Genomic DNA, 56,185 nt, shown 5'->3' on the forward strand with positions numbered 1-56,185 from the left:
CCGGCCACACACACCTCGCCCCCGTGGGCCGGATCGTCTCCGACGCGATCCTCGCGGCCGGCGCCGTGCCGCGCGAATTCAACACCATCGCCGTGGACGACGGCATCGCCATGGGCCACTCCGGCATGCTCTACTCGCTGCCGTCCCGAGACCTGATCGCCGACTCGGTGGAGTACATGGTCAACGCGCACTGCGCCGACGCCCTGGTGTGCATCTCCAACTGCGACAAGATCACCCCCGGCATGCTGATGGCCGCGCTGCGCCTGAACATCCCTGTGGTCTTCGTCTCCGGTGGCCCCATGGAGGCCGGCCGCGTCACCCTGACTGACGGCTCCGTCCGCTCCCTGGACCTGGTGAACGCGATCGCCGACGCCGTGGACGAGTCCATCTCCGACGAGGACATCAACCTCATCGAAGAAAACGCCTGCCCCACCTGCGGCTCCTGCTCCGGCATGTTCACGGCCAACTCCATGAACTGCCTCGCCGAGGCCATTGGCCTGGCCCTGCCGGGCAACGGCTCCGTCCTCGCGACCCACACCGCGCGCAAGGCGCTGTACGAGAAAGCCGGCGCTACCGTCGTCGAGCTCGTGAAGCGCTACTACGACGGCGACGACGAGTCCGTCCTGCCGCGCAACATCGCCACCGCGGAAGCTTTTGACAACGCCATGGCGCTGGATATCTCCATGGGCGGCTCCACGAACACCATCCTGCACCTGCTGGCTGCGGCCCAGGAAGCCGGCGTGGACTACGGCCTGGCCGAGATGGATGCCAAGTCCCGCCAGGTGCCCTGCCTGGCCAAGGTGGCCCCGAACGTTGCCGGAAACAAGACCTACTACATGGAAGATGTGCACCGCGCCGGCGGTATCCCCGCGCTGCTGGGCGAGCTGAACCGTGGCGGACTCCTGCACAAGAACGTCCACTCCGTGCACTCCACCGACCTGGACGGCTGGCTGAACGACTGGGACATCCGCGGCGGCAAGGCCACCGAAGAGGCACAGGCCCTGTGGCACGCTGCCCCCGGCGGCGTCCGCTCCTCCACCGCGTTCTCACAGTCGAACGAGTGGACCTCCCTGGACACCGACGCCGCGGAAGGCTGCATCCGCTCGGTGGAGCACGCCTTCTCCAAGGACGGCGGCCTGGCCGTGCTGCGCGGCAACGTGGCAGAGGACGGCGCCGTGGTGAAGACTGCCGGCGTGGACGAATCCATCTGGACGTTCTCCGGCCCCGCCGTGGTGTGCGAGTCGCAGGACGAAGCCGTGGAGAAAATCCTGAACAAGGGCATCAAGGAAGGCGACGTGGTGGTCATCCGCTACGAAGGCCCCAAGGGCGGCCCTGGCATGCAGGAAATGCTCTACCCGACGTCGTTCCTCAAGGGCCGCGGGCTGGGCAAGAAGTGCGCGCTGATCACTGACGGCCGCTTCTCCGGCGGCACCTCCGGCCTGTCCATCGGGCACATCTCCCCCGAGGCTGCCTCCGGCGGCACCATCGCCCTGGTGGAAGACGGCGACATCATCAGCATCAACATCAGCGAACGCTCGCTGCAGCTGGAGGTCTCCGATGAGCTGCTGGCTGAGCGCCGCGAGAAGCTGCTGATCAACGGCGGCTACAAGCCCAAGGACCGCGAACGCCACGTCTCCGCTGCGCTGCGCGCATACGCGGCCATGGCCACCTCCGCGGACAAGGGCGCCGTCCGCGACGTTTCCCTCCTGGAACGCTAAACCACGGATCAGCAGGACCCCGGCCGGACGCCCAGTTCCGGCCGGGGTCCTTTGCGTTACAGCAGGTCAGGCCGGGGATGTGCCGAAAACCTGCCAGAATGGCCGGATGATCACCGAGCATGCGCTGCTGCCCGTCATCCCCGGCCAGGAAGAGGAGTTCGAGGCCGCCTTCGGCCAGGCCCGCCTCATCATCTCGTCGATGCCCGCCTTCATTTCGCTGACGCTATCGCGTTCGATTGAGTCCCCCAGCACTTACCTGCTGCTGGTGGAGTGGGAAACCCTCGAAGACCACACCGAAGGCTTCCGCGGCTCCCCCGAATACCAGCAGTGGCGGGCGTTGCTGCACCGGTTCTACGAGCCCTTCCCGGTGGTAGAGCACTACAACCTGGTGACGTCTGCCCAGCCTGCAGTCGCTGCGGCCCCGGAAGACCCGGCCTGATCCGGTGGGCAGGCTCGCTGTGGTCACCGGGGCCAACCGCGGACTGGGGTACGCGATTGTCCACGAACTCGCGGAGCACGGGTGGGACGTGCTCGCCCTGACCCGCACCTCCGCCGAACCTGCGGACGCATCCTGGCCAGCCGGCGTCGTACCCGTCCTGCATGACGTCCGGTCCAAATCGACGCACGCCCTCACGGCGGCGGTGGGACAGCGGCCGGTTGACCTGCTGGTCAACAACGCGGCGCAGGGTGCCCCGCACGGCACGCTGGGTGCCATCGAGGCGGACGGCCTCCTGAATGCTGTGGACGTGAATGTGGCCGGACCGCTGCGGCTGGCGCAGTTCCTGCTGCCGAACCTGCTGGCCGCGCCCGATCCCGTCATTGTCAACGTGTCCTCCCGGCTGGGTTCTGTGTCGGCGCAGGCGAACGGCGACTTCGCGGACCTTTCCACCAGCTACGCGTACAGGGTGTCCAAGGCCGCACAGAACATGCTCACGGTTTCGCTGGCCCAGGAACTCCGGGGCCGGGTGCGCTGCTGGGCGGTGCACCCCGGCAAGCTCGCCACGGCCATGGGCCAGTCCGATGCTTCCAAGAGTCCCGCCGTTGCGGCAAGGGAACTGCGGGAGCTTGTGGATTCGGGCTGCCGGACCTCACCCCGGTTCTGCTCGCTCGGCGGGGACGACCTGGCCTGGTAGCCGGGACCGGGTGCGGCGCGTGCCCGCCTGGACCATGAGGAAAGGCCCCCACGCGAGTCGAAGCTCGAGCGCGGGGGCCTTTTGTTGCTTCCGCATTGGGGGAATTGGAAGCACACTAAAATCTACCCGCTGGTAACCTCGGGAAACGCCGATTCAGCCCTCCGCCCGGAATCTTGACTCAAATTTGAGCCCGTGCACAGGCAGAATCTGCGGTTCAGTCGCCTTTCGGCTCCTGTGTAGCATCCGGGTCCTCTTCAGGCTCGAAGGTGTTGGGCTCGGCGTCTGCACCGATGCCCACGCCGTCCTTCCTGCCGGGCACCCCGCCGTCGCGCTTTTCCTGGTTCTCCCCCGCCTGGGACTCGTCATCAGGCAGTGAGTCGGGTGAATTGGTGGTCATCGTTGCTCCTCAATTGCCGGGCCTCCACGCTAACAGCCCCCGGCGCGAAAGGCTCCGGCCCGGCGCCAACTTTTTGTCGTACGACGGCGAGCGGCGGCTCGGGTGCCCGGGCGGCTGGCGCGCGTGAATCACCGGCAGACCGCACCTCCGGACGCCCTGCACCCAGCAACATGAAACACCAAAACATCACAGAAAACGATCAAAATCTCTTGACCGGGAAAGTTGACCGCTGTTACAACTGTTGTAACAGCGGCTGGACCTTCCGGGCTCGCATCTTTCCCTTCAGCATCCCGGGGACTTGGCTGTCCGGATTTTGAATCGATACAACGCCATCCAGCGCCACCCAACCGTTATCAAAGGAGATCAACGTGACTGAAACCCGTCCTGCCCGCGACACCCGCTCCGTGAAGTACCGCAAGCCCCTGGCCTGCTGCCTCGCCGCCACCGCCTTGGCCAGCGGCGCCGGGCTGGCGTTTTCCGCGCCGGCAGCCCAGGCCGAACCCAGCAACTACAGGTTCGACTTCGGCAGCGGACCGGTGGAAAAGGGCTACACGGGCGTCAGCGCCGGTGACGCCTACACACCGGAACGGCGGTACGGCTTCAACACTCCCGAACACATGGCCAACGTCGCTGCCAAGGGAACCGGGCTGGGCAGCGACGCTGTCCGGTTCCTGGAGTTTGGCACCAAGAGCAGCAACACCTTCAACGTGGATCTCAAGGAGGGCCTGTACAGGGTGACCGTCACCCTCGGCGATACGTCGAGGGCAAGCGTTGCCGCCGAAGGCGTCTTCCAGGAGATGAACCTGACCGGCAACGGCGCAACGGCATCCTTCGAGATCCCGGTGACCGACGGCCAGCTCAATCTCCTGGTCACGGAAGGCAAGGTGGGCACGGCCTTTACGCTCAGCGCCCTGGACATCGAGAAGGTGTCACGCCATCCGGAGATGGACCCCACCATCTGGGTGGGCGGCGACTCCACCGTTGCCAGCTATTACCCGCTGGATTCCAGCGTCCAGGGCGGCTGGGGCCAACTGCTGCCGGAGTTCGTCGATGCGGAAAAGTTCGACGTCCGCAACATGGCCACCGGCGGGCAGATAGCCCGCGGTTTCCGCAACGACGGCCAGCTCGAGGCCATCCTGCAGTACAGCAAGCCCGGCGACCTATTCCTGCTGGAGATGGGCATCAATGACACCGCCGCAAAGAACGCCACCACCGAGGCGGAGTTCAAGGAGATCATGCGGGATATGGTCCGCCAGGTGGCGGCCACCGGCGCCACCCCGGTCCTGGTGACGCCGCAGGGCCGAGCCACCGATTTCGTGGATGGTGTGCACTCCTCCGTGGACCGCTGGTACCGACACTCCACCGTTGCCCTGGCAGAGGAGGAAGGCATCCCGCTGGTGGACCTGAACGTGCTCTCGTCCGCCTACTTCACCGGAATCGGCCCGGAGGCAACGCTGGCCCTCTTCATGACCGGCGACACCCTGCACCCCAACCGGGCCGGCGCCACCGAACTCGCCCGCATCGTCACCGCAGACCTGGCGCGGCAGGGCCTCCAGTAGGCCGCACCTTCCGAAGCGAACAGACGACGGCGGCACGCGGCACCGGGAACGGGTTCCGGAAAAGCCGCAACCCGCCGCCGTCAGTCCTTCTTCAGCTCCTCGGCGAGCATGACGATGATGCCGCTGGGCCCGCGCACATAGGAAAGTTTGTAGATGTCCTTGTAGGTGGCCACGCCGCGCAGCGGGTGGCAGCCGTGCTTCGCGGCGATCTCCAGGGCTTCGTCAATGTTGTCCACGGAGAACGCGACGCGGTGCATCCCGATTTCGTTGGGCAGCGTGGGCTCCGTCTCGATCGCGTCCGGGTGGATGTATTCGAAGAGTTCCAGCTGGCCGTGGCCGTCCGGCGTCTGGAGCATCGCGATCCTGGCGTGGTTGCCGTCGAGGCCCACGGCGGTGTCGGTCCATTCGCCGCTGACCCTATCCCGCCCCACCACCGTGAGGCCGAGGTCGGTGAAGAAGGCAATGGTTTCTTCCAGGTCCCGGACGGCGATGCCCACGTTTTCAAGTTTGATGGTCATGGGTGCACGCTATCGAGGTGCGTGGTCCGGGTCCAGGGGGAGCCGCGGGCCGCGAAATTGAGGGCAGACATTACATTTGACCTGAGCCTCAGTGCAAAACATCTGAAATGGAGTCGGAGATGACGACGGACGTAAATTCGCTGGCCCTAGATATGCTGACGTTTTCCGGGCTGCTTCAAATCATCCGTCAGCCGCAGTTGGCCGCGAACTATGAGGCACGGGCGAAGTACCTTCTATCCAATCCTCCAGCCGAAGATGTTGAGGAAACCCGTGCATGGGTTCGCCTGACTCTCCAGGGAGGTGCCGGTGGCCTCGGTGACATGTACGTGCAGACGACGGACGGGGCGGTGGACGAGGTGCTCACCCGGCGTTATCAGGAGCTACTGCAAAAACTGACCGCCGTCGCTAATGGTGGGCCCGAGCCGTTGTCGCCACTGATCCAGCAAATGGGGAACACCATGTTCGCCCACGGATACTCCTACCTTCGCCTGGTGGAGGTCCCAACTGGCAAGTGGCCCTTCCGGCGCGGCCGGACCATGTACGAGGTGATGACTGCACCTGGCGTTACCCGACTCGTGGATCAAGATACTCTGGGTGGCGCCGTCGGCTACGACCCGCGTGGCTCACGACGGGACATGCAGGAGTGCCAGATGACGGCACGCCGCCTTTTCGATGAGGGCCGGACCGATGACTGGGTTCACTTCTCAAGCGCCCAGGTAATTCCCGGCGAGACGTCGCGAAGGGCCACTGCGTGAAGCTGCCCTCGAACCCCTACGAAGGTGTGCTTTCGGCACGGCGCTCAACGGCTAGATTCCTCACGTCCAATCCGAGGAGAAGTCGAGCGGCGGCCACCAGCGGGTCCGTGAGTGCACGGGGAACCTGCGGCCGGTGACTTCGGTGGGCGTAATGCGGATCAGGTGGTCCTTGGGTCCGGGCAGCCACGGTTCACGGTCCGGGTCGGCCAGCTCAACCGGCGCCTCACCCTCCGGCACCTGCCCGGGGGTGCCCTTGACCACCACGCTCCACACCTCCGTGCTGTAAGTGCCCAGCCCGTCCGTTTCGAAGGCGACGGGAGTGCTGCTGAGCAGGGCATTGAGCTTCGCGCCGGGGGCCGTGCGGAACAGGATGGTGCGGTCCACGGGCACGAAGTTGACCGGGAAGATCTCCGGCACCGCCCGGTTGATCACCGCCAACCTGCCAATGTACGCGGACTCCAAATATCGCCAGCACTCGTCCTCGCTGAGGGTTTCGGCTTGCGGCTGCTGCTGTGGGGTGGCCATGGCCGTGATTCTAGGCCGGAGAGCCGCAGCGCAACAGAGCCTTGGTTCCCGCAGGCCACCAGGGACCTAAACCCGGCTAGCCGTTCGCCCCGGGCGGCCGGATGATCCGGCGCTGGGTAGCGGCGGCGATGGCCGCGGTCCGGTTGTCCACGCCGAGCTTGCCGTAGATGTGGACCAGGTGCGTCTTCACTGTCGCCTCGGAGACGAAGAGCTGTTTGGCGATGGCCCGGTTGGACAGGCCGGTGGCCAGCAGTTCCAGCAGCTGCACCTCCCGCGGGGTCAGCGACGTGCCGGGGTTGCTGACCCGGTCCATCAGCAGCGCTGCAGCCCTCGGCGCCAGGACCGTGCCGCCGGCCGCTGCCTGCAGCACCGCCTGCCGCAGCTGTTCGGGCGGGGCATCCTTCAGCATGTAGCCGCTCGCGCCGGCCTCCACGGCAGCGAGGATGTCCGCGTCGGTATCGTACGTGGTCAGAATCAGCACCGGCGGTGGCGCCGACAGTTTGCGGATCTCGGCGGTGGCGGTAACCCCGTCCATCCCCTCCCCCATCTGCAGGTCCATGAGGACCACATCGGGCGGCTCCCCCAGCGCGGACAGCCGGTCCAGTTCCTTCAGCGCGGCCCGCCCATCGGACGCCTCAGCCGCAATGGCGATCCCCTCGAACCCTGCCAGCATGGCCCGCAACCCGGCCCGGACCACGGGATGGTCGTCCACCAGCAGCACCCGGACCTCGCCCGCGGACGTCACCGGCCCTCCAAGGGCAGCCGAACTGCCACCACGGTGCCCTCGCCGGGTGCGGATTCCAGCTCAAGCGTGCCGTTCAGGGCGGCCACGCGTTCCCGCAGCGAGCGCAGCCCGAACCCGCCACCGCCGCCCCGCGCGGCAGCCGCCGCAGCGTCCGGATCAAAGCCCGCGCCGTCGTCGTAAATGTCCATGGTCACCTCGCTGCCCAGGAAGGCCAGGGTTACGACGGCGGTGCGCGCCCCGGCGTGTTCGCGGACGTTGGCGAGGCTCGCCTGGGCCGCGCGAAGCAGGGTGACGCGGACCGGTTGGGGCAGCTCCAGGGGGTCGCCGTCCACCTCCACCCGGCAGCGCAGCGGCAACCCGGAGGCTGCGGCCCCTGTCTCGGTGGCAGCGCAGAGCCTGCGCAGTGCGTCCACCAGGGTGCTCCCCTCCAGCTGCGGGGACGACAATCCGCGGACAAAGCTGCGGGCCTCGGCCAGGTTCTCCGCCGCCGTCCGCTGCACCAGCTCCAGCTGCGAGGCAGCCGCTGTAGAGTCGCCGCCGGCCAGGGACTGTTCGGCCGCCCGGCCCAGCAGCACGATGCTGGACAGGCCCTGGGCCAGGGTGTCGTGGATTTCGCGGGCCAGCCGCTCCCGCTCCGCCAGCACCCCGGCTTCATGCTGGGACCGGGCCAGCTCCTCGCGTGTCCGGCGCAGCTCGTCGGCCGCCCGCCGCTGGTTCAGGGCCTCGCGGTACAGGGCGGCGTAGGCCAGGCCCGTGATCACGGCAAAAATGGCGCCAAGCGCGGGCCCCACAACGGCGGCCACATGCGGAACGGGGGCACCGCTGGCAACCCATTGGGAGGCGATCACCGCCACCGTCATCAGCGCAATGGTCAGCAGCGCCGTGCGCCGGGGCAGCAGGTGAAGGTGCAGGAAAAAGATAGGGAACGCCAGCCACGCGAAGTCGGCACTGCCGGCCAGCAGCACGGCCCACAGCCCCGTCACCAGCCCCAGCCACAGGAGGGCGAAACGGCGCGGATCCATGCTGGTCCGGCCCTCGGCGTGGCGCTTCTCGAGGACCGTTCCGGCCAGGTACACCCCGGCCAGAACCACTGCCACCCCCGCCCAGAGCCAGCGCAGCGGACTGCCGGCCATCAGGACCCGGACCAGGGCCACGCCCAGCAGCGCCGCGAACCCGGTGTGCAGGGTGACCCGCAGAACCTTCAGGATTGCCGCGGATGATGCATTCTCCACGGCGCCCAGCGGTCCCCGCGACGGGCTTGCGCCGGTTCGGTCCGGGGATGTCGTTAGGGGCGCGGCGGGCATTCCCCCAGCTTATGCCGGGGCTGCGGGCGGCGGATCAATCAAATGGTTGACTCTGGAATCAACCCCCTGGCGGGCTGGGATCAACCGTCTCCGCGATGTCCCGGCACGGTCCCGGCGGGAGAGTGGAATTACTCAATTCCACTCCTGCTGAGAGAAGAACAACGTGTTCCTGGCAATCCGCGATATCCGCTTCGCCAAAGGCCGGTTCGCCATGATGGGCGGCGTCGTAGCCCTGATCACCCTGCTGCTGGTGATGCTGACCGGCCTGACGGCCGGCCTGGCCGAGCAGTCCACGTCCGCCATCGGCAAGCTCGGCGGAGCAGCCGGGTCCAGGCCCGTTGACGCCGTAGTGTTCGGCGCACCGGGCACTGGCACCGCCAAGGCCTCGTACACGGAGAGTTCAGTGACCGCCGGGCAGGTGGACCGCTGGAAGGACCAGCCGGGGGTGGCCGCCGCCGAGCCGCTGGGCATCACGCAGACCCGGCTGCAGACCGCCGATGGTTCCGGGACGGCCAACGTTGCCGTCTTCGGGGTCCCGGCCGGCAGCGCCCTGGCGCCTTCCTCTGTGGCGCCCGGGACGGCGGTGCTGGGCGCCTCTGTGGCGGACGCGCTGTCCGTGCAGCAGGGCGACACGGTAGGCGTAGGCGGCGTTGAACTCGCCGTCGCCGCGGTGGTCCCTGACCAGTGGTATTCGCACACCAGCGTGGTGTGGACGGACCTTCCCCAGTGGTCCACGGTGGCGCACGTGTCCGACGGCGGACAGTTGGCCACGGTGGTTGCCGTTACCTTTGCGGACGGTGCCCAGGTGGACGAAACAGCGGCCAATGCCGCGGCGGGCACGGTCAGCGAATCCCGCACCGGGTCCTTCCAGGCTTTGGGGTCCTACAAGAGCGAGAACGGGTCGCTGACCCTCATGCAGGCATTCCTCTACGGCATCGCCGCGCTGGTGATCGTGGCGTTCCTGACCGTGTGGACCATCCAGCGGACCCGGGACATTGCCGTGCTGAAGGCCATGGGAGCGCCCGCGTCCTACATCCTCCGCGACGCCATGGCCCAGGCCGCCATCGTCCTGCTGGGAGGTGCCGCAGCCGGCGGTGCCGTAGGTATTGCCGCGGGAACGCTGGCCGCGCAGGCCGCCCCCTTCCTGCTGAACGTTGGCACCACGGTGCTTCCCGTCGTCGGGATCAGCGTGTTGGGCCTCGCCGGTGCCGCCCTGGCCGTCCGGCGCGCCACCCGGGTGGATGCCCTCCTGGCCCTCGGCGGCAACTGAAAACCCCATTTCCTGAAAGGAAACCCGATGTCTGATTACCCCACCTCCGCCCCCTTGGACCTTGTTGACGTGACCCTCGAATACCCGGACGGCACCGGAACCACCACCGCACTGGACGGGGTCAACCTCACCGCGCACGCCGGGCAGCTGGTGTCGCTCGTGGGCCCCTCGGGCTCCGGGAAATCCAGCCTCCTGGCCACCGCCGCCACGCTGGTCCGGCCCACGAGCGGCCAGGTCCTCATCGACGGCACGGACACCACCGGCCTCAAGGACAAGGAGCTGACGGCTCTGCGGCGCAGCAAAATTGGCATCATTTTCCAGCAGCCCAACCTGCTCCCCTCCCTGACGGCCGCGGAACAGCTCATCATCACCGACCACCTCCGCGGCAAGCCTGCACGGGCCGCCCGGGACAGGGCAGCGGGGCTGCTGGACGTCGTCGGGCTCTCCGCGAGCGCTGGGAAGCTCCCGCACCAGCTCTCCGGCGGGCAGCGCCAGCGCGTCAACATCGCCCGCGCGCTGATGGGAAGCCCCAAAGTGCTGCTGGTGGATGAGCCGACGGCGGCGCTGGACCATGAGCGCAGCGAGGCTATTGTCCGGCTGCTTCGCCAGGTCACCACGGAATTCTCGGTGGCCACGGTGATGGTCACGCACGATACCGAGTTCCTGCCGCTGACCGACGCCGTAGCCACCATGCGGGACGGGCAGCTGACGGCACCGGTCCTGGCCGGCGCCTAGCTGCACCTGGTTGCGCGGCAACAACACAGAGCAGCCCCGGCGGTTATCAACCGCCGGGGCTACTCTGCGGTCCTGATGGGGCCGCGGGCTAACCCTTCGGGGTCACCTGCAGCCGGTCGAACGAAACCTGCTTTCCGTCCTTGTCCAGGACCACCACATCATCGCGGCCGTTCTGGATCCCGGCGGGGAGGATGAACTCCACGGTGTTGGCGGTGGTGGGGAAGAGCCAGCCGATCCGTTGGCTGCGCTTGTTGAGGTAGACGTAGTACCACTGCCCGTAGTCGAGCCCTTCGAGGACCACCTTCTGGCCGTTCCGGTACCTGTCCAGCGTCTTCAGGTCGAACGGCGGCGTCTGGCCGTCGAAGTCCTGAACCGTCAGCGCGGGTTCGGACTCCGGCTGGGCGGGCTGGAGCTCAAGCTGGATTCCGCCGCCGCTCACGGAAGCGGTGGCACGCCTGGTGCCGTTGTCCCCGGTGGCGCTGAAACTTACTGCGTCCAGCTTCCCGGCGGTGATGTCCGCCGCCGTCAGCACGTAGTCCCGGGTGGCCGTCACTGTGCTGCCGGCCGCCAGGGAGGGTTCGCTGATGCCCGCGGCCGGTGCAGCCACCCCGGTCAGCGGAACGTTGCCTGCATTGCCCAGGGTGTACGTGTACGTCACGGTGTCGCCTGCGGAGGCGTACCGGTCGCCGTCTTTGTCGGTCCATTCAGCTGCGATGGTGCCGTCCAGGCTGGCGTCGCGCACCTTGAGGTCCACTTCTCCGCCGTTGACTGCGTAGGTCCGGGTGCTCTGGCCGGCGGCGCTGACGTCCCAGCTGGTTTCCGGGGAGAAGAAGCCCTGGGCTGCTTCATCCGCGGTGATAGTGTGCCGCGGCGTGGCGCAGGTGTAGGACTGGCCGGCGGGCAGGACGCTGTACCGGCAGTTGCCGGGACCGTCCGGCACGAACGGGCTGAAGTTCCCCGCTGCAGGCACCACCTTCTCCACGAGGGGGCTGGTGTTGGTGACATCGAACTTATAGGGGAAGGCCTCCCCCGCCGAGTAGGGCTGCGCGGCCAGGTCCCGGCCGGCGTCGTTACGGCTGCCTGTGATGGTGGCGGAAACCAGGCCGTCGCGCAGGGCCACTGCCGCTCCGGTGAACACCACCGTCTTGGTGAGTGACGGCGTCGCGCTGGCCGTGATGCCAAAGGTGGCCCGCGGCACGAAGTAGCCGCGGGCAATGTCCTCGGCCGTCACAGTGTGCCGGGCCGTGGTGCAGGTATAGCTGGCACCGGCGGCCAGGTTGTTGTACCGGCAGTTGGGGCTGCTTGGTGCCCCGGGGGCCGGCGGGAGGAAGCCGGCGTCGAACGTACCGGACAGCGGCACCGAGTTTGCGTTGACGTTGGCCGTGCTCTTGACATTGAACGTGTAGCTGACAACGTCGCCGGCCTTGTAGGGACTTGCGGCGACGTCACGGTCCGGCGCGGCTCCGGTGATGGTGAGGCCCACCTGGGGTGCCACGGGGACGGTGGCCGTGAAGGTGGCCTGCGAAACCCGGCCGTCCGCCGTCGTGAACGCTGCGTTGAGGTTCTGCGGACCGCTGGCGTTGGCCGGCGCGGTGAGGTCCACGGTCACGGTGGCGGAGGCGCCGGGTGCGACGTCGGGCACGGGCACCGTGGTGGCGGACCAGCCGCTCGGCGTGTAGACGGTGGCGGTGGCACCGGAAAGCGTGGCGGCTTCCTGGTTGGTGACCGTGACGGCCACCTGCTTGGTGGCACCGGGTGCGGTGGTGACGGCAGGCACCGACAGCGGTGCGCAGGCGTAGTTCAGCCACGCGTCGTCGAAGGCGGCGAACGGCATGTTGTCCGTGTAGTTGCCCTCGTACAGGACGCCGAACCGGCCCTCGTCCAGCCGGGTGACGGTGGAGTAGGCGGAGAAGCCGGGGCGGATGGTGCGCACTCCCGGCCAGGTGGCGCCGTCGTCGCAGGACACGCGGGCCGAGACGTTCTCTCGCCCCGTCTTGGAGTTGGCGTTGGTGAAAATCAGCTTCTTCGCATCGGCCGTGCCCTGCGCGGCGTTGGGAAACATCCGGGCGATGGCGCCGTTGTTGGCCGGGTCCGGCAGTTCGGTGTCCTGCGTGACCGGGCCGTAGGTGGCGCCGCCGTCGGTGGAGACGGCCACTTTGCGGTAGCCCTGGTTGGCATTGTCCCGGGAGTTGAGCAGCACGCGCCCGTCCGAGAGCTCCACGGTCTTGTTCTCGTCCATCCGGTCGCCCACGTTGGCGCCCTTTTTCCATGTGGCGCCGTGGTCGTCGGAGTAGACACTGTAGGCCTGGATCCTGTTGCTGCCGTCCGCTTGCCGGATGTCTCCGGCGTACTGCTGGATGAGGCGGCCCTTGTGCGGGCCGTATTTGAGCTGGATGCCTTCGCCGGAGGAAGCGAAGTTGGAGCGGACATCGCCGGCGGCCGGGCTGGTCTTGCTGGTGCCCGGCTTGGTGACGTCAGTGATGAGGCGCGGCTGGCTCCAAGTGAGGCCGCCGTCGGAGGACTCAATCACTGCGGAGGAGATGACGTTCCTGTCCGCGTCATCGTTGCCGAACTGGCTGCCGCCGAACCCTTGGTCCTTGGCGTACACAAAGAACGCGAAGACCTTCCCGGCCTCGGCGTCGTAAACGTAGGAAGGGTCGCTGTAACCGTATTTCGGGCCGGAGGCGTCGCCCACGTGCCCGGCGGCGATGACCTGCACGGGGCCCCAGGTCCGGCCGCCGTCGGTGCTGCGGCGCTGCACGATGGAGTTGGGGTTGGGGGCGTCGGCGGAGCTGCCCGGCCTGCCATCCCAGGCGGCGAGGACCACACCGTTGCCCAGGTAGGACAGGGCGGGGATCCGGTAGAAGAAGTTGCTGGCGGTCCGGTCCGCAGCCAGGTTGGTTTCCTGGAAGGAGCCGGGAGGCGCTGTGGGGCTGGTGGACGGGATGGGTGCCGCCTGTGCCGGCAGCCCTGATCCGGCGAGCAGGGCCACGGCGAGGGCCCCTATGCCCGCAGCCTGCCCCATCGATCTTTTCCTGGTTCTTTTGGTGGTAGTTCGCAAACCCATGTCCCTTTCTGGACGCCGCGCTGCGGCTCGAATGGAGGTAACAACGCCGCAGTGCCGAAGCTAAGTGTGATTCCTGCTACATACGACGTCCTACCACCTTAGGCAGCGAGGGACGGGAAAGCTAGACTCAACATGTGACGTCCTATCTCCTAGACTCTGACCCTTCTCCTTCGGCTGCAGAGGTTCCCGTCGCAGTCCCCGAAGCCGAGCACGTCCTCGCCGTCCGGGGCCGCGGGGGTTACCGCCAGTACCGGATTCCGGCGCTCGCGGTCACCGCACACGGCACAGTCCTGGCCGCCTACGACGGCAGGCCGAACCTCGATGACCTGCCCAGCCCCATCGATCTGCTGATACGGCGCAGCACCGATAGCGGGCAGACCTGGAGCGGACAGGAGGTAGTGCGGAGCGGCGCAGGCCTGGAGGGGTTCGGCGATCCGAGCCTGCTGGTAGACGCCGCAACAGGCCGCATCTTCCTCTTTCATGCGGCCGGAACCCGCGCAGGATTCTTCGAGTCAGCCACCGGCATGGCGCCGGATGACCCCGCCATCCAGCACACCGACCTCAGCTGGTCCGACGACGACGGCGTCACTTGGCAGCACCGGCGCCTCACCGCGGAACTGAAGGGCAGCTCCCCCGCCGGCCGGAACGTCACCGGCATCTTCGCCGCGGCCGGCCAGGGCATCCAGATCCATGCCGGACCCTTCACCGGCCGGCTGGTGCAGCAGTTCGTCCTCCTGTGCGGAGGCGACATCATGGCCGCCTCCGCCTATAGCGATGACCACGGCGACAGCTGGAAGCTCGGGGAATTCATCAGCGCCGGAACCCACGGCGCGGCGCCCAATGAGAACAAGGTGGTTGCCCTGGACGACGGCCGGCTGCTGCTCCACACCCGGGCTACCCCGCACCGGCTGGCCGCCACCTCCACCGACGGCAGCCACAGCTGGAGCCCGCTGGCACCCGTCGAGGACCTCCCCGATCCCAGCGACAACGGTTCGCTGGCCCGCTTCGACGGACTCCCGTCCGTCACGGATTATGCCGGCGCGGCGACTGACCGGTGGCTGCTGGCCACGAACAACCGGGACACCACGCTGCGCCGCAACACCGTCCTAAGCCTCTCGCCGGACAACGGCAGCACCTGGCCCGCCGGACTGGTGCTCTGCGCGGGAAGCTCGGCGTACTCCACGGCCACACGGCTGCCGGACGGGAACATCGGCGTCCTGTACGAACGCCAGGGCTACCGGGAAATCGTCTTCGCCGCCATTCCTTCCCGGCAGTTGACGGACCAGCTGGCAGCGCCTCCGCACAGCCGGCCCTCCAGCCTGGAACCGGCCGCCGGGTTCACCTTCGACATGGAACTGCGGTCCATCACACCGGGCCTCCCGGAGGTATGGCGGAACGCCGGCGAGTTCCACGTCATGACGGACGGCGGCGGCGACTGGGGCCCGGCTTCAAAGGAAATCGGGCAGGGCTACTCCGCCGGTCAGGCCCAGGTGCTGGGCACCCGCGAGGCACAGGACCTCAACTACGGCCCCATCATCCCCGGCTACAAGGCAGGCGACATCCTCGCGTTCACGGGCAGGGCACGGAACGACGGCGGCGCGACAGTTACAGGGGTCACGCTCGCCGGGCCGGGGGCAGAGGCTTTCCCGTCCCGCGACCTCCTGCCAGGGGAAGCGGCCCTGTACTTCACGCCGTCGTACACCCTGACGGCGGAGGACGTGGAGCAGGAAGCCGTAGACATCACCTTCACCGTGGAAGGAAGCACCGGGGAGACGGCGTGGCAAATGTCCAGGATCTTCCGGTTCACCACAGCCACAGGGGATGTCAGCGTGGAAGACGTTCCCCCGGTCAGCTCCCCTCGATAAGGTCGCACATCTGCCGCAGGCGGTCGACACGGTCCTGCGCCGTCAGCCCCTCCCGCGGCAGGCCAACCTTAAAGCCGATGAACGGCGCGGCGCCGGCAGCTGCCAGGCACCGCTGGATCTCGGCGCGGTTGAGCAGGGAGCTTGGCGGCGCACCATCCACCTCCACGGGCGGAAGGTGCGCGTCGATCCAGGGGTAGCCGAATTCCGTGGTGTCCGGTGAGCAGCCTGAGAACATGACGCCTGCCAGGACGCCCGCCTCCCGGGCCAGTGCGATGTGTTCGGCGGCAGTGTCCGGGTTGCGGGTTTCGATAACGGACCGGGCCCAGTTGACCACGACGCCTACCTGGCCAGCCGCCTGTTCCCGGAGTGGGCGGATCACATCCACCTCATCAGCAAATGCCAGGAAGCCCTTCTCAGGCGTGCCCCCGGGCCGTGGCGCATCGCAGTGTTCCACCAGCACCCGGGTGGTTGCCCAGTCCCACTCGAGAATTTCGCTCAGCGATGCCCCGAACATGGCCGCATTGGCGCCGGGATAAGGCGCTGAATGCAGTTCCACGGCTTCCACCTGCCGCCCGTCGTCCTTGAGGCTGAGCACGTAGGCATGGAGGCTGGCCACGAATTCGAGGGCTTCCTTCCGGCCGCCGGCGTCCGTGGAGGCCAGCCCGAACGCCGCCGATGCGTTTAGCCGCTGCATGGTGCCCGGTATTGAGGTCACGACGGCGGACCAATCCGCGGGTGCCCCTGCAGGCCAGGGGCTGCCGCCGTGCGGCCCGTACGGAAGTTCCAGTCCCCGTACGGCCGGGACGGTTGCGAGCCCGCGGTAGAACTCCTGTTGCGAAGCGGCGGGCTGGGCCGGATAGGCGCCGACGATGAGGGACATTTTCGAACTCCGTTGCGTGGAAGCGGTTTGTTTGCAGGGCGGTCCGGTGCACGTGAGCCGTCGCACTTGACGGGTGGCTGTGATCGCCCTTACAGTCATTCTACGAGCTAGGACATCCTACATCCGATAAACATCTTTTGAATGGTGAGGCACATGAACAACATCAAGAACCTGCCGCTGGTCAATGACGCCAGCCGCCGGAACTTCCTGAAGCTCGGCGGGGCCATGGGCCTGGCCGCAGCCTTCGCCACCTCCCTGTCCGCCTGCGGCGGCCCTGCCGCGACCACCACGGGCGCCACGGAGAACACCTCACCCGTGAACAAGGACCTCACCATTGAGGCTGGCATCTCCTACGCGCTGTCCACCGGGTTCGACCCCATCTCCTCCTCCGGTGCCACCCCCATGGCGGCCAACCTGCACGTGTTCGAGGGCCTCATCGAACTGCACCCGGCCACCCGCGAGCCGTACAACGCCCTGGCTGCCGCGGACCCCAAGAAGGTCAGCGACACCCAGTACCAGGTCACCATCCGGGACGGCGCCGTCTTCCACGACGGTACGCCGGTCACCGCCGAGGACGTGGTGTTCTCCTTCACCCGCGTGATGGACCCGGCCAACAAGTCGCTGTTCTCGCAGTTCATCCCGTTCATCCAGGAGGTCAAGGCCCTCGACGCCAAGACCGTGGAGTTCACGCTCAAGTACGCGTTCCCCGGCTTCGGCCCGCGCATCTCCGTAGTGAAGGTGGTGCCCAAGGCGCTGACCAACTTCCCGTTCGGTTCCGATCAGCTGAAGTCCTTCGACGCGAAGCCCGTAGGAACCGGCCCCTACAAGCTCATCTCCGCCGTCAAGGACGACAAGATCGTCTTCGAAGCCAACCAGGCCTACAACGGCCCCATGCCGGCACTGGCCAAGGGCATGACCTGGCTGTTGCTCTCCGATGCCGCCGCCCGCGTCACCGCCATGCAGTCAGGCCGCGTCCAGGCCATCGAGGACGTCCCCTACCTGGACATGGAGGGACTGAAGTCTGCAGCCACGGTTGAGTCCGTGCAGTCCTTCGGCCTGCTGTTCATGATGTTCAACTGCAACGCCGCACCCTTCAACAACAAGAAAGTCCGCCAAGCCCTCCACTACGGCCTGGACAAGGACTCCATCATCAAGAAGGCCCTGTTCGGCAACGCCAAGCCGGCCAGCTCCTACTTCCAGGAAGGCCACCCGGACTACGTCAAGGCCAAGAACGTCTATGGCTACGACGCCAAGAAGGCCGAGGACCTCCTCAAGGAAGCCGGCGTCACCAGCCTGGAGTTCGAGCTGCTCACTACGGACACCGCCTGGGTCAAGGACGTGGCACCGCTAATGCTCGAATCCTGGAACAAGATCCCGGGCGTCAAGGTCACCCTCAAGAACCTTCAGTCCGGTGCGCTGTACACGGACCGCGTGGCCAAGGGCGACTACAAGGTGGTTGCCGCACCGGGCGATCCCTCGGTGTTCGGCAACGACGCGGACCTGCTGCTGAGCTGGTTCTATGCCGGTGACACCTGGATGAAGAACCGCGCCTTCTGGGCCGACACCCCGGAACGTGCGCAGCTGGTTGACCTGATGTCCAAGGCCGGCCGCGCCGCCAAGGAAGATGCCAAGAAGCTGACCGGCGAGATCGTGGACCTGGTGTCAGAGGAAGTCCCGCTGTACCCGCTGTTCCACCGCCAGCTCCCCAGCGCCTGGGATTCCAAGAAACTCAGCGGCTTCAAACCCCTTCCCACCACCGGAGTGTCCTTCGTTGGTGTGGGCCGCACCGCCTAGCCCTACCCACCGGAGACTACATTGAGCACCATATTGCGACTGCTGGGCCGACGGCTCGCAGCCCTGCCGCTGATGGTCCTGGGCATCACCCTGCTGGTGTTCCTGGTCCTGCAGGCAGCGCCCGGAGACCAGGCAAGCAGCGCCCTGGGCGAAGGCGCCAGCGAGGAAGCCAAGGAACAGTACCGCCAGGCGAACGGCCTGAACGATCCGCTGCTGCTGCAGTATGTGCGGTTCCTGGGCAAGCTCCTGCAGCTCGACCTGGGCGTCACCACGCCGCCGGCCAAGTCTGTAGCGAGCATGATCGGCTCGGCGTTCCCCCTGACGCTGCAGCTGACCTTCCTGGGCGTCATCATCGCCATCGTGGTCTCCCTGGTCTTCGGCATCATCGGCGCCCTGTACCGGGACAAGTGGCAGGACCAGCTGGTCCGGGTCTTCTCCATCGCCGCGGTGGCAACGCCGTCGTTCTGGCTGGGCATCCTGCTGATCCAGTGGTTCGCCCTGGGTCCGGCAGCGATGTTTCCGTCCGGCGGCATTGCCACCCCGGAGTCCGGGTTTGGCGGCTGGCTCAACTCGATGGCGCTGCCCGCCCTGGCCTTGGGCATCCCGGTCTCAGCGTCCCTCATCCGGGTGGTCCGCACCTCCATGGTGGAGGAACTGGACCGGGACTATGTCCGCACGGCCATCGGCAACGGCGTCCCCTACCGCGAAGTGGTCTCCAAGAACGTGCTCCGCAACGCACTCGTCACTCCGGTGACCGTGCTGGGACTCCGGATCGGCTACCTGCTGGGTGGCGCCGTCGTGATTGAGATGATCTTTGCCCTGCCCGGCATGGGCCAGCTGATCCTCAACGGCATCACCAACCTGGACGTGAACCTGGTCCAGGGCGTGGTGCTCACCATCTCCGTCACTTTCGTCCTGGTGAACATCGCCGTGGACCTGCTCTACCTGCTCATCAACCCCCGAATCAGGACCGTGTGACCCATGCGCAGCAAACTCGCTGAACGTCTGAGCGCCCCCGGCCTCCGCTTCAAGGCGCTGCCCTGGGGCTCCCGGCTGGCCCTCGCCTTCCTGGTGGTGATTGCCTTCGCCGCCGTCTTCGCCCCGGTCCTGGCACCCCACGATCCGCTGGAAACCTTCATGCCGGCCACTCCCCCGGGCGCCGAGCACTTCTTCGGCACCGACCGGCTGGGCCGGGACATCTTCTCCCGCCTCCTGTACGGCTCGCAGTCCTCCCTGATGATCGGCCTCGGCGCGGTGGGCCTGGCAGTGCTGGTGGGTGCCCTCCTGGGTTCGCTGGCCGCCACGTCCAGCAAGGCCGTCAACGAACTGCTCATGCGGATCATGGACATCCTGATGGCCTTCCCCGGCATCGCCCTGGCCGCGGTGCTGCTGGCGGCGTTCGGCAACTCGGTGCCCACCATCATCGTTGCCATCGCCATCATCTACACCCCGCAGCTGGCCCGGGTGGTCCGCGCCAACGTGCTCTCGCAGTACGGCGAGGACTACGTCCGTGCCGAGCGGGTCATCGGCGCCGGCCGGTTCTACATCCTGGCCAAGCACATCGTCCGCAACACCGCCGCCCCCGTGCTGGTGTTCGCCACAGTGATGGTGGCGGACGCCATCATCCTGGAGGCGTCACTGTCCTTCCTGGGCGCCGGCGTCCAGGACCCCGCGCCGTCGTGGGGCAACGTGATCTCCTACGGCCGCAACCTCGTTTTGTCCGGCGGCTGGTGGGCCACCACCTTCGCCGGCCTCACCATCCTCCTCACCGTCCTGGCGCTGAACATCCTCGCTGAGGGACTCACCGACGCCATGGTCAACCCCCGGCTGCGGCGCGCGCCGGCGGTGAAGGACGACGACGGTGCTGCCGCTTCAGTGGCCGGCGCCGCCGTCACCGGCTCCGCGGTGGACACGGAAGTGGCCACCTCGGTTGCCCAGCCGTCGATCGTGGAACAGCACGAGCTCGACGCCGTCCTGCCGGCTTCCGGAACAACCCCCACCGAGGGCCGGCAGGACACCTCAGCGGTACTCACCGATGTCCGCACCGCCGCGGCCAACCCGCACGCCCTGCTGGACCGCGAGCTGGAACTGCTCGCCGCCGTCGAAGCCACCCGCACGGACCGCCTCCCCCAGGTCCCCGCGGACGCCCGCACGGTACTGGAAGTGAAGAACCTGTCCATCCGCTTCCCCGGACGGTTTGGCGAGACGGCCATCGTGGACAACGTCTCCTTCACGGTCCGCGAAGGCGAAACCATGGGCCTGGTGGGCGAATCCGGCTGCGGCAAGTCCATCACGTCGCTGGCCATCATGGGCCTGCTGCCCAAGACCGCCAGGATCACCGGCTCCATCCGCTTCGACGGCAAGGAACTCCTCGACCCTGACACCAGCCACAGCAACGCCAAGGCCTACCAGGGCCTGCGGGGCGAGCAGATAGCCATGGTTTACCAGGACGCCCTCAGCTCGCTGAACCCGTCCATGAAGATCAAGGACCAGATGCTGCAGCTGACCCGGCGCGGGGGCCGCAAGACCCCGGCCGAGCTGCTGGAAATGGTGAAACTGGACCCGGTCCGCACCCTGGCCAGCTACCCGCACGAGCTGTCCGGCGGGCAGCGGCAGCGCGTGCTGATCGCCATGGCGCTGTCCCGCTCGCCCAAGATCGTGGTGGCGGATGAGCCCACCACGGCCCTGGACGTCACCGTGCAGAAACAGGTGGTGGACCTGCTGAATGAACTGCGCGAGCAGCTGGGCTTCGCCATGGTGTTCGTCAGCCACGACCTCGCCCTGGTGGCGTCGCTGGCGCACCGCATCACGGTGATGTACGCCGGCCAGGTGGTGGAATCCGCCCAGGCCTCCGAACTGCTGCAGAACCCGAAGCACGAATACACCCGCGGTCTCCTCGGCGCCGTGCTTTCCATCGAGGCCGACGCTGCCCGCCTGCACCAGATCCCCGGCACGGTCCCCTCCCCCAGCGACTTCGCCCCCGGGGACCGGTTCGCACCGCGGTCCCTCCGCAGCGACGCCGACCCCAACCAGCGGCTGGTCCTCACCGCCGTGGCTTCGGCGCACGGCGGGGATTCGGACCACTTCTGGGCCAGCCACCGCAAGGAGGACGCCAAGTGAGCGCATCCACCGGACAGCCCGTCATCGAGCTCAAGGACGTCAAGGTCCACCACCGCTCCCGCACCGGGGGCCTCTTCCGCCCGAACATCGTCAAGGCCGTCAACGGCGTGGACTTCAGCATCAGCCGCGGCGAAACCGTGGGCATCGTGGGCGAATCCGGCTGCGGCAAGTCCACCCTCGCCTCGGTGCTGGTGGGCCTGCAGGCGCCCACCTCCGGGCAGGTCCTGTTCCACGGCAAACCCGCCATCAAGCGGAACGCCGCCATGCGCAAGGAGTTCGGCCGGTCCGTCTCCGTGGTGTTCCAGGACCCCGCGACCGCCCTGAACCCGCGCATGACCATTCAGGACATCCTCACGGATCCGCTGCAGGTGCACGGCATCGGCAACGCCGCCAGCCGCGCGGCCAAGGTCAAGGAACTCCTCGCGCTGGTCGGCCTGCCCGCCTCCGCGGCTGAAGTGACGCCGTCGCAGGTGTCCGGCGGCCAGCGGCAGCGTGTTGCCATCGCCCGGGCCCTCGCGCTGGACCCGGACATTATCGTGGCGGACGAACCGACGTCGGCCCTGGACGTCTCGGTCCGGGCGCAGGTCCTGAACCTGCTCTCCGACCTCAAGGCCCGGCTAAACCTGGGCATGGTGTTCATCTCCCACGACATCCAGACTGTCCGCTACGTCTCCGACCGCATCTGCGTCATGTACTTCGGCGAGATCGTGGAGGAAGGCCCGGCGGCGCAGGTGTTCGACACCCCCAGTAACGACTACACCAAGAAGCTCTTGGGCGCGGCCCCCAGCCTGCTGCACGCCTGACCCGCTCATCCCCCCTTTTTATCCAACCCAGTTATCGGAGTATTCCTTTGCCTTCCCAGTTCTCCGGCGTCATCCCGCCGGTCGTCACCCCCCGCCACGCAGACGGCAGCATCGACACCGCCTCCCTGCAGAACCTCACCCGCCACCTGCTCGACGGCGGCGTGTCCGGGCTGTTCGTCCTGGGCTCCTCCGCCGAGGTGCCGTACATGACCAACAGTGAGCGAGACCTTGTGGTCAGCACCATCGCCGAGGCCAACGCCGCAGCTGGCGACCGCGCCGTCCCGCTGATCGTCGGCGCCAACGAACAGACCACCAACCGGGTGATCGAGGAGGCCAAGCGCGTGATCGACCTCGGCGCCGACGCCATCGTGGTCACCTCGATGTACTACGCCATCGGTAACGCGGAGGAGACCGAGACCCACTTCCGCAGCATCCACGCCGCCGTCAGCAAGCCGATCTTCGCCTACGACGTGCCCGTCCGCACTCACTTCAAGCTCCCCACAGACCTGCTGGTCCGGCTGGGCCGCGAAGGTGTCATCGCCGGCGTGAAGGACTCCTCCGGGGACGACGTCTCCTTCCGCCAGCTCCTGCTCGCGGCACGGGAGATCGACAACTTCGACATTTTCACCGGCCACGAAGTAGTGGTGGACGGCGCCCTCCTGGGCGGCGCCCAGGGTGTGGTTCCGGGCCTGGGCAACGTGGACCCGCGCGGCTACCGCAACCTGGTGGATGCCGCCGGGGCCGGCGACTGGGCCAAGGCCGCGGCCGAGCAGGACCGCCTGGCCGACCTGTTCGAGATTGTCTACACCCCCAACGGCCGCGTCTCCGGCGGTGCGGCGGGCCTGGGTGCGTTCAAGACCGCGCTGCAGGTCATGGGCGTCATCGAGTCCAACACGATGAGCGCACCCATGCCGGCCCTGAACGAGGACGAAACCAAAGCCATCCGCGGCATCCTCGAACGCAACGGCCTGGTCTAGTTGCTGCGGGTGGTGGCGACATTTTCCGGCTGCTGCGCTCGTTCCTCACGCAGCAACGCAGCCTACGAAAATGCCACCACCACCCGCCTACTTGGCCGTCCGGTGATCGAGCCTGTCGAGATCCCCTGTTAGGAAGAAAATGATGTACGCGATTGGTGTTGACCTTGGGGGCACCAAGACGGCTGCCGGGGTTGTTTCCGGCAACGGGGAGGTGCTGTTTTCGGACACCATCCCCACGCTGAACCGTGAAGGTTCCGCCGCGGTCCTCGACGCCACGGCCGGCCTTATTGCCGGGCTGCGGGACAGGGCGGCCGACGCCGGGATCACCGTTGGGTTGGTCGGCGTCGGGTCCGCCGGGGTCATCGATGCCGCGCGCGGCGTGGTGGTTTCCGCGACGGACGCGATCACCGGCTGGGCCGGGACGGCACTCACCGCAGGCCTGGCCGCACGGCTGGACCTGCCGGCGTCGTCCGTCCTGGCCGTGAACGACGTGCACGCGCACGCCCTCGGCGAAGCGTGGACGGGTGCGGCCGCCGGGACGTCCAGCTCGCTGCTGGTGGCGTTCGGCACCGGTGTTGGCGGGAGCTTCGTCCTGGGCGGCGCCCCTGTGCTGGGGCACCGCTACGCCGGCGGGCATGTGGGGCACTTCGCGTCCCCCTATGCGTACGACGGCGGCAGCCCCCTCCCGTGCGTCTGCGGCGGTGCCGGGCATGTGGAGGCCATCGCGTCCGGTCCGGCAATCCGTGAGTCCTATGTCCGGCGCGGCGGCTCATCCCTTGCTGCGGACACCCGGGCCGTCTTCGGCCTGGCCGAAGCAGCTGACGCTGTCGCCGCCGAGGCGATCAGTACCGCTGCCGCAGCTGCCGGCCAGGCGGTGGGCGGCCTGGCCAACATTCTTGACCCCGAGGTAGTGCTGGTATCCGGCGGCCTGGCCGACGCCGGCGAGCGCTGGTGGCAGCCGATGGAAGCCGCCCTCCGCGCCGAACTGTTGCCCGCCCTGTCCGGCATTCCGGTGCGTCCCGCCGCGCTGGGAAATACGGCGGCCATTGTTGGCGCCGCCCGCCTTGTCCTTGAACCTGCCGGTTTAGGCCCTGCCGGTTTCGCTTCAGCCCTGACGTCCCGAAGGAACTGACCATGCTCCTGCCCCCCGATGCCCTCGAATCCCTGCGCGGGCGCCTTATCGTGTCCTGCCAGGCGTACCCGGGCGAGCCGATGCGCGATCCCCGGACCACCGCACAGGTGGCGGCATCGGCCGTGATTGGCGGGGCGGCGGCGGTCCGCGTGCAGGGCCTGGCGGACGTGCAGCACACCCGCGCGGCCGTGGAGGTTCCGGTGATTGGGCTCTGGAAGGACGGGCACAGCGGTGTCTTCATCACCCCCACGCTCCGGCATGCGCTGGCGGTGGCCAACGCCGGAGCCCACGTGGTGGCCATTGACGGCACACGCCGTGAACGTCCGGACGGTCTTTCCTTGGCCCGGACGGTGGCGGGGATCCATGCGGAATCGCATGCGCTGGTAATGGCCGACTGTGGGTCCTTCGCGGATGCCGCTGGCGCCGTGGAGGCCGGGGCGGACCTGATCGGCACCACCCTGTCCGGCTACAGCGGCGAGCGGCCCAAAACACCGGGCCCCGACCTGGAGCTGCTGGCGGAGATTGCGGCTGCAGAATTTGACGTCCCGCTCATTGCCGAGGGCCGGATCCACACGCCTGCCCAGGCCCGCCAGGCGCTCGACGCCGGGGCTTTCGCCGTGGTGGTGGGCACCGCCATCACGCACCCGGCCACCATTACCGGCTGGTTCTCGGACGCCCTCAAGTGACCACTTCCTGCCTGCTGACCGGCACCCTCCTGACGGACGGCACCGAGCTGGGGGATGCCGCCGTCGCGGTGGTTGACGGGCGGATTGCCTACGCCGGGCCGGGCGCGGGTTTGGACGGTGCGGCCCTGCCCTCGTTGGTTCGCATGGAGCTTCCGCCGGGGAGCATTCTCTTGCCCGGCCTGGTGGACCTGCACTGCCACGGGGCGGCCGGCGGGGACTTTCCCAGCGGAGAACCTGAAGCCGCGCGGACCGCCGTCGAGTTCCTGCACCGCAGCGGCACCACAACGGTATTGGCGAGCCTGGTGACCGCGCCGCCGGAGGACCTGCTGCGGAGCCTCGGTGTTTTGCGGGTACTGGCGGACGAGGGCCTGGTGGAAGGCGTGCACGCCGAGGGCCCGTTCCTGTCCCGGGCCCGGTGCGGCGCCCAGGATCCGCGGTTCCTGCGGGACCCGGACCTTCACTTGCTTGCCGAGCTGTTGGATGCGGCCGGCGGTCACCTGCGGACCATGACCTACGCCCCTGAGCTGCCGGGGGCGGAGGGGCTGGTGCGGGAGCTGGCGTCACACGGAGTCGTTCCGTCGCTGGGCCACACCGACGCAGACACACGCACGACGGCGGACTCGCTCGCCAAGGCGGCGGAGCTGCTGACTGTTTCTGCTCCTGATGGTGCCCGCCCCACCGTGACGCACCTGTTCAACGGCATGCCGCCGCTGCACCACCGCAGCCCCGGTCCGGTGGCCGCGTGCCTTGAACTGGCCACCGCAGGGCGGGTTGCGGTGGAACTGGTAGCCGACGGGGTGCACCTGGCTCCGGCGACGGTGCGGATGGTGTTTGGGCTGGTGGGAGCTGCGAACGTCGCCCTGGTGACCGATTCGATGGCGGCCACGGGTCTGCCCGACGGTGAATACGACCTCGGCCCTGCGGGAGTGGTTGTCCGGGATGGGGAGGCGCGGCTGCGCAGCAACGGCGCCCTGGCCGGCGGCACGGCGACCCTGCTGGACGTGGTGCGGCGGACAGTCGCCTCCGGCGTGGATCCTGCGGACGCTGTCCTGTCCGCCACAGCGGTTCCGGCCGGGATCCTCGGTCTTGGCGAAGAAGTGGGCAGCCTGCGCGCCGGGCTGCGCGCCGACGTCGTGGTGGTGGATCCGGGCTTTCGGCCGGTCACTGTCCTGCGTGGCGGCGAGGTACTGCGGTAGGTAGTCATCTGCGAAGTGTCCTCTCACTTTGTTTCTCCAATTGCTGGACAACCTTGCCGCCGTCTGGTTAGTGTCTTAAGCGTTGCTAACAACGATCTCTGGGGGGAGGAGTTTTCAAGTGCAGTCGCAACACAAGGCTTGGGCGCTTCTCCGCCCGGTTCTTCTCGCAGCAGCCGCCGCCACGTCCTGGCTGGCATTGACTGCCGGTGCAGCATCCGCAGACCAGGGCCCATCACGCGATCCCCTGCTCGGCTCCGTCAGCTCATCCTTGAATTCAGTGACCGGCCACGTCACGGCCGAGGCCAAAAACGTCCTGGAACCGGTGAAGGCCGGGCTCGGTGGCGGCTTGGCGAAAGCGCCCGGTTCCACGGTTGCCTCGTTGGTCCCCACGCCTTCCCTGGCCCCGGTGGTCCAAGACGTCACCACGCTGACTGACAAGGCAGTCCAGAGCCTTCCCGTAGTCAACAAAGTGGTGCCGGCCGGCACCGTTCCGGCGGTCCTCGACCCCGTCGCCAGTACGGTAGACCACGTGGTCGACTCGACGGTGGGCGGCACGGTTGTCCCCGTGACGGAGGCCGTGCTGACGCCACTGGATCCCGTCCTGGCTCCCGTCACCGGGGTCATACCGGTTCCACCCACTGAAGCCGTAGAGCCTCCTGCCATTCCTGTCACCCCGGATCTGGCCGATCCCGCTGGCGCCGTTCCCGTGCCCGCTCTGCTTCCCGCGCCGGAGGTCCCCGCCGCTGAGGGTTCCGCCCCGGTCAGCGACTCCGCCCCTGCGCCGGCGCAGCCGGCCTCCACGGCAGTCAATGCTCCTGCGGCGTCTCCCGCCCATGACTTTTCCCTGACCGCCGCCGGCCAGCCCCACAGCTTGGCTCCCGCAGCCGCGACGGTTGCCGCGGCGTCCGGGGAACTTCCGGTTCCCGCACCGGGGCACATCCCGGGTGAACCGCTGGTTGGTACCCCCGCGTCCACCACGGGCGGAGCCGGCACATCCGGCGGCAACGGCCCGGCAGGTCCTGCCTGGCTCAGCACGTACAACTTCCATGTCCCGGCGGACGGAACAGCCGCCGTCGAGGGCCTGATACTCGCTGCCCCCGCCCCGGTGTCCTTTGACCCCGGTTCTTCACCTGACTAGTTGAGGCCCCTCCCCGCAGCGTTTCGTTGCGGGATACGAGCCAATCCCAGGGCTAGGCAAAATGCCCAACCAACTTTTCAGGAGACACTCCCATGATGCATCGCAACATCCGCAGGTGCCTGCTCGGCACCGCCGTCGCTGGCGGCCTCTTGGCGTTCGGCGGCGTGGCCGCCAACGCAGCAGACAACACCACCTCAGGCACGGACGGGCTGCTGTCCGGCACCCAGGCAGTGGCGCCCATCAACATCCCGGTGAACCTCGGCGCCACATCCCTTGGCCTGCTGGGGGACTCGACGGCGGGCACCGACAATGCACCTACCGGTTCACCCGCTGCAGCCGCGTCTACTGCCCCGGCGTCAACGGCTGGCAACGACGGGATCCTCTCCGGAACCCAGGTCATTGCTCCGGTCACCGTTCCAGTCAATCTCGGCGCCACGTCCGTGGGCCTGCTGGGCGACTCGGCGGCCAGCACTACGAACGCCGCACCGGCCCCGGCACCGGCCGCGTACACAGCACCCGCTGCGTCTACGGGCGGTGACAACGGGATCCTCTCGGGAACCCAGGTCATCGCACCGGTCACGGTTCCCATCACCATCGGGGCCACATCCGTGGGCGCGGTTGGTGACTCGGCAGCGGACACGCAGGGCACCGGAACCGCGCCGGCGCCCGCTCCGTCACCCGCCCCAGCGGCGGCTACCGACGGCACTGACGGCATCGGCTCCGGAACCCAGGTGGTGGCACCCATTACGTCGCCCATCAACCTGGGTGCCACGTCGGTTGGCGCTGTGGGAGATTCAGCGGCCAGCGTCGAAGGCGCCGGAACCAGCAGCACCCCGCCGGCACCCGCAGGCCAGGCCCCCGCAGCCACCGACGGCACAGATGGAATACTGTCCGGCACCCAGGTGATTGCCCCCATCACGGCGCCCATCAATCTCGGTGCCACATCGGCAGGCCTGATCGGTGACTCTGCAGCAAGCGTTGAGGGCTCAGACGCCGACAACGGGAACACCACGTCCCCGGCCGGCCCTGCCAGCACCAGCGGAACGGACGGGGTCCTCTCCGGCACCCAGATTGTTGCACCCGTGACGCTGCCCATCTCCCTCGGTGCGACGTCCGTGGGCCTGGTCGGTGACTCCACCGCCACCGTTGTGAACCCCCCAGTGGTGGCTCCCCCAGTGGTGACCCCTCCGGTAGTGACTCCCCCGGTAGTGAACCCACCCGTGGTCACCCCTCCGGTGGTGACTCCCCCGGTAGTGAACCCGCCTGTGGTCACCCCTCCGGTAGTGACTCCCCCGGTCGTGAACCCGCCGGCAGTCACCACCCCGGCCGTCACCACGCCGGGCACGGTGCAGCCTCCGGCCGCCACTACTAAAAACCAGGCCGCCGCCGTCGTCCCCGTTGCGGCTACCCAGTCAACGGTTCCGACGGCACTCGCCAATACAGGTGCAAACACCGGCCTGTTGCTGGTGGGCCTGGGACTGCTCGTCTTCGGAGGGCTGGTCACCCTGGCTTTGCGCCGGTTCCGGGCGTAGCACCGGTCCCGGACTCGAGGCCGCTGGCCGCTGGCCGCTGGCTAGCTTGACAGGGTGGGCCCGGTTATCCGGGCCCACCCGCTGGCGGCGGCCAAGCCGTCGACGGTCTTGAGCGATAAGGTGGAATTTCGGCGGCAATAGCCGTTGCAGTTCCATGGGGGGGGAATCATGAACCAGCCGACGGCGAGCGGAATCAATTTTCGGGAAGTTGACCAGGATGGGGAATCCGGGGTCTACGCGGCTCCGGCAGAACATGAGTTGGCCGGGCAGAAGACCCGGTGGTTGTTCAATCCATTCATCGCGGTGTTGTGGCTCTTGGCTGCGCTATTGGTCGGGGCCGGAATATCGGCCCTTTCGACAATGATGTTTACCGCGGGGCCCATAAACGGTCCGGGTGCCCTTCCATTCCTCATGATGACGTTCGCTCCCCATACCCTGATTATCGGAGTGGTGCTGATTCTTTGCCTGCTGTTTTGGCACGCGTGGCAATGGCAGAAGCACCGCAGCTGAATTGGACCTGGACCTGTTTAGAACCGGCAAGGAAAAGGATCTGCGCCTGTTCCCCGGTCCAGGGTCCTAATATTTGGACACCAGCGGGGAGTACATCAGGTAGATCGAGAGGTCTTCTCCGGTGGATGAGGCAATGCCGCTGCACGTCTTGCGCAGCGTCCACAGATTCAAAGGCCCGCAACGTTCCGGCACCAAGCCCATAGCTGCCCCGAGTGACTCTGGGGTCTCTGGCGATTCAACGTCTATGACCATTTCCCGCCAGCATCCACCAGATCCGCACTGCGTGGAGACCTGCACCCTCTCACCCGCAGGTGGAATCTGTGGAAAGTCCGAGTCGGATGGAACCGCGCCCTCATCAGTTGCGCTCCAGAGAACTGATCCTGCCCACGCGATCAGGATCAGGACAACGGCGAGAATTGAGAAGGGAACCCAGCGGTAACGGGTCATTGCCGGGCTCCGTCAGGATCCACGTACAGGACGTCATTAGGGACGGCCCACCGGCCAGCGGCCGCAGCCGCGCCCACGGTGGACCTAGGGATGAGACGCCAGGGCTGCCACCCCAGCCCCAGGGCATTGCCGACAAGCCAGAACGCAATGGTGGGCACAGCGAAAAACGCCCCGATGTGAATCGACTGCCGGCCGACCGGACGCAACAGGAAGCTTAGAAACCACCCCAGCGGAGCTGCGAACAACAAGGAGACCCCGTAACCGTAAAAATTTGCCATGCCCAAGATGCCCAGCAGCTGGCTCGCCTCAAGTCCTGTGCGGGCTGCTGGTATACCGAAGTAGGTCCCCACGACCAGCAGCAGCACGCCCACCCACAGTGACGTCGCGATCATCCAGCCCTTGATAAAGCCGTAGGCATCGAGCACCACCCTGGATGCCTGCCTGCCATGCGGATGCACCGCGTCCCCCAACGCCATCCGCCAAGCCTAGCGGTAAACGGCCGCTTTCCTCCTGCCCATCTTTTCCCTTCGAGCCAGCACTATTTCGTTGGCGGCATATGGCAGAAGGGCGGCAAGTGGAATCACCACACCTTGCCAGAATGGAACCAGCGACAACACCAGCGGCATAAATGACGCGACAAAAATCAGCGGGTGCACATATCGATACCATTTCATGATCAATTCCATCGTTGTGTCTTTTAGCTCCAAGAGTGGGGCCGACATGCCGCAATGGCCCGACCACCATTTTGCTTCCCAAAGATAGAGTTGCTGAGTGCTTGAGATCCGACCGAACTGCGAATGTTGCGACGTAGACATAGCTCCGTCTGCGGCGGCTTATATTTGCACCTTTGAGTGCACCTGGTGTCCGGACTGCGTTGAACGATTCCCGAATCGTGCTTGTCCAAACTGCGGAGGAGATCTTCAGCGACGCCCCGTCCGCCCGGCTGCTGCCCTCATCAATAATCCGGCCAGCGCCGAGAGGGTTGTATCGCCCAGTTGCCTCGAAAAGATCACCTGATCCTAGGGCTTTCGATACGGATGAGAAAGCTGGGCTAAGCCAGAAAACCTACGAGTCGGATTCACTCGAAGTGTGCCGGCTGGTGCCAAAGTCCGTGGACCAGGACCACCTCGGCCCGCCTCACCTTCAAAACCTGGGGCCGCTCTCTCCTAATATCCGGCGGCACGGGTAAGCGGTTGTGTGGGCCGTTCCGCTTCTACCAGGGGCTGGATCAGCAGGTTCCGGTGCAGCGTCACCCAGCCATCACGCTCCAGCGGGGTGTGGTCGAACTGATCGGGTACGAAGAGAACAGCCCTGTCATCCGGATCCGCCACATCCACCAGGAAGTCCCGGCCGTCGCCGATCTCAGTACATGCTTCCCAGTAACCGAATTCGTCGTCCCACGGGTACGTACCCACCAGGCATGCCACCCCGGGGACGAAACCTGGTGCGGCGTAATAGGACATCGACTCGTATGTGGCCAGGAACTTGGATTCCCGGATCCGCGCGTCCCCGCTATCGTCCTGGATAGCCGGGACGGCATCCTGCTTCGTCAACTGCCGCTCCAGGACCTCCACCGTACCGGGGACCACCATGAAGAACCGCGTGTAGGCGAGCCCCAGGACAGCACACGTCCCAAGGCCAGCTACAACCGCCAGGACAACCATGAGTTTCCAGAACGCCGTCAGCGGCGCCGCCCTACCTTGACTCCCAGGGACCTCAGCCCAAGGCGGAGTCGTTTGGGCCATCCAGCCGGCAGGCCGGCCCGTTGGGCCCCCGTACGGATCATCGAATTGGTTCAAAGCGCTGCCCCCTCAGGCTGGTGATCTTCCTGCACGTTACACTGCCGCAGGGCAACGCCCGCTGCGCCACCCTTCCACCTACATGATGCGCAGCGCGGCGCGGGTGCCGGTCCAAAGGTGCAGGGAACTGAGATTTGCCGCGAGCAAGCAGTTCCCCGGCGCCAAGTGCCGTAGTTCGGTGTGGTTGAACGAGACCGGCAAGGTGATCCGCGCGCCAGGCATTAGCGTGGGCAACTGGTCAGTGAGCCCGTGGGCATACCACCCGGTTCCGAGCTGTTCGCCTTGCAGGTCAAGAACCATTCCCTGCACGTGGCGCCGGTCTTCCTCAGTGGGCTCCCACACCTTGTCACCGACGTTCAGCAACTCGACGGCCGCATCAGGCGTGGACCCCCGTTCTACAGAAAACGCGTCCCGCGCCCACTGTAAGTGCAGTCCCTGCCTCCGCATTTCACGCACCGGGACGGGAACATGGCTGGCCGGTCCTCCGAGCCACCAGCCCTCACGGCCGCCTGCGAGCTGGATCAGTACCCAGCGTTCAGCGATACTGGCGGACGGGGCGGCCAGGATCAGGACTTTTTCCGCCCAAGGTTCTTCGGCGGTGTGCACCACCCTCCATCCCGACATCGGGAAGTCCTCGGGTGCGCACCTGGGCATGATGTCCCTGTCCGCTAAGCGCCCCGCCAGGATGCCCTCCCAAGAGGCGCCCGGCTTTGCAAGCGCACCCTTCCAGACGTCCCAGCTGCCCAACTGGACCAGCTGGCCGGTATCGCTGTTATTCCCCATGTTCCATATCCTGACTCGAATCTCGCGAGAACCAGAGGGACAGCACCAGGGCCGCACCCCACACGAAGAACAACGGGTCCCACAACCATGCGTGGCCGATCATCGCGGCCCGGTCGTAGCCGCCATCAGGCCTGATCAAGCCCGCAAGGACGGCGCTGCTTACTGCGGCATTCACACCGCCGTAAACGACGAGAAACGACCCTCCACACCAGGCCACCCGACGCCATAGCCCGGGCCAGGGCACGCGCCCGTAGGCGGCACCCACGGGAATTGCGGCTGCGAGCAACTTCACCACGGCAATTCCAGCCAACGCGAGCCCCGCCTCAAGTGGCGCGTCCGCCGACAAGTCCACCGCCCAGGTGCCAACCGTTGCCAGAAGCCATTGACCGCCAGCGGCCCAGTACGCACTGAATGCTGCATGCACCGTGCCGGCAACACCAGCCGCCCACACCAAGGTCCGGCTGACGGCCAGCCTGCGGCCGGAGGTCATGCGGTTTCCTGCCCGCAGGTACGAACGGGCCGGCCCCTCACGGCACCTTCATCGGTGCCACTGTGGCCGCGGTCACTGCCGTCCCCTGAAGAGGTTGTCACTGATCTTCGTCCAGCCAATGGCCTGCAGCTCGTTGGTGTCGTACTGGTCGGGGACAAGCGTCAGTTCACGTCCTGCCTGGTCGCTCAGCGTGACAATGGGATCGTGGCCGGATCGCATTCCGGCACATCCGGCGGCAGGCGGCGAGGCCGTGTCACCCGGTTCGATCAGCAGGCAGATGATCTCTTCGCCGTTCGCGTCGCGCGTGGCAACAAAGATTTTGGATCCTGCCCGCGTCCCGAGGTACCGGGCAGACTCCGTGTTGATGCCGCCGTACAGCGAAAAGTTGGCCGTGACAACGTCGTCGGAAGAGGCCGCCCGTTCAAGGACTTTCAGGGTGGGCGTGACCTCCCACCGCCCATACTGGAACACGGCAAGGCCAGCCCCAATAACGGCGAGGATGGCCGTAACCCGGCGGGCGTTCCGGTGCTTGTGGATGACAAAGGCAATAAGCACGGCCACCGCCAGGAAGATGGCGATGATCAGGTAGTCAATGATGTTCAACGCGCTGCCCCCTCAGGCTGATTGATCTCCCTGCACGCTACACGTGCCGGCGCCGGCCAGCTTCATCGCCAGATGCCATCCTGTAGGGTCCAAAGACAACATCCGTCCGCGATTGGGGAAATTATGCGGGAACTTGTCTACTACGTCGCAGCATCGGTTGACGGCTACATCGCCGCACCCGACGGCTCATTCGATGTCTTCCCAGTCGAGGGCGACCACATGCAGGTGCTCTTCACCGAGTTCGCCGACGCCCTGCCCACCCACGTCCTGGGAGGGCTGGGCATTGAGGCGCCAAAGAACCGTTTCGACACCGTCATCCAGGGCTGGAACAGCTACAACGTGGGCCTCGCCCTGGGCATCGACAGCCCCTACGCCCACCTGAACGAGTACGTCGCCACGCGCACCAGGACCAGTTCCAACCCGGCAGTCACGTTCACCGACGACGCCCTGGCCACCGTCCGAAGCCTCAAAGGGGAGGAAGGCCTGGACATCTACCTCTGCGGCGGCGGCACGCTGGCCGGGGCGCTGCTCCCCGAGATCGACAGGATCATCCTCAAACGCAACCCCGTTGTCCTCGGGGCCGGCATCCCGCTGTTCGGAAACACTGCCTTTGCACCGTCAGGTTTCCAGCCCGTCAAGTCGCGGACTTTCGAGTCAGGAGTGGTGATCGAGGAGTACGAACGCACCCCGCCGGGTGCCGCTGACGCGTCCTGAGTCAGACGCCGACGGCGGCACCGGCCACCCGCACGGTGACCTCGCCGGTTCCGGGGGCCAGCCTGGCCGCGGCGGCTTCGTCCGCCACAACGGTGACATGCGCATGGCGCTGCAGGATTGACGCCGGGCAGTCGGCGGACACGGGCCCCTGCAGGGCTGCCGCAAGGATCTCTGCCTTGTCCGCCCCGCTGACTACCAGGAGCAGCTGCCGGGCTTCCATGATGGTGCCCAGCCCCTGGGTGATGCACTGGGCGGGGACATCGTCCGGCGATGCAAAATACCGGGCGTTGGCCTGCCGGGTGCGTTTGGTGAGCACTTCCACCCGAGTCCGCGAATCGAGGGCCGAACCCGGCTCGTTGAAGGCAATGTGCCCGTTGTGGCCGATGCCCAGGATCTGCACATCAATGCCGCCGGCACGGGCTATGGCCGCGTCGTAATCTGCCGCAGCCTGTCGCGGATCCGGGGCTCCGCCGTCGGGCACCGCAACCTTTGCCGGGTCCAGGCCCAGCCGCACGGTCACCTCACGGCGGATGACTTCGGCGTAGCTTTCGGGATGCCCGGCGGGCAGGCCAACATACTCGTCAAGGGCAAACCCTCGGACGGCGCCCATCTCCACGGAGTGTTCTGCGAGCGCCCTGTAGATGGGCAGCGGCGAGCCTCCCGTCGCAAGCCCCAGGACGGCGTCGGGGTTGCTGCGGACCACGGCGGCCAGGATGCCGGCGGCGACGGAACCGGTGGCGGAGGCTGTTGGCACTACGAAAATTTCCACGGCAAAGTCACTCTCTACGCGAATCGAGAACAAAAAATGGCACCGGCCAGGGCATGGCCGGGCAGCGCCCGTAACAGGGACGCATGGAAAAGCCGGGAGTGCAGCTAGGCTGCGGCGACGTCCTTGAGCTTGAGGCGGATGCCATCGAAGTGCCGCTGCAGCCGCTCGGAGGCCAATGCCTTGTCACGGGCCTCCACGGCTTCATAGATCTCCCAGTGGATCCGGGCCTGTTCTTCCAGGTTGACCGGCCCGGAGCCCAGGGCTTCGTGGATCTGCCGGTAAACCTGCCAGAACACATCCATGAGGTTGATCAGCAGCTCATTGTTCAGGGGCGCGTAGAGCCGGCGGTGGAACTCGGCGTCGTGCTCCACCAGGGACTCCCCCTTGGCGGCGGCGTCCTCCATGGCCTGCATGGCGGCCCGCAGGTCGGCGAGGTGTTCGTCCGTCAGGAGGTCGATGGCGGACCCCACCAGGCCGGACTCGAGCGCCTGCCGCACGTCGATGAGCTCCATGGCTTCTTCGCCCTTGTGGCGCAGCGAGAGCCTGCCACGGAACGTCAGCCCGGAGACCAGCGCACTGAAGTTATTGGGGGCCACGAACATGCCGAAGCCGTGGCGGATTTCGATGACGCCGAGGGCCTGCAGGACCTTCAGGGATTCCCGGACGGTGTTGCGGCCAACTCCCAGTTCGGCAGAGAGTTCGCTCTCGGTGGGCAGCGCATCGCCCACGTCCAGGCCGCGTTCGAGGATGAGTTCCATGATGCGGGTCTGCAGCGCTTGGGAGCGGATCTGGGCGCTGAACCTGGCTGACGATACCGCCGCGGGTGTTGCTGTCACGTCATCTCCTTCGGCCACACTCCGTGGCGGCCTTCATCTCGAATCAGTGTACAGGACATGGGACGTCCTTTGTCTTGCTTTGTCACCTTTTCTTTCGGGAACGCTATCCGCCTACGTGGTGGATGGTAAAGGCGGTCAGGAAACCCACGGCGGCCGTAAGCCCCGTCAGGTTGTGGTGTTCCTCGAAGGCCTCCGGAATCATGGTGTCGGCCAGCATGGCCAGGATCCCGCCGGCGGCCACGGACGTAATGAACGCCACCAGCTCCTCCGGTGCGTTTTCCAGCAGCGTGTATCCCATGAGCGCGGCCAGGCCGCTGAGGACCGCAATCCCGCCCCATAGCCCGAAGACGTACCCCGCGCTCCTGCCGGCTTTCTTCATGCCGGCTGTTCCGGACAGCCCTTCGGGAACGTTGGAGATGAAGACGGCAGCCATCATGGCCGGGCTGACCGCGCCGCCGGCAAGCATGGTCACACCCAGGACCACGGACTCGGGCACGCCGTCCAGCAGAGCCCCGACGGCAATGGCCGTTCCGCTGCCCGGATTGTCCTTTTCGGAGGGCTGCTGGCCGCCGGACCTTTTCCGGTGCTTGGCGCCCGCCCGGGCAAGCAGCATGTTGGCCCCCACGTACACCACGGCGCCGGCCAGGAAGCCAGCCACAGTGGGCCAGAGCCCGCCGCCCTGGACGGCCTCGTCCACCAGCTCGAACGCGAGGGCGGAGATCAGCACTCCCGCACCGAAGGACATGATGGAGGACACCAGCTTGGACGGCAGCGACCACCGCCAGGACAGTGCTGCGCCCAGGACCAGGGCGGCACCGGCGATGGTCCCCCACATCAGGGCCTGCAGCCATTCGGGCATGTTTCCTACTTTCCGGCTCCCCCAGCGGGAGCCATGTCCCACAAGGCGTACCCCCGGGGACGGGTCCTAAGCAACAGCTCCTACACAAACATGCGCGCCGAAGGCACGTCCCGCACGCAGAATTGATGGGATCTTGACCCAAACCTTACTGACCCCTGCAGTTGCGGGTCCACGCTGGACGAAGAAGGGCAAACCAGCTTGGGGAGCAGGAAGTCATGGGAAACGAAACAGCATATGACAAGGACGTCATCGCGGTGGGAGGGGTCCTCACGGACCAGCACCCGCTCGACTTCCACACCCTGGGGCTGGCCGGCTGCATTGACCGGCTGACCGGGCCCCTCCGCCAACGTGGGACCGCGGTCCGCTGGGATACTCCGCACTGGGGCATCGAGATCCCGGCGGACTGCGCGTCCCTGCTCTACCAGTCGGCACGCGAAGTGATCAGCAACGCCTACAAGTACTCGGACGCCTCCGAACTCAGCGTGCAGCTTGCCGTGGTGGACCACAGGATCCGGATGAAAGTGGCCGACGACGGCACGGGCTTTGATTGCAGCCGCGCCAACCGTGGGCGGCACCACGGCTACGGCCTCCGTCTCATGGCGGTTGCGGTGGAAGAAGCGGGCGGCTCCGTGGACATCGATTCCCGCCCCGGCCACGGCACCTCGGTGACGGTCACCCTGCCGCTGGACTGAGCCCGGCAGCACCAGCCCGGCCCCGCGCAGGGGCCGTAGAAGACTCGAATGCCCGCCGTCGCTGGGACGGCGGGCATTCGTATGTCCACAGAAGCGTCCCAACGAGCCCTTCGGCAGCAGCCGTGGAAGTACCAGGGAACTAGCGGGACAGCTTGTCCGCGTCCGGCTCCAGGTCGCCGATGTGGCCGGGGGCGTTGGCGGCCAGCACCCGGGCAACAAAGGCGCTGTATTCCTCAATGTAGTGGCGCAGGAACTTGGCGGTGCCCTCATCCCTGAGCTCGCCGTCGTCGTCAAAGGCATCCGGTTTGTACTGGATGTAGGCCTCCGGAGCGTTCAGCTGCGGCGCATCCAGGAAACTGAGCACGCTGCGCATGGAGGACTGCATCACGGCCGTGCCAATGCTGCCCGGCGAGGTGCCGATGATGCCGGTGGGCTTGCGGGCAAAGGAATTGCTTCCCCAGGGGCGCGACCCCCAGTCGATGGCATTCTTCAGCGCGCCCGGAATGGACCGGTTGTATTCGGGCGAGACAAAGAGGATGCCGTCGGACGATTCGATGGCTTCTTTCAGGGCGCGGCCCTCGGCGGGGAAGTCGGCGTCGTAGTCATAGCTGTAGAGCGGGAGGTCCCGGATGGGGATCTCCGAGAATTTCAGGTCTTCAGGGGCCAGCTTGATCAGTGCGTTGGCGAGGACCCTGTTAATGGAGCCGGTTGCCAGGCTCCCTACGAAGTAGCCGATCTTGAACGGTGCCATGAGTGTTCCTTCCGGTGTCCGGCCCGGGCCGGCCACGTGCTGCCTGGATTGCCTTTCCTGGAAAAACTGCCGTCCCTGGACAGGACCAGCGGCGGCGGTGGTGCTCAGTGCACCCCCAGTCCAGCACAGAAGGCCGGCCCCGGCCAGAGGTTCGACGTTCCCGACGGACCACACCCCAGGCCCTGATCCGAGGCCGAAAGTCCCGCGAATTTTCGGCCACCCCTTGCCACCCCGCAGCCCGCGCAGTAGGTTTGAAACCATTCAAGAAAGCGCTTTCCCTTGCGTGGGCAGGGATGAAGCTGCGCGCCAAAAACCAGCGGAAACGGACATCATGACGGACAGTACCCTCATCAGGTGGATCGACGGCGAAGCACCGGCAGGGACCAGCGACGGAACCACCTGGGGGATGCCTTTCCCCCGCGGCACCGTCCACGGGCCGGACGCATTGACGGTGACGGATGCCGCCGGCGCCCGCGTTCCCAGCCAGGCATGGCCCCTGGCCACCTGGCCTGACGGCTCGCTGAAATGGGCCGGGATCGCGCTTCCGGCAACGGACTCGCCGTCGGCCAGCTACCGGGTGAGGTACGACGGCGGCGCCGCACCTTCAGTAGGCGAGGCACCGCCGTCGGGCGCCTCTAAAGCACTGGATACTCAGAAAGCCTTGGGCGGCGAGCGTGTCACTGTCACCGAAAGCGCCGGCGCCCTCACCGTGGACACCGGAGCACTGCAGATGGTGATCAGCCGCAGCGGCTCCACGCTCTTCACCAGCCTCACCCGCGGTGGCCGGACCGTGGCACGCGACGCGCGCCTGGTGAGCCTCCTGCAGGACGGCATCCCGGAAGAGGCGGGCACCGCCAGCCGCCGGCAGTTCACCGGCGAGGTCACCGCCGTCGAGCTTGAACAGGACGGGCCGGTCCGCGCCGTGGTCCGGCTGGAAGGCCGCCACCGCCAGGACCACACCGGCAGCGAGGGACGCAGCTGGCTGCCGTTCGTGGTCCGCTTCTACTTCTACGCCAACGCCAGCAGCGTGCGGATGGTGCATTCCTTCATCTGGGACGGCGACGCGGACCGCGACTTCCTGGCCGGCCTGGGCGTCCGCTTCACCGTGCCACTGGAATCCGAGGTGCACAACCGGCACATCCGGATCGCCGGGGCCGACGGCGGATTCCTCACCGAGGCGGTCCGCGGACTCACCGGGCTGCGCCGGGATCCGGGTGCGGACGTGCGCGCCGCCCAGATCGGCGGACGTGCCACCCCCGCACCGGACACCTGGAACCCCGAAGTCTCCGAACGCCTCCACCTGATCCCGTCCTGGGGCGATTACACGCTGACCCAGCTCAGCGCGGACGGCTTCGAACTGCGCAAACGGACAGCACCCGGCCACGGCTGGGTGGGCATCTCCGGCGGGACCCGGTCGGCCGGCTTCTGCTCCCTGAGCGATACGCGCGGCGGGCTGGGGATCGGCGTTAAGGACTTTTGGCAGTCCCACCCCGGGCAGCTGGACATCCGCGGCGCCGCCGGAAACGAGGCCGCCGTGACAGCCTGGCTCTACTCCCCCGAGGCCCAACCCATGGACCTGCGGTTCTACCACGACGGCCTGGGCCAGGACACGTTCGAGGAACAGCTTGAAGGCCTGGAAATCACCTACGAGGACTACGAACCTGGCTTCGGAAACCCCACCGGAATTGCCCGCACACATGAGTTAACTCTGTTCGCCTACGACGCCACTCCGTCCACCGAAAGCCTCGCCGCCCACGCCGCTGCGGCTTCCTCGCCTGCCCTGCTCCAGGCCACTCCGGAGTACCTGCACTCGGTGGGCGTGTTCGGCGACTGGGATCCGGTGGACCGGGCCACCCCCGCGCGGGCACGGCTCGAGGACCACCTCGACTTCCTGTTCGATTTCTACGCAGGCCAGGTTGAACAGCGGCGCTGGTATGGGTTCTGGAACTTCGGCGACGTGATGCACACCTACGACTTTGACCGGCACGTGTGGCGGTACGACGTGGGCGGCTACGCCTGGGACAACTCGGAGCTCTCCCCCGACCTCTGGCTCTGGTACTCCTACCTGCGCTCCGGCCGGGCCGACATCTTCCGCTTCGCCGAAGCCATGACGCGGCACACCGGCGAGGTGGACGTCTACCATCTGGGCCCGTGGAAGGGCCTGGGTTCCCGGCACAACGTGCAGCATTGGGGCTGCAGCGCCAAGCAATTGCGCATCAGCACGCCCGCCTACCGACGTTTCTACTACTACCTCACGGCGGACGAGCGCACCGGCGACCTTCTGACCGAGCTGGTGGACAGTGACCAGAACTTCCTGGGCCTGGACCCTGTCCGCAAGGTCCGCCCGGATGCGGACACCTACCGACCCAACCGCGGTGCCCTGGGCGTGGGGCTGGGCACGGACTGGGGCTCGCTCGCCGCCACCTGGCTCACCGATTGGGAGCGCACCGGCAACCCGCGTTCCCGCGACAGGCTGCTGGGGACCATGGCGGATATTGGCGCCCTGAAATACGGTTTCCTCACCGGCGAAGCCCTGTATGACCTGGGCAAGGGCCGCTTCGATACGGGCCGGGAGATGATTTCGGTTTCCCATTTGTCCGCCGTGTTTGGCTTGGTGGAGATCTGCAGCGAGCTGGTGGACCTGGTGGATGATCCGGAGTTCGAGCGCGCCTGGCTGCAGTACTGCCGGCTGTTCCTGGGCACCAAGGAAGAACAGGTGGCCGAGGTGGGTGAACCATTGGCCGGCATCTACCTCACCCAGGCGCATAGCCGTTTGAGCGCTTACGCGGCGGCGCGTTTGCAGGATCGTGACCTGGCAGCCCGTGCGTGGGAGAGCTTCAGCGAAGGCGGCGAGCACCTGAACCACGAATCTGCGTTCACCCTGCGGACCATCGAGCCGCCCCATGTGCTGCTCCCCGTGGACGAAGCACCCACGGTTTCAACCAACGACACCGCACAGTTCGGCCTGGCCGTCATCCAAAATCTGGCGCTGATCGGCCGCCACCTGCGCTGATTCCCGCACAGTTGAAATAACACGCGACGGCGGCAGCCGGACCTTTCATCCAAGGCCGCGCGCCGCCGTCGTCCGCCTCCCCCACGCTGCCCTCTAAGGCACTCAACATAACGCCCACGTAACGGCCTTTTCGCGTCGCCAGATGTTACCCAGTCGACGCCCGGAGCGTGTTTACACCGCCTTTCGGGGCGCCATAGGGTGCTTCACCTAAACAAGGTTCACGAGGATCTTGGGAAGGGAAACAAGCACCATGAAAAGCAAATTTGCCGCCGTGGTCCTGGCTGCCGCGAGCCTGGCTGCGGCCCTGCTGGTGGGCAGCCCCATGGCGGCCAACGCGGCGGACAAACCGCTGATCGGCCTTACCTTTGACGACGGCCCGTCGGCCCAGCGCACGGCCTTCGTCCTCGACGTCCTCAAGCAGAAGGGGGTCAAGGCCACCTTCTTCCTCCAGGGCAACCACGCACAGCAGTACCCTGACCTCGTCCGCAGGATCAAGGCCGAGGGGCACGTGATCGGCAACCACTCGTGGGATCACGCCAACTTCCCGGAACTGAGCCAGACCAGGCAGCGGCAGGAGGTTGACCGCACCAACTCCGCCATCACTGCCATCACCGGCGCAACGCCCAAGCTGATGCGCTTCCCGTTCGGCAACAGCACGTCCTACTCGCTGAATTACATCAGGAGCATCGGCATGAGCGGCGGCATCCAGTGGCGCTGGCATGTGGGCCAGCCCGGCGACTACGAATGCCCCGGTGCGGCCGGCGTGCAGAAGTACGTCCTGGATGAAGCGGCACCCGGTGCGATCATCCTGCTTCACGACGGCAACGACGTCCTGTCCTGCCCCGCGTCGCAGTGGACCTACCTTGCCCGGACCATCGACGCTCTGCGGGCACGGGGTTACGACTTTGGCGTGGTGGCACCCTCCGCGACAGCCAACCCGCTGAACGAGGGCTCGTACGGGGTGGTGGTGGCACCCTGACCGAAGCCGCCGCATGACCCTGTCCCCGTCGTGTGCTTCCACTGGCACTCCGCCGCCCAAAATCAGGGGGTGGAAACCCGCTTCTCCGGAAGGTAACTTGGTAAGCATGCTGATGATTTCTACCGAGCCATCAGCTTCCGGTAGCAGAGCGAAGGAGACGTTATGAGCACGAAGGTGGAAAAGCGCATTCTGGTGAACGTTCCGGTGAGCACGGCCTACAACCAGTGGACCCAGTTCGAGGAATTCCCGCACTTCATGGGCGGCGTCAAGAGCGTCACCCAACTCAGTGACGACCGGCTGGAGTGGGTGGCTGAAATCGGAGGCATCCGCCGGCAGTGGGAGGCCAGGATCCTGGAGCAGGTACCGGACCGGAAGGTTTCCTGGGCCGCCACGGAAGGCGCAACCAATGCTGGAGCCGTCGAATTCGAGGATGTGGGCGGCGGCCAGACCTCCCTCCGACTGACGCTCGAGTACGAGCCCGAAGGGGTGGTGGAGAAGATCGGCGACAAGCTCCACGTCGTGGACCGCCAGGCCGAGTCCGACCTGCAGAAATTCAAGGAATTCATCGAGGACGAACGCTATGCGAGCGGAGCCTGGCGCGGCAGCGTGAACCCCGGCGCATCACAGGGTACTCCCGGTGTTGAGCACGCCGGCGCCTCCCGCGGTGACTCAGGCAAGGCAGGCGTCTCGGGCAAGGTGGCGGCCGGCGTCGGCGTAGCCGCAGTGGCCGGCGCTGCAGCGGCCATGGCTGCCAGCGGCAACAAGGACACCACCGTCGGCGCCGACGAAACGGTCACCCCAGTGGCTACCGGCGAGCCCGTCACCGTCACGCCGATCCCCACCGACACGACCATAAACGCCACGGGCAGCGGGGTAGGCGTTGCCGACAGCGGGACAGATGTCACGGGCACGACGGCGGCAGCCGGCTTGAGCGGCCCTGCCGCCGAGCGTCCGGTCTCGGAAGGTTCAGTTGCCGACGGTTCGGTTGCGGATTTGGGCGATGACAGGATTGGCCACCCGTTCGACCAGACCAACGGCCTGGTGGACACCACGGGCGAATCCGACGAAACGCGCGAAGGCGAAGAATTCAGCGCCGGCGAACGCCGCGAAGATGAGCGCCGCCCGGACGGGGGCCTGCCCCCGGTGAGCGGCAACCTCGGCCAGCACTGACGGACCGACGCGTCCGGCAGTTGGCCCGCCCAGGCGAGTGCCGTCGTCGTACGTTTTTAGTTCGAAGCAAAGCACCGCCCGCCTCTTCCCGAGGCGGGCGGTGCTTTACTGTCCAGCGGTGTTTGCTACTTCGCCTTGCCGGCGTAGAAGACGGACGGCGCAGCCGGCGTCTCCATACCCTCGCCAATGAAGAAGCTCGGGTGCGGCGGCTGGTTGTAGCCCACGGTCTCGCGTGCCACGCCGGTCCGGTACATCGGATCGTGCATCAGCGTGCGGAGCCGGACCTCGGTGGGCGAGGTGCTGGTGTAGATCCGCAGCTCGGTGCTGTCGGTGGACGGGAAGACCAGTTCCTCGCGCCAGTCGCCCAGCAGGTCGGCCTGGAGCGACGGGTTACCCTTGGTGTGGTTGTTGGTGCGGGCGCCGGTGGCCGTCAGCAGCCGGTCGCTGGTTTCGGTCTCCCAGTTCCACTTGGAGATGGTGGGTACGCCCATGCCCGCTTCGGTGTCGAACTCATGGTCCACGATTTCACGCAGCAGGTCGCCGTCCCACCAGGCCATGAAGTTCGCGGCCGGGATCTTGTCCGAGATCCGCTCGCCCTTGGCGGACATCAGGTAGCCGACGGACGAGTTCCAGGCGGCATCCCCGCCCACGGCCCAGCTTTCCGAGCCGGGGAAGCGCGGATCGATATCTCCGGTGGCGCCGCGTCCTGTGTCTTTGATGGCCGGAATGCTCCACAGGACCTCCCCGGTGGCGGCATCCCGGAAGGTGGCGCCGCGATTGCCGCTCTGGCTCATGCTCTCGTGCACCGCGAACGTTTCCAGGCCGGGCCGCGACGGGTCCAGGTCGCCGGTGTGAATGGCGTCGCCGTGGCCCAGCTTGGTGTTGTAGAGGGGCTTGCCGTCGTCGTCGATGGTCATGGAGCCGAAGACGAACTCATCCTTGCCATCCTGGTCCACATCCGCCACCGAAAGGTTGTGGTTGCCCTGGCCCTTGTATTCGGCACCGGCGATGTCCGAGTCGAAGGTCCAGCGCTTCACCAGCTTGCCGTCCACCAGGTCATAGGTGACCAGGACGGTGCGGGTGTAGTAGCCGCGGCTGAACATCATGGACGGCTTTTCGCCGTCGAGGTAGGCCACGCCGGCCAGGAACCGGTCCACGCGGTTCCCGTAGTTGTCTCCCCAGGCAGCGACGCTGCCCCGGGGCGGGTCGTAGGGAACGGTGTCCATGATGGTGCCCGTGGCCCCGTTGAAGACAGTGAGGAATTCGGGGCCGGACAGGACGTAGCCAGCGCTGTTGCGGTAGTCCGCCGCGGCGTCGCCGATGACGGTGCCGGCTGCGTCCGTGGTGCCGTCTGCTGTCTTGAACGACACCTCGGCTTTGCCGTCGCCGTCGAAGTCATAGGCCAGCATCTGGGTGTAGTGCGCGCCGGCACGGATGTTCCTGCCCAGGTCGATGCGCCAGAGCCTGGTGCCGTCCATCTTGTAGGCATCGACGTAGACGTTGCCCGTGAAGCCGGACTTGGAGTTGTCCTGGGCGTTGGACGGATTCCAAAGCTGGATGATCTCGTAGGCGCCGTCGCCGTCCAGGTCCGCCACCGTGGAGTCGTTGGCGCTGTAGGTGTAAGGCTTCCCGTCCTTGCTGACGCCGTCCGCCGGCTTGTCCAGTTTGATGGCCAGGTAGTTCTGCGCCAGCGGGGTGAACTCGGCGCTGAGCTTGACCTGGCCATTGCCGTTGCCTACTGTCTTGATGACGTACTTGGACTGCGCCGTCCCGTCGGGGTCAACGAAAGTAGTGGTGTCCCGGATGGGCTCCTTTGTGATCTGCTTGCCGTCACGCAGCACCTGGAAGCCCACGCTGTCCTTGTCCAGCCCGAGCATGCGCCAGCCCAGGGTGACGCCCTGGTCTGTCAGCACGGCCACGGGTGCCCGGTCCAGGTTTTCCACCTGGCGCTTGAGGGCCGTCTTTGCGGCCTGGCCCGGTGCTGTGGACTGGCCTTGTGCTGCAGACTGTCCCGATGCCGTGGCCTGGTCTGCCTGGGCCAGCGGAACTCCGGCAAAGGCCAGTGCTGCGGCGGTGAGGGACGCCGCAGCTGCTGCGAGGGGTGCTGCTTTCCGGGCCCTGCCGGCCCGGGATATGGGGGAACACTGCGAGTGGTAAACCAAAAGAACATCTCCTTTGATGCGGCGGCAGCTGAGTCTGCCGCTCAACAGTTTGGAACGTTTCAACCATGCGGAAGCGCACCGTTTCGTGAAGGTGGGCCGGGAGTTCGCGTTGGATGGTAAACGCTTTCTGCCCTTCTGGTTTATCAATGGATGACAAAGCTGGTCAAGGGTTTGACCGTTAATGATTGGGAGAAATTGTTCCGTTACGTTCCTTCTCCCCTGCGACGCGCGCTCACTTGCCGGGCTCAAAGGCCGAACGTTCTCTCATCTTTGGCTGCTTACGCCGAAACGCCCGCTCACCCCTGCTCCGAGTGGAAAGAGGTGAGCGGGCGTCTTCCCACAATCTGCCAGCGCTGCGCGGGTGACGCGGGAAGCTGCGCCGCGGTGAGCGGGCGCCGGATGGCTTACCGGATGCCGCGGAGCTTCACACCGGCAGCGAGGGCAACGAGGCTGATGATGGCCACCACGGCCAGGTAGTAGCCCGGTGCCACGGCCTGCCCGGTCTGCTGCACCAGGAAGGCGGCAATCATCGGCGTGAATCCGCCGAAGGCCACCACGGCCGTGTTGTAACTGAAGGACAACCCCGTTGCGCGTGTCCGGACGTCGAAGGAATCCGACATGACGGAGGGCAGCGCGCCGAAATAGGCGGCCTTGAGCAGGCCGAGGATGGTCATCACCAGTGCCAGCACCAGGAAGGACTTCGCATTGATGACCCACATGAAGAGGGGTACGACGGCGAGCAGCAGGACCACCACGGTGGGCACCATGATGTTGAGCCTGCCGTATTTGTCCGAGAGGTGCCCCACCACTGGTGTTCCGAAGGTCAGGATGACACCGGTAATGATCAGCGAGGTGAACGAGATACCTGGCTCGAGCCCCAGTTCCTTGATGGCGAAGGTGGGCATGTATTGCAGGATGAAGTTCAGCGCTGTGGATACCGCCAGGGCTCCGCCGGCCAGCAGCATCCCTGTCTTTTGCGTGGCGAACACGTCCCGGATGGGGGAATGCTTTTCCTCCGCGGCGCCCCCCTGAACAGGCACTTCCTTCATCTCCCGGCGGATCAGGAATCCTGCCGGTCCCACCAGCAATCCGAAGAGGAACGGAATCCGCCAGCCCCATTCGGTCATCTGCGCATCGGTCAGGACGGTGGTCAGGACGGCGACAAAGATTGCTGCGAGCAGGCTTCCCAGCCCCTGGCTGGCGAACTGGAAGCTGCCAAGGAAGCCTTTGCGTTTGCCGTTCTGGGCGATGAGGTAGGCGGTGGCGGCGCCGAATTCCCCGCCGGCGGAGAAGCCCTGGATAAGCCGCGCCAGGACGATGCCGATGGGGGCCAGGATCCCGATGGTGCCGTAGTTCGGCATGAACGCCAGCAATGCGGTGCCCAGGACCATCAGCCGGATGGTGACAGTCAGGCCCTTCTTCAGCCCATGGCGGTCGGCAAACGACCCCAGCACCAGTCCGCCCAGGGGACGGATGAGGTAGGAGACGCCGAACACGGCAAACGCCTGGATGAGTTCGACGCCGGGATCGCTGCTGGGGAAGAAGTTCCGGCCGATGTAGATGGCCAGCAGCGCGTAGATGGCAATGTCGAACCATTCGAGGGCGTTGCCGATGGTGGCGGCAACAATCCCCCGGGTGGCTGCCTTGGAATCGGGCGCTGCGCCAGGCGCCTCAACGGCGGCGCGGGCCGTGCTCTGGTTCTTTTGCTGGGGAATGGTCATGGGAACTCCAGGGTTCAGGATACGGAGCTGACGGTCAGGGCGGGCCGGTCCACGCTGGTAGACGCGGGGCTGTGTGAATTGGCGAAGTCGAAGAACAGGCCGCTGGCGATCTGCAGGCCTTCCCGGGCCACTTCCACCAGGAGGTGTTCGTCTGGGGCATGCTGCTGGCACCCCGGGTGGGAGTGCGGGATCCAGAGGGTGGGGAGGTCCAGGACATCAGCGAAGACGTAGCTGGGCAGGGAGCCGCCGATGTTGGGCAGGACAGTGGCCTCACGGCCGGTGCTTGCAGCCAGCGAGTTCGCGGCCCAGGCTACCCAGGGATTGTCCGGATCGATGCGGCTGGCGGCGAATGAGGTGCCCATTTTGAGCTCCACCATGCCGAAGCCCGCGGCGTCCAGGTGTTTGCGGATGGCCGCATCAAGGTTGGCCACGTCCGTCCCGGGCACGAACCGCAACTGCAACGCGGCCCGGGCGGTCCCCGGAATGGCATTGACGGGTTTGTCCGGATTGCCTGCTCCCAAGGCCAGCACCTCAAGGGTGTTCCACGCGTAGAGGCGCTCAGCCGGGCTCAGCGTCTGGTCTCCCCAGGCAGGATCCGCCTGGGGGTCGCCGGGATTCGCCACCAGGTCCAGCACGTCCAGCGCGGCAGTGACGGAGTCCGGGATGCCCGCCGGGAGCAGGCCGGGCAGCTGGATAGTGCCGTGGCCGTCCACCAGGGAAGCGACTGCGGCCGCCACCGTGGTGGCCGGGTTCCGCAGGAGCCCGCCCCAGTTTCCTGAGTGGTACGAGCCAGCGCGGAGGTCTGCAATCAGTTCGAAGCTGACGCCGCCGCGTGCGCCCAGGAAGACCGTGGGGCTCCCGGCGGCGAGGCGGGGACCATCGGAGCCGATGAAGACGTCGGCCCGGAGCAGGTCCTGGTGATCCGCGGCAAAGTCGGCCAGGTCCGGGGAGCCGATCTCCTCTGCTCCTTCCAGCAGGAACACCAGGTTGAAGCCCAGGCGGCCCTGCTGTTCGAGCAGGAGCCGGAGCGAAACCATGTTGATCCAGTGCTGGCCCTTGTTGTCGGCGGCGCCGCGGCCGTACCAGCGGTCGCCCTCGTCGCTGAGCGTCCAGGGGTTACGGCCGGCGCTCCACTCTCCGGCCTGGCCGTCGGTGACGTCAGCGTGGCCGTAGCAAAGAACGGTGGGGAGCTCAGGATCCTCGTGCCGGGTGGCCACCAGGAAGGAGTTGGTGCCGCCCCGCCAGGAGTCGAACCGGTCTACGGTGCAGCCAATTGCCAGGAAAGCAGGGCCGATAACGTCATCAAGGTATGACTTCAGTGCAATGCGTCCCTGCGGACTGAAACTCTCCGTGGGGTAGGAGACCAGCCGGGCCAAATCCTCCCGGAAGCGGCCGGAGTCCACAAACTCCGCTGCTGCGGCCAACAATTGCTTGCGTTCCTGCATTACGTACTTCCTCTGTTCTTATGGCGTGAGTCCAAAGTTAGGTGTCCCAGGCGCAAACAACCAGTATCGTTTTGTCGATGAGCGTTGACTTTCATGCAAACCTGCAGAACAGGCTGCGACCATGAACATGCTGACTCCGGCGCTGCTGTACTTTGACGCCGTGGCGCAGGAGGGCACGCTCACCGAGGCCGCCACAAAGCTTCACGTGTCCGCATCCGCCATCAGCCGCCAGATCAACAAGCTCGAAACTTCGCTCGGCATGCCGCTGTTCCACCGGCATGCCCGGGGCGTGGAACTGACGGAGGCAGGCAGGCTCCTGCTGGCTTACGTGCGGCGGGCTGAGGCGGAGGGTGCCGCCGTCCGGGAGGAGCTGCTGGTCTCCATGCAGCGGAAGACGAGGACCCTGCGGGTGGCCTGCGCGGAAGGCTTCGCCAGGGTGTGGGTCCCCTCGGCGATCGCCGGGCTCAGCCGCCAGCATGACGACGTCGAATTCCACCTCGACGTCGTTTCCTCATCCGAAGGGACCCGCCGCGTGGCGGAGGGCGAGGCCGACGTCGCCGTGGTGTTCTCCCTGGGCCCGCAGTCAAAGGTGACCGTGGAGCATTCCACCCCAACACCCGTGGCCTTCGCGCTGGTCTCTCCGGACCACCCGCTCGCCGAGCAGCAGACCACCACCCTTAAGGACCTGTGCCGCTACAAGCTGGCGGTCACGGCTCCCGGGTCAAGCCAGCGGGAGCTGTTCGACCTCGCCATGCAGATCGAAGGCCTCACCCCGTCCATCACGCTGCAGTCGGACCACATCAACCCGGTGATCCAGTTCGCCCGGTCCGGCGTCGGCGTGTCCCTGGTGGGCGGCCTGTCCCTTGACCGGCGGGACCGCGAGGAACTGGTGACGGTTCATCTGGACCATCCGGTGTTGCGGCAGCGGCACGGGCAGATCCAGACCATGACCGGCCGCGCCCAGCCCGCCATCCTCACGGCGTTCGTGGATGAGCTCATTGACGCCCTGGAGCTACTCGCCTGATCCTCTGCCAGTGAGCGCGCTTCCGCGAAAAAGGCACCACCAGTGAGCGCGCGTTGATGGTTTCGGCAAGCTCAGCCACCGGCTTTGCGGGCGGCCACCGCTTCGAGGAGGGGCAGCGTCCGGGTAGGCATGACCTCTACCAGGGACATTGCCGTGCTGGTGCGTACGACGCCGGCAATCGCCAGCATCGCGTTGGTCACCCGGTGCAAGTCGGCTGGGTCCTTTGCGGCGACTTTCGCGAGCAGGTCCGCGTCGCCGGTGGTGGCGTGCATCTCGATGATTTCCGGAACGGTCCGCAGCGCCGCCGTGGCTTCGTCGCTGGCGGACTGACTGATGGAGATCGAGATGAACGCGATCAGCGGCAGCCCCAGGGCCTCGGTGCGGACCCGCTGGCTGAACGGTGCCAGGCTGCCGTCGTTCACCAGCCGCCGCAACCTGGCGTGGACGGTATTGCGGGCCACCCCCAGCGACCGGGACAGCGAAAGGACTGTGGCTTGTGGGTCCTGGTCGAGTGTGAGGAGGATCTCTGCGTCAAGGGCGTCGATGCGGTGCATAGTGAGCATTTTGCCACCGAAAACCACCAGGACATCATGATCTGTCCTGTTGGAACCGGCTGTGTTGCGCAGAAGCCCGATTCTGCCCCACGATGCTGGCATGACCAGCACCCTTCCCGAAGCGGCCGCTCCCGCGCTTCGCGCCGCCGTCGCCCAGCTTCCCGCGTACGTTGCCGGCAAGAGCGCCGAGTCCCAACTGACCGCCGCCCTGGCCTCCAACGAGAGCCATTTCGCTCCGCTGCCCTCCGTCGTCGACGTGGTGGCCGCCGAGGTCTCCCGGATGCACCGGTACCCGAACATGGGCGTGGTGGACGCGCGGGAGGCGATTGCCCGGCACGTGGGCGTCACTGCGGATGAAATCGCCGCGGGGCCGGGCAGTTCCGGCGTGCTGCAGCAGATCATCACAGCCGTCTGCGACGCCGGTGATGAAGTGGTGTTCGCGTGGCGTTCCTTCGAGGCCTACCCCATCCTGGTCACGGTGGCCGGCGCCCGGCCGGTGCCCGTTCCCCTGCTGGACACCGAGCACCACGACCTCCCGGCCATGGCCTCCGCCATCACGGACCGCACCCGGCTGGTGCTCCTCTGCTCGCCCAACAACCCCACCGGAGTGTCCATCGGGGCCGACGCGTTGGAGGAGTTCCTGCGGGCAGTACCGCCGCACGTTGTGGTGGTGCTGGACGAGGCGTATGTGGAGTACCAGCGCGGCTCCGGCCTGGACTCGCTGTCGTTCTACCGCCGGTACCCCAACCTCTGCATCCTGCGCACCTTCTCCAAGGCTTACGGCCTGGCGGGGCTGCGGATCGGCTATGCCATTGCCCGCCCGTCAGTGGCGGACGGCCTGCGCCGGACTGCCATTCCGTTTGGCGTGAACCGGATGGCCCAGGCCGCAGCCATCGCTTCGCTGGCAGCCGCGGACGAGCTTGCCCACCGCACCAACACCGTGGTGGAGGAACGCACCCGCGTGATTGAAAGCCTGCGGGAATCCGGTTGGGACGTCCCGGACAGCCAGGCCAATTTCTATTGGATCCGCGCCTCCGACGAACTGCGCGGGCAGCTCCTGGACGCCCTGTCCGCGGCAGACATCCTGGCCCGCGGCTATGCCGGTGACGGTGTGCGGATCAGCCTCGCGGACCAGGCAACGAACGATCGCGTGCTGGCTGTCCTCGCCCACCGGGAACGGTTCGCCGCCCAGTGAGTACCTCAACCCTTCCCACCCCGGCCCCGGCAGACGCAACGCCCGCGCAGGGCATGACGACGACGGTACCCGCCGCCCCGCCGTCGGCCGTCCGCCATTCGGTGATTGAGGATGTCCTGGGCATTCTGACCGGGACGTTCGCCGCGTCGCTGGGCCTTTTCCTGCTCAAGTCCAGTGAGGCCGTGACCGGCGGCACCGCGGGGCTGGCCCTGCTGCTCAGTTACACCGTCCCGTTGCCGTTCGGGGTCATCTTCACGGCCGTGAACCTGCCGTTCTTCGCCCTCGCCATCTGGAAGAAAGGCTGGAACTTCGCCCTGCGCACCGGGGCGGCCATCGCGCTGGTCTCGGTGATGGCCAGCCTGCACCCGTGGGCCTTCGGGTCCCTGGAGCTGGACCCCGCCTACGGCGTTGCGGCCGGAAACCTGCTGGCCGGCGTGGGACTCCTGATCCTGTTCCGGCACCAGTCCAGCCTGGGCGGCTTCAACATCCTGGCGCTGCTGCTCCAGGACAAGCTGAAATGGCGTGCCGGGTATGTGCAAATGGTGCTGGACGTGGCCATCGTGCTGGCGGCACTTGCCGTGGTGTCCCCGCTGATGGTGCTTCTTTCCGCAGCCGGCGCCACACTGCTGAACCTCATCCTGGCGCTGAACCACCGGCCCGGACGCTACCTGGGAAAGTAGCTGCCAACCGGCCGATTTATTCCCGAAAGTTGCCTGAAATAACTTCATGGAAGCCGCTGTTGCCGCACGTATGACAACAATCGGAATCATCGGTGCAGGACATATTGGAAGCCAGGTTGCCCGGAAGGCGGTGGAGCTGGGCTACGACGTAGTCATCAGCAACTCTCGCGGACCGGAGACCCTTGCGGACCTCGTGGCAGAGCTTGGTCCGAAGGCACGGGCGGCAACCGCAGCTGAGGCGGCCGCGGCGGGCGACTTCGCCGTGGTCACGGTGCCGCTGAAGAACTACAAGGACGTCCCGGCGGAGCCGCTGGCAGGCAAGATCGTCATCGACACCAACAACTATTACTGGGAGCGCGACGGCCGCGTCCCGGCCCTGGACAACGGCGAAGCCACCACCTCCGGCCTGCTGCAGGAACACCTGCCCCAGTCAAAGGTGGCCAAGGGCTTCAACCACATCATGGCCAAGGACATCACCACGGACGGCACCCCGGCAGGCACGGACAACCGCCGCGCCCTGGCCACCGCCAGCGACTACCCGGAGGCCGCCGAGCTGGTGGCCAACCTGTACGACGAGTTCGGCTTCGATACCGTCAATGTGGGCCTGCTGGAGGAAAGCTGGCGTGTTGAGCGCGACCGGCCCGCCTACGTTAAGCGGCAGAACGCCGCCGAGCTGAAGGACAACCTGGCGAAGGCACCCCGCACCGTCTGACCTGGCTTAGACCAGCCCCAACTGACTGGCAGCAGCCGCCGCGAAACCCGGTTTTGGCGACGGTTTGCTGCCAGCCAGGGTTTTGTCAGTCCTCGTCCTGGCCGTGGCTGCTGCCGTCGTCGTGGCTTCGGGCGGGGACCAGCACCACTTCATACTGCGTGGGTGGGGGCATCTTGTTGAACTTGGCGTTCACCGCGGCAAGGGTATCGCCGAATTTGGCCACAGTGGTGGGGACGTCAAAGTTCTTGCTGGTGATCTCTTCCTTGAGCGTGCCGGCTGAAAGATCGCCGGAGAGCTTGATGCGGGCGATCTTGTCCTGCTGGTTCTGGACGGCCCACAGGGTGCGGCCCTTCACCAGGATGCCGTCAACGTAGGGCAGCGCGGGGGTGTCGATCTTCGCGGTATCGCCGGTCTCGGGATCCACGGCATAAACGGCCTCGTTGAACGTATGTGCAACGATCAGGACTTTCCCGCCCTTGGCCGATGCTATGCCGTTGAGGCCGAACTGGTTTGCCGGATCGGACAGGGCGAGAGACGGATCATTGAGGGTCCTCGTCTCCACCTTCCCCAACTTGCCCGAGCGGCTGACCGGGACGAAGTACAGTTCCGGACGCTTGGAGTTGGTGAACCACGCGCCGTCCTTGGTGACGGTGACGTCGTTGATGAAGCCAGGCGCCAGCTCGACGGCGCCCGCGTCCTTGCCGGTCCTCGCGTTATAGACGAAGGCCTTGCCGGTACCGCCGCCAGCCACGAAGATCAGGTTGGTGCGCTCGTCATACTTTAGCCCCACAGCCATCCGGGGGTTTGAATCGAAGGTGGAGACGTCAATGAAGCGCTCTGCCTTCCCGCCACGGATGTCGCCTTTGAAAATGTCGCCGGTCATCAGCTCGCCGGCATAGAAAGTAGTCCCGCGGCCCTCGGCGATGCCCTCGGCGGAATTGGCGCCGTCGAGCACTATGACGTCGCGGGAAGGCGGCGATGCCGAGGCGGGGACGGCGGATGGCGCTAGCAGCGCGAAGAGGGCGATGAGTCCTGCGGCGGTGCGGCGATGAACTGTTCGGCGCATGCTGGATCCTTAATTGGCGGGTGATGCGCGGGGCCAATCTGCGGCAGCTCCGCACGATGGTCTAGTAATTTTAAGCGCCTGCATCATGACCGCCAAGGCATCGAAGCCCCCATTCTGCTTACAATCGAACCCTCAATCGACTACTGAGGGATCCATGAAGAAACTCGCCACAGTCCTGTTCGCCGCAGGCCTCCTTGCCTCCGCCACGGCCTGCTCCGCTTCCCACCAGCTTTCCACCACCGAAACCTGCGAGCGTATTCAGTCCGTTGTGTCGAACCCCGCCAACGGTGCCGGCAAGACGGGCATGAACCGCCTGGCCAACCAGATCCGCCCCATCCACGCGGTTGCCTCGGATGACCTCAAGCCCGCGCTGCAGTCCATCCTGGAGTACACGGATGAGCAGGCGAAGGAAACCCCGGACGAGGCCAAACTGGCCGAACTCCAGTCCGGTTACGAGCAGGCCAGCGGCACCTACAGCCGCTTCTGCAGCTAGCCAGCCCAACGGTTTTTGGCGCGGCGGATCCGGCCGCCTACAGAGTGGCCGGATCCGTGTTGGCGCCGCAAAGGACCACGGCCACGCGTTCGCCCGGTCCCGGCACGTACGCGCCGGACAGCAGGGCCGCGTAGGCAGCCGCGGCACCGTGCTCCACCACGATGCGGTAGCTGTTCCATAGTGCGCTCCGGGCGGCGATGATGTCCGCATCCGTCACCAGGACGCTTTCGACGCCGGCGCGGACCGCCACCGCGAAGCCGATCGCCCCGATGCTTCGGGCACCCAGCGAGTCTGCCGCGACCCCTGACACGGCCACATCCACCGGGCTCCCCGCGCGCAGCGCAGCGTGCAGGGTGGGTGCGCCTTCGGGCTCCACCGCCACTACCTTGGCGTGCCCTTCCACGGCCGCGGCAATTCCGGCCATGAGCCCCCCACCGCCCACGGCCACCAGGACCGTGTCCACACCGGGCACCTGGTCCAGCAGTTCCAAGCCCGCCGTCCCCGCGCCAGCCGCGATCTCCGGCTGGTCATACGCGTGGCAGTACACCGCGCCGGTCTCAGCAGCATGCGCCACCGCTGCCTCGTAAGCCACCGCGTATTCCGCGCCGCCCTGCACGACGGCGGCGCCGATGTCCCTGAGCTTCGCGACCTTGACGGCGGGTGCCGCGGCGGGGACGAAGACCGTTGCAGGCACGCCAAGCCGGGCGGCTGCGTAGGCGTTGGCCAGCCCGGCGTTGCCTCCCGAAGCCACCACGATGCCCGCCGGGGTCAGCTCCCCGCGTTCCTGGCTGGCCAGGATCCGGTTCAGCGCACCGCGCGCCTTGAAACTTCCGGTGTGCTGCAGGAATTCGCACTTGAACCAGACCGGGCCGGCGTACTGGCTGCTGTCTGCCTCCAGCACGGGTGTCAGCCGGGTGAGGCCGGCAATCCGCTGGGCGGCCTCATCCACATCGGTACGGCTGATCATCCTAGACGTCGTCGTCCCAGGTCCCGGGATCCTTCAGCGCTTCCTCAGGCTTGCGCTCCTGCCCGCCGTCCGCAGGGTCTGCATCCTCGCTGCCGGCAGTCCCGCCGCTTCCCACGTACGACGCCGGCACGGCCCCGGCAGCGTGGGCCTGCTGCTCTTCCCGGATGTTGGCAGCGTGGGGCTGCTCCGGGTGCTGGCCGCTTTGCGGGGCTTCGGTGACCTGTTCCGCGTTGTCCCGGGCTTCGTCCGGGTCGCCGGGGCCACGGAGGTCCGCGGTGTTGCGCGGCTCGTCGTTCGGTGTGGTCATGATCCTGCCTTCCGTTGTTGCTGGCTGGTCCTGCGGGCGCTTCCGGGGAAGCACGCCGCGGGTTCCAGCCTACTTTCTGTGGCGCTTTCTGTGAGTTCGGCCTCAGCCGGGACGATGGCCGGCCTGCCTGCGTTGTAGGAAGTGGCGGAAGGAGGCCCCATGATCATCGTCCTCACCGGCATCGACGGCTCGGGCAAGTCGACAGCGGCCCGCGCCCTGGTGCAGGCTGTCCGGGCACGCGGCGGCAGGGCAATGCTCCTGAGCAACCATGCAGGCCGGCGCACCATGTCCGTCCTGGCTGCCCGGTGGGGTGTGCAACTGCCAGTCAAGGCCGCGGACGCCGCCGAAACACTCCTGCGGGTCTCCAACGTGCTGGTGTCCCACCTCCGGGCCCACTGCTTCGATGGCGTGGTGGTCATGGACCGCCACCTCCACTGCCAGCTTGCCCTGCGCACCATGAAGGGACTGCCGCGCGGGCGCTTCCTGCCCTGGCTTCTCGCGGCACTTCCCCAGCCCGCCGCCGTCGTACACCTGGACCTGGAGCCGGCCGAAGCGCACCGCCGGATCACGGCGCGCGGAACCGATTCCGAAACCC

At 66.7% G+C, this 56,185-nt stretch carries 55 protein-coding genes (2 of these 55 cut by a window edge); 31 read left to right on the plus strand and 24 right to left on the minus strand.

Annotated elements, in window-relative coordinates:
- The 3 genes from ilvD to UC32_RS10215 form a co-directional block, all read left to right on the plus strand.
- On the plus strand, window positions 1-1,718 hold the 3' portion of the coding sequence (gene ilvD / locus UC32_RS10205) for a dihydroxy-acid dehydratase (RefSeq protein ID WP_045731184.1). 142 nt of this gene lie to the left of the window's left edge; 1,718 of the gene's 1,860 nt are visible here — the last part of the coding sequence; its start codon lies beyond the left edge, outside the window; it ends in the stop codon at window positions 1,716-1,718.
- A gap of 106 nt (window positions 1,719-1,824) precedes the next feature.
- The gene (locus UC32_RS10210; RefSeq protein WP_045731114.1) at window positions 1,825-2,157 is read left to right on the plus strand and encodes an antibiotic biosynthesis monooxygenase family protein; all 333 of its coding nucleotides are present in this window, start codon (window positions 1,825-1,827) and stop codon (window positions 2,155-2,157) included.
- Window positions 2,158-2,161: 4 nt separating this feature from the next.
- Window positions 2,162-2,851, plus strand: coding sequence for an SDR family NAD(P)-dependent oxidoreductase (locus UC32_RS10215; RefSeq protein WP_045731115.1), 690 nt, complete (start codon window positions 2,162-2,164; stop codon window positions 2,849-2,851).
- Between the two features lie 214 nt (window positions 2,852-3,065).
- Here the strand turns inward: UC32_RS10215 and UC32_RS10220 are convergent, their stop codons facing one another.
- Window positions 3,066-3,248, minus strand: coding sequence for a hypothetical protein (locus tag UC32_RS10220; RefSeq protein WP_045731116.1), 183 nt, complete (start codon window positions 3,246-3,248; stop codon window positions 3,066-3,068).
- A 368-nt stretch (window positions 3,249-3,616) separates the two neighbouring features.
- Here UC32_RS10220 and UC32_RS10225 point away from each other — a divergent pair, with 368 nt between their 5' ends.
- A complete protein-coding gene (locus tag UC32_RS10225) occupies window positions 3,617-4,807 on the plus strand; it encodes a rhamnogalacturonan acetylesterase (protein WP_152642596.1) in 1,191 nt (396 codons plus the stop codon).
- 80 nt (window positions 4,808-4,887) lie between these two features.
- Here the strand turns inward: UC32_RS10225 and UC32_RS10230 are convergent, their stop codons facing one another.
- Window positions 4,888-5,325 carry a VOC family protein gene (locus UC32_RS10230; RefSeq protein ID WP_045731117.1) on the minus strand — a complete coding sequence of 146 codons (438 nt, stop codon included), beginning with the start codon at window positions 5,323-5,325 and terminating at the stop codon, window positions 4,888-4,890.
- 119 nt (window positions 5,326-5,444) lie between these two features.
- Between UC32_RS10230 and UC32_RS10235 the strand changes: the two genes are divergently transcribed.
- On the plus strand, window positions 5,445-6,080 hold the full coding sequence (locus UC32_RS10235) for a hypothetical protein (RefSeq protein ID WP_152642597.1): 636 nt from the start codon (window positions 5,445-5,447) through the stop codon (window positions 6,078-6,080).
- Window positions 6,081-6,140: 60 nt separating this feature from the next.
- Here UC32_RS10235 and UC32_RS10240 read toward each other — a convergent pair whose 3' ends face one another.
- The 3 genes from UC32_RS10240 to UC32_RS10250 form a co-directional block, all read right to left on the minus strand.
- On the minus strand, window positions 6,141-6,605 hold the full coding sequence (locus UC32_RS10240) for a pyridoxamine 5'-phosphate oxidase family protein (RefSeq protein WP_045731119.1): 465 nt from the start codon (window positions 6,603-6,605) through the stop codon (window positions 6,141-6,143).
- Between the two features lie 76 nt (window positions 6,606-6,681).
- Complete coding sequence (locus UC32_RS10245) at window positions 6,682-7,350, minus strand: response regulator (RefSeq protein WP_045731120.1); 669 nt, start codon at window positions 7,348-7,350, stop codon at window positions 6,682-6,684.
- On the minus strand, window positions 7,347-8,654 hold the full coding sequence (locus UC32_RS10250) for a sensor histidine kinase (protein ID WP_235423635.1): 1,308 nt from the start codon (window positions 8,652-8,654) through the stop codon (window positions 7,347-7,349). Before UC32_RS10250 ends, UC32_RS10245 begins: the two co-directional genes overlap by 4 nt.
- A 163-nt stretch (window positions 8,655-8,817) precedes the next feature.
- Here UC32_RS10250 and UC32_RS10255 point away from each other — a divergent pair, with 163 nt between their 5' ends.
- Both UC32_RS10255 and UC32_RS10260 read left to right on the plus strand, forming a co-directional pair.
- Window positions 8,818-9,924, plus strand: a complete 1,107-nt coding sequence (locus tag UC32_RS10255) for an ABC transporter permease (RefSeq protein WP_045731122.1) — start codon at window positions 8,818-8,820, stop codon at window positions 9,922-9,924.
- Window positions 9,925-9,951: 27 nt separating this feature from the next.
- Window positions 9,952-10,659 (plus strand): ABC transporter ATP-binding protein, encoded by a 708-nt coding sequence (locus UC32_RS10260; RefSeq protein ID WP_045731123.1) that lies wholly within the window; start codon window positions 9,952-9,954, stop codon window positions 10,657-10,659.
- 88 nt (window positions 10,660-10,747) lie between these two features.
- On the opposite strand, the gene UC32_RS10265 is transcribed toward UC32_RS10260, so the two are convergent.
- Window positions 10,748-13,684, minus strand: coding sequence for an exo-alpha-sialidase (locus UC32_RS10265; RefSeq protein ID WP_152642598.1), 2,937 nt, complete (start codon window positions 13,682-13,684; stop codon window positions 10,748-10,750).
- Window positions 13,685-13,860: 176 nt separating this feature from the next.
- Between UC32_RS10265 and UC32_RS10270 the strand changes: the two genes are divergently transcribed.
- Window positions 13,861-15,591, plus strand: coding sequence for a sialidase family protein (locus tag UC32_RS10270; RefSeq protein ID WP_045731125.1), 1,731 nt, complete (start codon window positions 13,861-13,863; stop codon window positions 15,589-15,591).
- Here UC32_RS10270 and UC32_RS10275 read toward each other — a convergent pair.
- Window positions 15,575-16,471: a DUF4862 family protein gene (locus UC32_RS10275; RefSeq protein WP_045731126.1), complete on the minus strand. Its 897-nt coding sequence runs from the start codon at window positions 16,469-16,471 to the stop codon at window positions 15,575-15,577. The genes UC32_RS10270 and UC32_RS10275 overlap by 17 nt on opposite strands.
- Before the next feature lie 153 nt (window positions 16,472-16,624).
- On the opposite strand from UC32_RS10275, the gene UC32_RS10280 reads away from it, so the two are divergent.
- The 11 genes from UC32_RS10280 (at window position 16,625) to UC32_RS10330 (ending at window position 29,359) form a co-directional block, all read left to right on the plus strand.
- Window positions 16,625-18,265, plus strand: coding sequence for an ABC transporter substrate-binding protein (locus tag UC32_RS10280; protein ID WP_045731127.1), 1,641 nt, complete (start codon window positions 16,625-16,627; stop codon window positions 18,263-18,265).
- Between the two features lie 21 nt (window positions 18,266-18,286).
- Window positions 18,287-19,243, plus strand: coding sequence for an ABC transporter permease (locus UC32_RS10285; protein WP_152642599.1), 957 nt, complete (start codon window positions 18,287-18,289; stop codon window positions 19,241-19,243).
- Between the two features lie 3 nt (window positions 19,244-19,246).
- Window positions 19,247-21,385 (plus strand): dipeptide/oligopeptide/nickel ABC transporter permease/ATP-binding protein, encoded by a 2,139-nt coding sequence (locus tag UC32_RS10290; protein WP_045731128.1) that lies wholly within the window; start codon window positions 19,247-19,249, stop codon window positions 21,383-21,385.
- A complete protein-coding gene (locus UC32_RS10295; RefSeq protein ID WP_045731129.1) occupies window positions 21,382-22,188 on the plus strand; it encodes an ATP-binding cassette domain-containing protein in 807 nt (268 codons plus the stop codon). The genes UC32_RS10290 and UC32_RS10295 overlap by 4 nt, the downstream gene beginning before the upstream one ends.
- 47 nt (window positions 22,189-22,235) lie before the next feature.
- The gene (locus UC32_RS10300) at window positions 22,236-23,165 is read left to right on the plus strand and encodes a dihydrodipicolinate synthase family protein (RefSeq protein WP_045731130.1); all 930 of its coding nucleotides are present in this window, start codon (window positions 22,236-22,238) and stop codon (window positions 23,163-23,165) included.
- A 139-nt stretch (window positions 23,166-23,304) separates the two neighbouring features.
- The gene (locus UC32_RS10305; protein WP_045731131.1) at window positions 23,305-24,297 is read left to right on the plus strand and encodes an ROK family protein; all 993 of its coding nucleotides are present in this window, start codon (window positions 23,305-23,307) and stop codon (window positions 24,295-24,297) included.
- A 2-nt stretch (window positions 24,298-24,299) separates the two neighbouring features.
- Window positions 24,300-24,983: an N-acetylmannosamine-6-phosphate 2-epimerase gene (locus tag UC32_RS10310; RefSeq protein ID WP_045731132.1), complete on the plus strand. Its 684-nt coding sequence runs from the start codon at window positions 24,300-24,302 to the stop codon at window positions 24,981-24,983.
- Window positions 24,980-26,179, plus strand: a complete 1,200-nt coding sequence (locus UC32_RS10315) for an N-acetylglucosamine-6-phosphate deacetylase (protein WP_045731133.1) — start codon at window positions 24,980-24,982, stop codon at window positions 26,177-26,179. The genes UC32_RS10310 and UC32_RS10315 overlap by 4 nt, the downstream gene beginning before the upstream one ends.
- 118 nt (window positions 26,180-26,297) lie before the next feature.
- Window positions 26,298-27,317, plus strand: coding sequence for a hypothetical protein (locus UC32_RS10320; protein WP_045731134.1), 1,020 nt, complete (start codon window positions 26,298-26,300; stop codon window positions 27,315-27,317).
- 92 nt (window positions 27,318-27,409) lie between these two features.
- On the plus strand, window positions 27,410-28,849 hold the full coding sequence (locus UC32_RS20565; RefSeq protein WP_045731135.1) for a chaplin family protein: 1,440 nt from the start codon (window positions 27,410-27,412) through the stop codon (window positions 28,847-28,849).
- A gap of 168 nt (window positions 28,850-29,017) precedes the next feature.
- Window positions 29,018-29,359 carry a hypothetical protein gene (locus UC32_RS10330; protein WP_045731187.1) on the plus strand — a complete coding sequence of 114 codons (342 nt, stop codon included), beginning with the start codon at window positions 29,018-29,020 and terminating at the stop codon, window positions 29,357-29,359.
- 443 nt (window positions 29,360-29,802) lie between these two features.
- Here the strand turns inward: UC32_RS10330 and UC32_RS10335 are convergent, their stop codons facing one another.
- Both UC32_RS10335 and UC32_RS10340 read right to left on the minus strand, forming a co-directional pair.
- Window positions 29,803-30,282 (minus strand): hypothetical protein, encoded by a 480-nt coding sequence (locus UC32_RS10335; RefSeq protein ID WP_045731136.1) that lies wholly within the window; start codon window positions 30,280-30,282, stop codon window positions 29,803-29,805.
- 9 nt (window positions 30,283-30,291) lie between these two features.
- Window positions 30,292-30,492 carry a hypothetical protein gene (locus tag UC32_RS10340; protein ID WP_152642600.1) on the minus strand — a complete coding sequence of 67 codons (201 nt, stop codon included), beginning with the start codon at window positions 30,490-30,492 and terminating at the stop codon, window positions 30,292-30,294.
- An 85-nt stretch (window positions 30,493-30,577) separates the two neighbouring features.
- Here UC32_RS10340 and UC32_RS20350 point away from each other — a divergent pair, with 85 nt between their 5' ends.
- Window positions 30,578-30,823: a DUF1272 domain-containing protein gene (locus UC32_RS20350; RefSeq protein WP_082072048.1), complete on the plus strand. Its 246-nt coding sequence runs from the start codon at window positions 30,578-30,580 to the stop codon at window positions 30,821-30,823.
- A gap of 149 nt (window positions 30,824-30,972) precedes the next feature.
- Here the strand turns inward: UC32_RS20350 and UC32_RS10345 are convergent, their stop codons facing one another.
- From UC32_RS10345 to UC32_RS10360, 4 genes are all read right to left on the minus strand, one after another.
- Window positions 30,973-31,470, minus strand: a complete 498-nt coding sequence (locus UC32_RS10345) for a hypothetical protein (protein WP_045731138.1) — start codon at window positions 31,468-31,470, stop codon at window positions 30,973-30,975.
- Between the two features lie 213 nt (window positions 31,471-31,683).
- Complete coding sequence (locus tag UC32_RS10350; protein ID WP_045731139.1) at window positions 31,684-32,388, minus strand: hypothetical protein; 705 nt, start codon at window positions 32,386-32,388, stop codon at window positions 31,684-31,686.
- Window positions 32,378-32,878, minus strand: coding sequence for a DUF3995 domain-containing protein (locus tag UC32_RS10355; protein WP_045731140.1), 501 nt, complete (start codon window positions 32,876-32,878; stop codon window positions 32,378-32,380). The genes UC32_RS10350 and UC32_RS10355 overlap by 11 nt, the downstream gene beginning before the upstream one ends.
- A gap of 72 nt (window positions 32,879-32,950) precedes the next feature.
- Window positions 32,951-33,481 carry a hypothetical protein gene (locus UC32_RS10360; RefSeq protein WP_045731141.1) on the minus strand — a complete coding sequence of 177 codons (531 nt, stop codon included), beginning with the start codon at window positions 33,479-33,481 and terminating at the stop codon, window positions 32,951-32,953.
- Window positions 33,482-33,604: 123 nt separating this feature from the next.
- Between UC32_RS10360 and UC32_RS10365 the strand changes: the two genes are divergently transcribed.
- Window positions 33,605-34,195: a dihydrofolate reductase family protein gene (locus UC32_RS10365; RefSeq protein WP_045731142.1), complete on the plus strand. Its 591-nt coding sequence runs from the start codon at window positions 33,605-33,607 to the stop codon at window positions 34,193-34,195.
- Between the two features lies 1 nt (window position 34,196).
- On the opposite strand, the gene UC32_RS10370 is transcribed toward UC32_RS10365, so the two are convergent.
- The 3 genes from UC32_RS10370 to UC32_RS10380 form a co-directional block, all read right to left on the minus strand.
- Complete coding sequence (locus tag UC32_RS10370) at window positions 34,197-34,964, minus strand: glucosamine-6-phosphate deaminase (RefSeq protein WP_045731143.1); 768 nt, start codon at window positions 34,962-34,964, stop codon at window positions 34,197-34,199.
- Between the two features lie 104 nt (window positions 34,965-35,068).
- Window positions 35,069-35,800 (minus strand): FadR/GntR family transcriptional regulator, encoded by a 732-nt coding sequence (locus tag UC32_RS10375; protein ID WP_045731188.1) that lies wholly within the window; start codon window positions 35,798-35,800, stop codon window positions 35,069-35,071.
- Between the two features lie 103 nt (window positions 35,801-35,903).
- Window positions 35,904-36,659 (minus strand): ZIP family metal transporter, encoded by a 756-nt coding sequence (locus UC32_RS10380; RefSeq protein WP_045731144.1) that lies wholly within the window; start codon window positions 36,657-36,659, stop codon window positions 35,904-35,906.
- A 215-nt stretch (window positions 36,660-36,874) separates the two neighbouring features.
- Between UC32_RS10380 and UC32_RS10385 the strand changes: the two genes are divergently transcribed.
- A complete protein-coding gene (locus UC32_RS10385; RefSeq protein WP_015938559.1) occupies window positions 36,875-37,351 on the plus strand; it encodes a sensor histidine kinase in 477 nt (158 codons plus the stop codon).
- Window positions 37,352-37,490: 139 nt separating this feature from the next.
- Here UC32_RS10385 and UC32_RS10390 read toward each other — a convergent pair whose 3' ends face one another.
- Window positions 37,491-38,102 (minus strand): NADPH-dependent FMN reductase, encoded by a 612-nt coding sequence (locus UC32_RS10390; protein WP_045731189.1) that lies wholly within the window; start codon window positions 38,100-38,102, stop codon window positions 37,491-37,493.
- Between the two features lie 331 nt (window positions 38,103-38,433).
- Between UC32_RS10390 and UC32_RS10395 the strand changes: the two genes are divergently transcribed.
- The 3 genes from UC32_RS10395 to UC32_RS10405 all read left to right on the plus strand — a co-directional run bounded on the left by UC32_RS10395 (window position 38,434) and on the right by UC32_RS10405 (window position 43,264).
- Entirely contained in the window at window positions 38,434-41,115 is a 2,682-nt protein-coding gene (locus tag UC32_RS10395) for an exo-rhamnogalacturonan lyase family protein (RefSeq protein WP_045731190.1), read from the plus strand.
- Between the two features lie 250 nt (window positions 41,116-41,365).
- Window positions 41,366-42,094, plus strand: coding sequence for a polysaccharide deacetylase family protein (locus UC32_RS10400; protein WP_052690558.1), 729 nt, complete (start codon window positions 41,366-41,368; stop codon window positions 42,092-42,094).
- Window positions 42,095-42,256: 162 nt separating this feature from the next.
- Window positions 42,257-43,264, plus strand: a complete 1,008-nt coding sequence (locus UC32_RS10405) for an SRPBCC family protein (protein WP_045731145.1) — start codon at window positions 42,257-42,259, stop codon at window positions 43,262-43,264.
- A 125-nt stretch (window positions 43,265-43,389) separates the two neighbouring features.
- Here UC32_RS10405 and UC32_RS10410 read toward each other — a convergent pair whose 3' ends face one another.
- The 3 genes from UC32_RS10410 to UC32_RS10420 form a co-directional block, all read right to left on the minus strand.
- Entirely contained in the window at window positions 43,390-45,426 is a 2,037-nt protein-coding gene (locus tag UC32_RS10410; protein WP_045731146.1) for a rhamnogalacturonan lyase, read from the minus strand.
- Window positions 45,427-45,830: 404 nt separating this feature from the next.
- Window positions 45,831-47,147 (minus strand): MFS transporter, encoded by a 1,317-nt coding sequence (locus UC32_RS10415; RefSeq protein ID WP_045731147.1) that lies wholly within the window; start codon window positions 47,145-47,147, stop codon window positions 45,831-45,833.
- A 14-nt stretch (window positions 47,148-47,161) separates the two neighbouring features.
- Window positions 47,162-48,592 (minus strand): M20 family metallopeptidase, encoded by a 1,431-nt coding sequence (locus tag UC32_RS10420; RefSeq protein ID WP_045731148.1) that lies wholly within the window; start codon window positions 48,590-48,592, stop codon window positions 47,162-47,164.
- A gap of 121 nt (window positions 48,593-48,713) precedes the next feature.
- On the opposite strand from UC32_RS10420, the gene UC32_RS10425 reads away from it, so the two are divergent.
- The gene (locus tag UC32_RS10425) at window positions 48,714-49,616 is read left to right on the plus strand and encodes a LysR family transcriptional regulator (RefSeq protein WP_045731149.1); all 903 of its coding nucleotides are present in this window, start codon (window positions 48,714-48,716) and stop codon (window positions 49,614-49,616) included.
- A 71-nt stretch (window positions 49,617-49,687) separates the two neighbouring features.
- Here the strand turns inward: UC32_RS10425 and UC32_RS10430 are convergent, their stop codons facing one another.
- Window positions 49,688-50,179: an Lrp/AsnC family transcriptional regulator gene (locus UC32_RS10430; RefSeq protein WP_045731192.1), complete on the minus strand. Its 492-nt coding sequence runs from the start codon at window positions 50,177-50,179 to the stop codon at window positions 49,688-49,690.
- Window positions 50,180-50,270: 91 nt separating this feature from the next.
- Between UC32_RS10430 and hisC the strand changes: the two genes are divergently transcribed.
- The 3 genes from hisC (at window position 50,271) to UC32_RS10445 (ending at window position 52,757) form a co-directional block, all read left to right on the plus strand.
- Complete coding sequence (gene hisC, locus UC32_RS10435; protein ID WP_045731150.1) at window positions 50,271-51,365, plus strand: histidinol-phosphate transaminase; 1,095 nt, start codon at window positions 50,271-50,273, stop codon at window positions 51,363-51,365.
- 53 nt (window positions 51,366-51,418) lie between these two features.
- A complete protein-coding gene (locus UC32_RS10440; protein WP_045731151.1) occupies window positions 51,419-52,045 on the plus strand; it encodes a YitT family protein in 627 nt (208 codons plus the stop codon).
- A gap of 70 nt (window positions 52,046-52,115) precedes the next feature.
- Entirely contained in the window at window positions 52,116-52,757 is a 642-nt protein-coding gene (locus UC32_RS10445) for an NADPH-dependent F420 reductase (RefSeq protein WP_043794822.1), read from the plus strand.
- Window positions 52,758-52,842: 85 nt separating this feature from the next.
- On the opposite strand, the gene UC32_RS10450 is transcribed toward UC32_RS10445, so the two are convergent.
- The gene (locus UC32_RS10450) at window positions 52,843-53,823 is read right to left on the minus strand and encodes an SMP-30/gluconolactonase/LRE family protein (RefSeq protein WP_045731152.1); all 981 of its coding nucleotides are present in this window, start codon (window positions 53,821-53,823) and stop codon (window positions 52,843-52,845) included.
- Window positions 53,824-53,977: 154 nt separating this feature from the next.
- On the opposite strand from UC32_RS10450, the gene UC32_RS10455 reads away from it, so the two are divergent.
- Window positions 53,978-54,316 (plus strand): hypothetical protein, encoded by a 339-nt coding sequence (locus UC32_RS10455; RefSeq protein WP_045731153.1) that lies wholly within the window; start codon window positions 53,978-53,980, stop codon window positions 54,314-54,316.
- 37 nt (window positions 54,317-54,353) lie between these two features.
- On the opposite strand, the gene UC32_RS10460 is transcribed toward UC32_RS10455, so the two are convergent.
- A complete protein-coding gene (locus UC32_RS10460; RefSeq protein ID WP_045731154.1) occupies window positions 54,354-55,283 on the minus strand; it encodes a threonine/serine dehydratase in 930 nt (309 codons plus the stop codon).
- 1 nt (window position 55,284) lies between these two features.
- Window positions 55,285-55,590: a hypothetical protein gene (locus tag UC32_RS10465; RefSeq protein ID WP_045731193.1), complete on the minus strand. Its 306-nt coding sequence runs from the start codon at window positions 55,588-55,590 to the stop codon at window positions 55,285-55,287.
- A 159-nt stretch (window positions 55,591-55,749) separates the two neighbouring features.
- On the opposite strand from UC32_RS10465, the gene UC32_RS10470 reads away from it, so the two are divergent.
- Window positions 55,750-56,185 carry the 5' portion of a dTMP kinase gene (locus tag UC32_RS10470; RefSeq protein ID WP_045731155.1) on the plus strand. Its footprint extends 176 nt past the window's final position, so only the first 436 of its 612 coding nucleotides appear in the window; its start codon is at window positions 55,750-55,752; the stop codon falls past the right edge of the window.

Source organism: Pseudarthrobacter chlorophenolicus, assembly GCF_000962805.1.
Lineage (GTDB): Bacteria > Actinomycetota > Actinomycetes > Actinomycetales > Micrococcaceae > Arthrobacter > Arthrobacter chlorophenolicus_A.

What these genes read in the sequence shown, in the direction of transcription:
- UC32_RS10210 (WP_045731114.1), top strand. Translation starts at nt 1,825, where the DNA reads ATGATCACCGAGCATGCGCTGCTGCCCGTCATCCCCGGCCAGGAAGAG.
- UC32_RS10220 (WP_045731116.1), bottom strand. Translation starts at nt 3,248, where the DNA reads ATGACCACCAATTCACCCGACTCACTGCCTGATGACGAGTCCCAGGCG.
- UC32_RS10230 (WP_045731117.1), bottom strand. Translation starts at nt 5,325, where the DNA reads ATGACCATCAAACTTGAAAACGTGGGCATCGCCGTCCGGGACCTGGAA.
- UC32_RS10235 (WP_152642597.1), top strand. Translation starts at nt 5,445, where the DNA reads ATGACGACGGACGTAAATTCGCTGGCCCTAGATATGCTGACGTTTTCC.
- UC32_RS10240 (WP_045731119.1), bottom strand. Translation starts at nt 6,605, where the DNA reads ATGGCCACCCCACAGCAGCAGCCGCAAGCCGAAACCCTCAGCGAGGAC.
- UC32_RS10250 (WP_235423635.1), bottom strand. Translation starts at nt 8,654, where the DNA reads ATGCCCGCCGCGCCCCTAACGACATCCCCGGACCGAACCGGCGCAAGC.
- UC32_RS10260 (WP_045731123.1), top strand. Translation starts at nt 9,952, where the DNA reads ATGTCTGATTACCCCACCTCCGCCCCCTTGGACCTTGTTGACGTGACC.
- UC32_RS10265 (WP_152642598.1), bottom strand. Translation starts at nt 13,684, where the DNA reads ATGGGGCAGGCTGCGGGCATAGGGGCCCTCGCCGTGGCCCTGCTCGCC.
- UC32_RS10275 (WP_045731126.1), bottom strand. Translation starts at nt 16,471, where the DNA reads ATGTCCCTCATCGTCGGCGCCTATCCGGCCCAGCCCGCCGCTTCGCAA.
- UC32_RS10280 (WP_045731127.1), top strand. Translation starts at nt 16,625, where the DNA reads ATGAACAACATCAAGAACCTGCCGCTGGTCAATGACGCCAGCCGCCGG.
- UC32_RS10290 (WP_045731128.1), top strand. Translation starts at nt 19,247, where the DNA reads ATGCGCAGCAAACTCGCTGAACGTCTGAGCGCCCCCGGCCTCCGCTTC.
- UC32_RS10305 (WP_045731131.1), top strand. Translation starts at nt 23,305, where the DNA reads ATGATGTACGCGATTGGTGTTGACCTTGGGGGCACCAAGACGGCTGCC.
- UC32_RS10310 (WP_045731132.1), top strand. Translation starts at nt 24,300, where the DNA reads ATGCTCCTGCCCCCCGATGCCCTCGAATCCCTGCGCGGGCGCCTTATC.
- UC32_RS20565 (WP_045731135.1), top strand. Translation starts at nt 27,410, where the DNA reads ATGATGCATCGCAACATCCGCAGGTGCCTGCTCGGCACCGCCGTCGCT.
- UC32_RS10330 (WP_045731187.1), top strand. Translation starts at nt 29,018, where the DNA reads ATGAACCAGCCGACGGCGAGCGGAATCAATTTTCGGGAAGTTGACCAG.
- UC32_RS10335 (WP_045731136.1), bottom strand. Translation starts at nt 30,282, where the DNA reads ATGGCGTTGGGGGACGCGGTGCATCCGCATGGCAGGCAGGCATCCAGG.
- UC32_RS10340 (WP_152642600.1), bottom strand. Translation starts at nt 30,492, where the DNA reads ATGGAATTGATCATGAAATGGTATCGATATGTGCACCCGCTGATTTTT.
- UC32_RS10345 (WP_045731138.1), bottom strand. Translation starts at nt 31,470, where the DNA reads ATGGTTGTCCTGGCGGTTGTAGCTGGCCTTGGGACGTGTGCTGTCCTG.
- UC32_RS10350 (WP_045731139.1), bottom strand. Translation starts at nt 32,388, where the DNA reads ATGGGGAATAACAGCGATACCGGCCAGCTGGTCCAGTTGGGCAGCTGG.
- UC32_RS10355 (WP_045731140.1), bottom strand. Translation starts at nt 32,878, where the DNA reads ATGACCTCCGGCCGCAGGCTGGCCGTCAGCCGGACCTTGGTGTGGGCG.
- UC32_RS10365 (WP_045731142.1), top strand. Translation starts at nt 33,605, where the DNA reads ATGCGGGAACTTGTCTACTACGTCGCAGCATCGGTTGACGGCTACATC.
- UC32_RS10380 (WP_045731144.1), bottom strand. Translation starts at nt 36,659, where the DNA reads ATGCCCGAATGGCTGCAGGCCCTGATGTGGGGGACCATCGCCGGTGCC.
- UC32_RS10385 (WP_015938559.1), top strand. Translation starts at nt 36,875, where the DNA reads ATGGGAAACGAAACAGCATATGACAAGGACGTCATCGCGGTGGGAGGG.
- UC32_RS10390 (WP_045731189.1), bottom strand. Translation starts at nt 38,102, where the DNA reads ATGGCACCGTTCAAGATCGGCTACTTCGTAGGGAGCCTGGCAACCGGC.
- UC32_RS10395 (WP_045731190.1), top strand. Translation starts at nt 38,434, where the DNA reads ATGACGGACAGTACCCTCATCAGGTGGATCGACGGCGAAGCACCGGCA.
- UC32_RS10400 (WP_052690558.1), top strand. Translation starts at nt 41,366, where the DNA reads ATGAAAAGCAAATTTGCCGCCGTGGTCCTGGCTGCCGCGAGCCTGGCT.
- UC32_RS10405 (WP_045731145.1), top strand. Translation starts at nt 42,257, where the DNA reads ATGAGCACGAAGGTGGAAAAGCGCATTCTGGTGAACGTTCCGGTGAGC.
- UC32_RS10415 (WP_045731147.1), bottom strand. Translation starts at nt 47,147, where the DNA reads ATGACCATTCCCCAGCAAAAGAACCAGAGCACGGCCCGCGCCGCCGTT.
- UC32_RS10420 (WP_045731148.1), bottom strand. Translation starts at nt 48,592, where the DNA reads ATGCAGGAACGCAAGCAATTGTTGGCCGCAGCAGCGGAGTTTGTGGAC.
- UC32_RS10425 (WP_045731149.1), top strand. Translation starts at nt 48,714, where the DNA reads ATGAACATGCTGACTCCGGCGCTGCTGTACTTTGACGCCGTGGCGCAG.
- UC32_RS10430 (WP_045731192.1), bottom strand. Translation starts at nt 50,179, where the DNA reads ATGCTCACTATGCACCGCATCGACGCCCTTGACGCAGAGATCCTCCTC.
- hisC (WP_045731150.1), top strand. Translation starts at nt 50,271, where the DNA reads ATGACCAGCACCCTTCCCGAAGCGGCCGCTCCCGCGCTTCGCGCCGCC.
- UC32_RS10440 (WP_045731151.1), top strand. Translation starts at nt 51,419, where the DNA reads ATGACGACGACGGTACCCGCCGCCCCGCCGTCGGCCGTCCGCCATTCG.
- UC32_RS10445 (WP_043794822.1), top strand. Translation starts at nt 52,116, where the DNA reads ATGACAACAATCGGAATCATCGGTGCAGGACATATTGGAAGCCAGGTT.
- UC32_RS10450 (WP_045731152.1), bottom strand. Translation starts at nt 53,823, where the DNA reads ATGCGCCGAACAGTTCATCGCCGCACCGCCGCAGGACTCATCGCCCTC.
- UC32_RS10455 (WP_045731153.1), top strand. Translation starts at nt 53,978, where the DNA reads ATGAAGAAACTCGCCACAGTCCTGTTCGCCGCAGGCCTCCTTGCCTCC.
- UC32_RS10460 (WP_045731154.1), bottom strand. Translation starts at nt 55,283, where the DNA reads ATGATCAGCCGTACCGATGTGGATGAGGCCGCCCAGCGGATTGCCGGC.
- UC32_RS10465 (WP_045731193.1), bottom strand. Translation starts at nt 55,590, where the DNA reads ATGACCACACCGAACGACGAGCCGCGCAACACCGCGGACCTCCGTGGC.